This is a genomic window from Bacillus sp. LM 4-2 (assembly GCF_000978495.1).
Taxonomy (GTDB): domain Bacteria; phylum Bacillota; class Bacilli; order Bacillales; family Bacillaceae; genus Bacillus; species Bacillus subtilis.
In genome coordinates this window covers 2,020,628-2,077,791 of the sequence record NZ_CP011101.1, presented here as the reverse complement: position 1 = coordinate 2,077,791, position 57,164 = coordinate 2,020,628, and the positions used below count along the sequence as shown (strand labels likewise).

At 39.3% G+C, this 57,164-nt stretch carries 60 protein-coding genes, 1 other RNA gene, 9 pseudogenes and 2 riboswitches (2 of these 72 running past the window's edge); of the genes and pseudogenes, 47 read left to right on the top strand and 23 right to left on the bottom strand.

The window, feature by feature from the left end; translation table 11 throughout:
* A protein-coding gene (dhaS, locus tag bslm_RS10085) for an aldehyde dehydrogenase DhaS (RefSeq protein ID WP_004399332.1) crosses the window boundary here: on the bottom strand, positions 1-900 show its 5' portion. The gene continues 588 nt to the left of window position 1, outside the view; 900 of the gene's 1,488 nt are visible here — the first part of the coding sequence; the start codon lies at positions 898-900; the stop codon falls past the left edge of the window.
* A gap of 229 nt (positions 901-1,129) precedes the next feature.
* Here dhaS and bslm_RS10080 point away from each other — a divergent pair, with 229 nt between their 5' ends.
* Positions 1,130-1,333 carry a DUF6501 family protein gene (locus bslm_RS10080; protein WP_003231245.1) on the top strand — a complete coding sequence of 68 codons (204 nt, stop codon included), beginning with the start codon at positions 1,130-1,132 and terminating at the stop codon, positions 1,331-1,333.
* A 356-nt stretch (positions 1,334-1,689) separates the two neighbouring features.
* Entirely contained in the window at positions 1,690-2,034 is a 345-nt protein-coding gene (locus tag bslm_RS10075) for a PH domain-containing protein (RefSeq protein ID WP_003220141.1), read from the top strand.
* A gap of 85 nt (positions 2,035-2,119) precedes the next feature.
* Here the strand turns inward: bslm_RS10075 and bslm_RS10070 are convergent, their stop codons facing one another.
* Entirely contained in the window at positions 2,120-2,353 is a 234-nt protein-coding gene (locus bslm_RS10070) for a hypothetical protein (RefSeq protein WP_003231251.1), read from the bottom strand.
* 4 nt (positions 2,354-2,357) lie between these two features.
* Positions 2,358-2,621, bottom strand: coding sequence for a hypothetical protein (locus bslm_RS10065; RefSeq protein ID WP_004399338.1), 264 nt, complete (start codon positions 2,619-2,621; stop codon positions 2,358-2,360).
* 66 nt (positions 2,622-2,687) lie between these two features.
* Here bslm_RS10065 and yocM point away from each other — a divergent pair, with 66 nt between their 5' ends.
* Complete coding sequence (gene yocM / locus bslm_RS10060; protein WP_003231255.1) at positions 2,688-3,164, top strand: salt stress-responsive protein YocM; 477 nt, start codon at positions 2,688-2,690, stop codon at positions 3,162-3,164.
* On the opposite strand, the gene bslm_RS10055 is transcribed toward yocM, so the two are convergent.
* Positions 3,151-3,378: a hypothetical protein gene (locus bslm_RS10055; RefSeq protein ID WP_004399329.1), complete on the bottom strand. Its 228-nt coding sequence runs from the start codon at positions 3,376-3,378 to the stop codon at positions 3,151-3,153. The genes yocM and bslm_RS10055 overlap by 14 nt on opposite strands.
* Before the next feature lie 77 nt (positions 3,379-3,455).
* Between bslm_RS10055 and bslm_RS10050 the strand changes: the two genes are divergently transcribed.
* The 6 genes from bslm_RS10050 (at position 3,456) to bslm_RS10025 (ending at position 8,582) form a co-directional block, all read left to right on the top strand.
* Positions 3,456-3,788 (top strand): hypothetical protein, encoded by a 333-nt coding sequence (locus bslm_RS10050; RefSeq protein WP_003231257.1) that lies wholly within the window; start codon positions 3,456-3,458, stop codon positions 3,786-3,788.
* A gap of 74 nt (positions 3,789-3,862) precedes the next feature.
* Positions 3,863-4,354: a TraR/DksA family transcriptional regulator gene (locus bslm_RS10045; RefSeq protein WP_003231259.1), complete on the top strand. Its 492-nt coding sequence runs from the start codon at positions 3,863-3,865 to the stop codon at positions 4,352-4,354.
* Between the two features lie 150 nt (positions 4,355-4,504).
* On the top strand, positions 4,505-5,131 hold the full coding sequence (azoJ, locus tag bslm_RS10040; RefSeq protein WP_003231260.1) for an FMN-dependent NADH-azoreductase AzoJ: 627 nt from the start codon (positions 4,505-4,507) through the stop codon (positions 5,129-5,131).
* Positions 5,132-5,367: 236 nt separating this feature from the next.
* Positions 5,368-5,554, top strand: a non-coding RNA gene (ssrS, locus tag bslm_RS20710) — 6S RNA.
* A 141-nt stretch (positions 5,555-5,695) separates the two neighbouring features.
* On the top strand, positions 5,696-7,471 hold the full coding sequence (recQ, locus tag bslm_RS10030; RefSeq protein WP_004399229.1) for a DNA helicase RecQ: 1,776 nt from the start codon (positions 5,696-5,698) through the stop codon (positions 7,469-7,471).
* 247 nt (positions 7,472-7,718) lie between these two features.
* Complete coding sequence (locus bslm_RS10025) at positions 7,719-8,582, top strand: LysM peptidoglycan-binding and 3D domain-containing protein (protein ID WP_003231267.1); 864 nt, start codon at positions 7,719-7,721, stop codon at positions 8,580-8,582.
* Positions 8,583-9,191: 609 nt separating this feature from the next.
* Here bslm_RS10025 and desR read toward each other — a convergent pair.
* The 5 genes from desR to bslm_RS10000 all read right to left on the bottom strand — a co-directional run bounded on the left by desR (position 9,192) and on the right by bslm_RS10000 (position 13,798).
* Positions 9,192-9,791 carry a two-component system response regulator DesR gene (gene desR, locus bslm_RS10020; protein ID WP_004399356.1) on the bottom strand — a complete coding sequence of 200 codons (600 nt, stop codon included), beginning with the start codon at positions 9,789-9,791 and terminating at the stop codon, positions 9,192-9,194.
* 18 nt (positions 9,792-9,809) lie between these two features.
* Positions 9,810-10,922 (bottom strand): two-component sensor histidine kinase DesK, encoded by a 1,113-nt coding sequence (desK, locus tag bslm_RS10015; protein WP_029318043.1) that lies wholly within the window; start codon positions 10,920-10,922, stop codon positions 9,810-9,812.
* A gap of 119 nt (positions 10,923-11,041) precedes the next feature.
* A complete protein-coding gene (gene desE / locus bslm_RS10010; protein WP_004399588.1) occupies positions 11,042-12,100 on the bottom strand; it encodes a Delta(5) desaturase DesA in 1,059 nt (352 codons plus the stop codon).
* Between the two features lie 159 nt (positions 12,101-12,259).
* Positions 12,260-13,237 carry a S66 family peptidase gene (locus bslm_RS10005; protein ID WP_046381117.1) on the bottom strand — a complete coding sequence of 326 codons (978 nt, stop codon included), beginning with the start codon at positions 13,235-13,237 and terminating at the stop codon, positions 12,260-12,262.
* Positions 13,238-13,300: 63 nt separating this feature from the next.
* Positions 13,301-13,798, bottom strand: coding sequence for an N-acetyltransferase (locus tag bslm_RS10000; RefSeq protein ID WP_046381116.1), 498 nt, complete (start codon positions 13,796-13,798; stop codon positions 13,301-13,303).
* 170 nt (positions 13,799-13,968) lie between these two features.
* Between bslm_RS10000 and bslm_RS09995 the strand changes: the two genes are divergently transcribed.
* Positions 13,969-14,751, top strand: a complete 783-nt coding sequence (locus tag bslm_RS09995; RefSeq protein WP_046381115.1) for a VLRF1 family aeRF1-type release factor — start codon at positions 13,969-13,971, stop codon at positions 14,749-14,751.
* A gap of 136 nt (positions 14,752-14,887) precedes the next feature.
* Complete coding sequence (locus tag bslm_RS09990) at positions 14,888-15,424, top strand: DUF420 domain-containing protein (RefSeq protein ID WP_003231280.1); 537 nt, start codon at positions 14,888-14,890, stop codon at positions 15,422-15,424.
* 89 nt (positions 15,425-15,513) lie between these two features.
* On the opposite strand, the gene bslm_RS09985 is transcribed toward bslm_RS09990, so the two are convergent.
* Entirely contained in the window at positions 15,514-16,191 is a 678-nt protein-coding gene (locus bslm_RS09985) for a lysozyme family protein (protein ID WP_003231283.1), read from the bottom strand.
* Between the two features lie 193 nt (positions 16,192-16,384).
* Between bslm_RS09985 and czrA the strand changes: the two genes are divergently transcribed.
* Entirely contained in the window at positions 16,385-16,708 is a 324-nt protein-coding gene (gene czrA, locus bslm_RS09980) for a Zn(II)-responsive metalloregulatory transcriptional repressor CzrA (RefSeq protein ID WP_003231284.1), read from the top strand.
* A 26-nt stretch (positions 16,709-16,734) separates the two neighbouring features.
* Here the strand turns inward: czrA and csk22 are convergent, their stop codons facing one another.
* Entirely contained in the window at positions 16,735-17,280 is a 546-nt protein-coding gene (gene csk22 / locus bslm_RS09975; RefSeq protein WP_046381114.1) for a mother cell-specific sporulation protein Csk22, read from the bottom strand.
* Positions 17,281-17,485: 205 nt separating this feature from the next.
* Between csk22 and bslm_RS09970 the strand changes: the two genes are divergently transcribed.
* From bslm_RS09970 to csaA, 7 genes are all read left to right on the top strand, one after another.
* Positions 17,486-18,424 (top strand): helix-turn-helix transcriptional regulator, encoded by a 939-nt coding sequence (locus bslm_RS09970; protein ID WP_046381113.1) that lies wholly within the window; start codon positions 17,486-17,488, stop codon positions 18,422-18,424.
* A gap of 53 nt (positions 18,425-18,477) precedes the next feature.
* The gene (locus tag bslm_RS09965; RefSeq protein ID WP_014480008.1) at positions 18,478-18,960 is read left to right on the top strand and encodes a GyrI-like domain-containing protein; all 483 of its coding nucleotides are present in this window, start codon (positions 18,478-18,480) and stop codon (positions 18,958-18,960) included.
* 76 nt (positions 18,961-19,036) lie between these two features.
* A complete protein-coding gene (locus tag bslm_RS09960) occupies positions 19,037-19,738 on the top strand; it encodes an MBL fold metallo-hydrolase (protein WP_046381112.1) in 702 nt (233 codons plus the stop codon).
* 5 nt (positions 19,739-19,743) lie between these two features.
* Positions 19,744-20,319 (top strand): TetR/AcrR family transcriptional regulator, encoded by a 576-nt coding sequence (locus bslm_RS09955; protein WP_017697555.1) that lies wholly within the window; start codon positions 19,744-19,746, stop codon positions 20,317-20,319.
* A 77-nt stretch (positions 20,320-20,396) separates the two neighbouring features.
* Positions 20,397-21,140 carry a GNAT family N-acetyltransferase gene (locus bslm_RS09950; RefSeq protein ID WP_046381111.1) on the top strand — a complete coding sequence of 248 codons (744 nt, stop codon included), beginning with the start codon at positions 20,397-20,399 and terminating at the stop codon, positions 21,138-21,140.
* Positions 21,141-21,154: 14 nt separating this feature from the next.
* Positions 21,155-21,880, top strand: a complete 726-nt coding sequence (locus bslm_RS09945) for an AraC family transcriptional regulator (protein ID WP_080316886.1) — start codon at positions 21,155-21,157, stop codon at positions 21,878-21,880.
* A 64-nt stretch (positions 21,881-21,944) separates the two neighbouring features.
* Positions 21,945-22,277: a chaperone CsaA gene (gene csaA, locus bslm_RS09940; protein WP_014477051.1), complete on the top strand. Its 333-nt coding sequence runs from the start codon at positions 21,945-21,947 to the stop codon at positions 22,275-22,277.
* Positions 22,278-22,864: 587 nt separating this feature from the next.
* On the opposite strand, the gene bslm_RS09935 is transcribed toward csaA, so the two are convergent.
* Together bslm_RS09935 and bslm_RS09930 are read right to left on the bottom strand one after the other, a co-directional pair.
* Entirely contained in the window at positions 22,865-25,285 is a 2,421-nt protein-coding gene (locus tag bslm_RS09935; protein ID WP_046381110.1) for a peptidase G2 autoproteolytic cleavage domain-containing protein, read from the bottom strand.
* A gap of 426 nt (positions 25,286-25,711) precedes the next feature.
* Positions 25,712-27,148 (bottom strand): flavin monoamine oxidase family protein, encoded by a 1,437-nt coding sequence (locus bslm_RS09930; RefSeq protein ID WP_128484050.1) that lies wholly within the window; start codon positions 27,146-27,148, stop codon positions 25,712-25,714.
* Positions 27,149-27,275: 127 nt separating this feature from the next.
* Here bslm_RS09930 and bslm_RS09925 point away from each other — a divergent pair, with 127 nt between their 5' ends.
* The 3 genes from bslm_RS09925 to yobK all read left to right on the top strand — a co-directional run bounded on the left by bslm_RS09925 (position 27,276) and on the right by yobK (position 30,204).
* Positions 27,276-27,833: an SMI1/KNR4 family protein gene (locus bslm_RS09925; protein ID WP_046381500.1), complete on the top strand. Its 558-nt coding sequence runs from the start codon at positions 27,276-27,278 to the stop codon at positions 27,831-27,833.
* Between the two features lie 100 nt (positions 27,834-27,933).
* A complete protein-coding gene (yobL, locus tag bslm_RS09920; RefSeq protein WP_046381108.1) occupies positions 27,934-29,736 on the top strand; it encodes an LXG family T7SS effector ribonuclease toxin YobL in 1,803 nt (600 codons plus the stop codon).
* Between the two features lie 9 nt (positions 29,737-29,745).
* Positions 29,746-30,204, top strand: a complete 459-nt coding sequence (yobK, locus tag bslm_RS09915) for a type VII secretion system immunity protein YobK (protein ID WP_046381107.1) — start codon at positions 29,746-29,748, stop codon at positions 30,202-30,204.
* A gap of 632 nt (positions 30,205-30,836) precedes the next feature.
* Here yobK and bslm_RS21320 read toward each other — a convergent pair.
* Positions 30,837-30,920 carry a putative holin-like toxin gene (locus bslm_RS21320; RefSeq protein WP_128484082.1) on the bottom strand — a complete coding sequence of 28 codons (84 nt, stop codon included), beginning with the start codon at positions 30,918-30,920 and terminating at the stop codon, positions 30,837-30,839.
* 484 nt (positions 30,921-31,404) lie between these two features.
* A riboswitch (cyclic di-AMP (ydaO/yuaA leader) is annotated at positions 31,405-31,540 on the top strand.
* A gap of 56 nt (positions 31,541-31,596) precedes the next feature.
* A riboswitch (cyclic di-AMP (ydaO/yuaA leader) is annotated at positions 31,597-31,742 on the top strand.
* Between the two features lie 293 nt (positions 31,743-32,035).
* Here bslm_RS21320 and kdpF point away from each other — a divergent pair.
* From kdpF to bslm_RS09890, 7 genes and pseudogenes are all read left to right on the top strand, one after another.
* Complete coding sequence (gene kdpF, locus bslm_RS21860) at positions 32,036-32,113, top strand: K(+)-transporting ATPase subunit F (protein ID WP_080481051.1); 78 nt, start codon at positions 32,036-32,038, stop codon at positions 32,111-32,113.
* 45 nt (positions 32,114-32,158) lie between these two features.
* Positions 32,159-33,838, top strand: a complete 1,680-nt coding sequence (kdpA, locus tag bslm_RS09910; RefSeq protein WP_046381106.1) for a potassium-transporting ATPase subunit KdpA — start codon at positions 32,159-32,161, stop codon at positions 33,836-33,838.
* 17 nt (positions 33,839-33,855) lie between these two features.
* A complete protein-coding gene (gene kdpB, locus bslm_RS09905) occupies positions 33,856-35,880 on the top strand; it encodes a potassium-transporting ATPase subunit KdpB (protein WP_046381105.1) in 2,025 nt (674 codons plus the stop codon).
* A gap of 23 nt (positions 35,881-35,903) precedes the next feature.
* On the top strand, positions 35,904-36,473 hold the full coding sequence (kdpC, locus tag bslm_RS09900; protein ID WP_225510031.1) for a potassium-transporting ATPase subunit KdpC: 570 nt from the start codon (positions 35,904-35,906) through the stop codon (positions 36,471-36,473).
* A 51-nt stretch (positions 36,474-36,524) separates the two neighbouring features.
* Positions 36,525-37,679 (top strand): KdpD-like non-kinase potassium sensor, encoded by a 1,155-nt coding sequence (gene kdpDN / locus bslm_RS09895; protein ID WP_046381103.1) that lies wholly within the window; start codon positions 36,525-36,527, stop codon positions 37,677-37,679.
* A gap of 51 nt (positions 37,680-37,730) precedes the next feature.
* A pseudogene (locus bslm_RS21315) lies at positions 37,731-37,947 on the top strand (DUF4879 domain-containing protein); the annotation flags it as partial.
* Positions 37,948-37,952: 5 nt separating this feature from the next.
* The gene (locus bslm_RS09890; protein ID WP_046381102.1) at positions 37,953-38,309 is read left to right on the top strand and encodes a hypothetical protein; all 357 of its coding nucleotides are present in this window, start codon (positions 37,953-37,955) and stop codon (positions 38,307-38,309) included.
* Positions 38,310-38,351: 42 nt separating this feature from the next.
* Here bslm_RS09890 and bslm_RS09885 read toward each other — a convergent pair whose 3' ends face one another.
* Positions 38,352-38,687, bottom strand: a complete 336-nt coding sequence (locus bslm_RS09885) for a YolC/YozM family protein (RefSeq protein ID WP_046381101.1) — start codon at positions 38,685-38,687, stop codon at positions 38,352-38,354.
* 174 nt (positions 38,688-38,861) lie between these two features.
* Between bslm_RS09885 and bslm_RS20700 the strand changes: the two are divergent.
* Together bslm_RS20700 and bslm_RS20695 are read left to right on the top strand one after the other, a co-directional pair.
* Positions 38,862-39,169, top strand: a pseudogene (locus bslm_RS20700) (YolD-like family protein).
* Positions 39,162-39,410 (top strand): annotated as a pseudogene (locus bslm_RS20695) (UV damage repair protein UvrX); the annotation flags it as partial. The pseudogenes bslm_RS20700 and bslm_RS20695, both read left to right, overlap by 8 nt.
* 12 nt (positions 39,411-39,422) lie before the next feature.
* On the opposite strand, the pseudogene bslm_RS21660 reads toward bslm_RS20695, so the two are convergent.
* Positions 39,423-39,681 (bottom strand): annotated as a pseudogene (locus tag bslm_RS21660) (ATP-dependent DNA ligase); the annotation flags it as partial.
* Between the two features lie 306 nt (positions 39,682-39,987).
* Between bslm_RS21660 and xynA the strand changes: the two are divergent.
* Positions 39,988-40,629 carry an endo-1,4-beta-xylanase XynA gene (gene xynA, locus bslm_RS09880; protein WP_015251938.1) on the top strand — a complete coding sequence of 214 codons (642 nt, stop codon included), beginning with the start codon at positions 39,988-39,990 and terminating at the stop codon, positions 40,627-40,629.
* Between the two features lie 674 nt (positions 40,630-41,303).
* Positions 41,304-43,895: a phosphoenolpyruvate synthase gene (gene ppsA, locus bslm_RS09875; protein WP_046381100.1), complete on the top strand. Its 2,592-nt coding sequence runs from the start codon at positions 41,304-41,306 to the stop codon at positions 43,893-43,895.
* Between the two features lie 358 nt (positions 43,896-44,253).
* Here the strand turns inward: ppsA and bslm_RS09870 are convergent, their stop codons facing one another.
* Both bslm_RS09870 and bslm_RS21655 read right to left on the bottom strand, forming a co-directional pair.
* Positions 44,254-44,517, bottom strand: coding sequence for a hypothetical protein (locus bslm_RS09870; protein ID WP_046381099.1), 264 nt, complete (start codon positions 44,515-44,517; stop codon positions 44,254-44,256).
* A 394-nt stretch (positions 44,518-44,911) separates the two neighbouring features.
* Positions 44,912-45,145, bottom strand: a complete 234-nt coding sequence (locus bslm_RS21655) for a hypothetical protein (RefSeq protein ID WP_046381098.1) — start codon at positions 45,143-45,145, stop codon at positions 44,912-44,914.
* 250 nt (positions 45,146-45,395) lie between these two features.
* On the opposite strand from bslm_RS21655, the gene bslm_RS09860 reads away from it, so the two are divergent.
* Together bslm_RS09860 and bslm_RS20690 are read left to right on the top strand one after the other, a co-directional pair.
* Entirely contained in the window at positions 45,396-45,662 is a 267-nt protein-coding gene (locus tag bslm_RS09860) for a DUF3221 domain-containing protein (protein WP_046381097.1), read from the top strand.
* 107 nt (positions 45,663-45,769) lie between these two features.
* Positions 45,770-45,859 (top strand): annotated as a pseudogene (locus bslm_RS20690) (SMI1/KNR4 family protein); the annotation flags it as partial.
* A 233-nt stretch (positions 45,860-46,092) separates the two neighbouring features.
* Here the strand turns inward: bslm_RS20690 and bla are convergent.
* Entirely contained in the window at positions 46,093-47,013 is a 921-nt protein-coding gene (gene bla / locus bslm_RS09855; RefSeq protein ID WP_046381096.1) for a class A beta-lactamase, read from the bottom strand.
* Positions 47,014-47,268: 255 nt separating this feature from the next.
* On the opposite strand from bla, the gene bslm_RS09850 reads away from it, so the two are divergent.
* Positions 47,269-47,901, top strand: a complete 633-nt coding sequence (locus bslm_RS09850) for a type 1 glutamine amidotransferase family protein (RefSeq protein ID WP_046381095.1) — start codon at positions 47,269-47,271, stop codon at positions 47,899-47,901.
* Between the two features lie 238 nt (positions 47,902-48,139).
* Entirely contained in the window at positions 48,140-48,571 is a 432-nt protein-coding gene (locus tag bslm_RS09845; protein ID WP_029318068.1) for a hypothetical protein, read from the top strand.
* Positions 48,572-48,743: 172 nt separating this feature from the next.
* On the opposite strand, the gene bslm_RS09840 is transcribed toward bslm_RS09845, so the two are convergent.
* Positions 48,744-49,622 carry a DMT family transporter gene (locus tag bslm_RS09840; protein WP_046381094.1) on the bottom strand — a complete coding sequence of 293 codons (879 nt, stop codon included), beginning with the start codon at positions 49,620-49,622 and terminating at the stop codon, positions 48,744-48,746.
* 100 nt (positions 49,623-49,722) lie between these two features.
* Here bslm_RS09840 and bslm_RS09835 point away from each other — a divergent pair, with 100 nt between their 5' ends.
* On the top strand, positions 49,723-50,595 hold the full coding sequence (locus tag bslm_RS09835; RefSeq protein ID WP_004399248.1) for a LysR family transcriptional regulator: 873 nt from the start codon (positions 49,723-49,725) through the stop codon (positions 50,593-50,595).
* Positions 50,596-50,703: 108 nt separating this feature from the next.
* Here bslm_RS09835 and bslm_RS09830 read toward each other — a convergent pair whose 3' ends face one another.
* From bslm_RS09830 to bslm_RS09820, 3 genes and pseudogenes are all read right to left on the bottom strand, one after another.
* Positions 50,704-51,498: a DUF817 domain-containing protein gene (locus bslm_RS09830; RefSeq protein WP_046381093.1), complete on the bottom strand. Its 795-nt coding sequence runs from the start codon at positions 51,496-51,498 to the stop codon at positions 50,704-50,706.
* Positions 51,499-51,603: 105 nt separating this feature from the next.
* A pseudogene (locus bslm_RS09825) lies at positions 51,604-51,857 on the bottom strand (helix-turn-helix domain-containing protein).
* A gap of 9 nt (positions 51,858-51,866) precedes the next feature.
* Positions 51,867-52,349: a DUF2975 domain-containing protein gene (locus bslm_RS09820; protein WP_033883966.1), complete on the bottom strand. Its 483-nt coding sequence runs from the start codon at positions 52,347-52,349 to the stop codon at positions 51,867-51,869.
* A gap of 344 nt (positions 52,350-52,693) precedes the next feature.
* Between bslm_RS09820 and bslm_RS09815 the strand changes: the two genes are divergently transcribed.
* From bslm_RS09815 to bslm_RS09790, 9 genes and pseudogenes are all read left to right on the top strand, one after another.
* A complete protein-coding gene (locus bslm_RS09815; protein WP_046160466.1) occupies positions 52,694-53,605 on the top strand; it encodes a VanW family protein in 912 nt (303 codons plus the stop codon).
* Positions 53,606-53,706: 101 nt separating this feature from the next.
* Complete coding sequence (locus tag bslm_RS09810; protein WP_046381092.1) at positions 53,707-54,204, top strand: hypothetical protein; 498 nt, start codon at positions 53,707-53,709, stop codon at positions 54,202-54,204.
* A 23-nt stretch (positions 54,205-54,227) separates the two neighbouring features.
* Positions 54,228-54,418, top strand: a pseudogene (locus tag bslm_RS21805) (hypothetical protein).
* Positions 54,366-54,538: pseudogene (locus tag bslm_RS20685) on the top strand (hypothetical protein); the annotation flags it as partial. The pseudogenes bslm_RS21805 and bslm_RS20685, both read left to right, overlap by 53 nt.
* Positions 54,533-54,688, top strand: a pseudogene (locus tag bslm_RS21535) (YoaP domain-containing protein); the annotation flags it as partial. The pseudogenes bslm_RS20685 and bslm_RS21535, both read left to right, overlap by 6 nt.
* A gap of 39 nt (positions 54,689-54,727) precedes the next feature.
* Entirely contained in the window at positions 54,728-54,883 is a 156-nt protein-coding gene (locus tag bslm_RS21310) for a hypothetical protein (RefSeq protein ID WP_128484048.1), read from the top strand.
* 24 nt (positions 54,884-54,907) lie between these two features.
* On the top strand, positions 54,908-55,396 hold the full coding sequence (locus bslm_RS09800; protein ID WP_046381091.1) for a YdhH/YoaO family protein: 489 nt from the start codon (positions 54,908-54,910) through the stop codon (positions 55,394-55,396).
* A gap of 122 nt (positions 55,397-55,518) precedes the next feature.
* Positions 55,519-56,697, top strand: a complete 1,179-nt coding sequence (gene oxdD, locus bslm_RS09795; RefSeq protein ID WP_046381090.1) for an oxalate decarboxylase — start codon at positions 55,519-55,521, stop codon at positions 56,695-56,697.
* A gap of 232 nt (positions 56,698-56,929) precedes the next feature.
* A protein-coding gene (locus tag bslm_RS09790) for a membrane protein (protein WP_004399414.1) crosses the window boundary here: on the top strand, positions 56,930-57,164 show its 5' portion. It continues 71 nt past the right edge of the window; 235 of the gene's 306 nt are visible here — the first part of the coding sequence; the start codon lies at positions 56,930-56,932; the stop codon falls past the right edge of the window.

Genomic DNA, 57,164 nt, shown 5'->3' with positions numbered 1-57,164 from the left:
GCAGACTTGGCCCTGGTTAAACATCACACCGTTTAAAGCGCCCGGGATGGCTTTTTTTAAATTCGCATCCGGCAGAAGAATATTAGGCGATTTTCCGCCCAGCTCCAATGTCACACGCTTAATGCTTTTCGCTGCGGTGGACATGATTTTCTTTCCGATTTCAGTGGAACCGGTAAAGGCAATTTTATCAACCGCTTCGTGGTTCGTCAGCGCTTCTCCCGCATCTTCACCGAATCCTGGGATGATGTTGATTACACCGGCAGGGAAACCGGCTTGGTCAATTAATTCTGCCAAATAAAGAGCTGAAAGCGGTGTTTGTTCAGCCGGTTTGAGGACGATTGTACAGCCTGTTGCAAGTGCCGCGCCCATTTTCCACATCGCCATCAGGAGCGGGAAATTCCATGGAATGATCTGGCCGACGACACCGACAGGCTCATGACGCGTATAATTAAAATAAGCGCCGGAAACCGGAATCGTCTGTCCTGTTATTTTTGTACACCAGCCGGCGTAATAGCGCATATGCTCAATAGCCAGCGGAATATCTCCATTAGTCGTTTCATTGATCGGTTTCCCATTATCAAGTGTTTCAAGCTGAGCAAGCTCAGTTTTATGCTCTTCCATTAAGTCTGCCAGCTTATACATCAGTCTGCTTCTCGAAGCTGGAGACATTGTTCTCCATTCACCTTGGTCAAAGGCTTTCCGGGCAGCTTTAACAGCTTTGTCCACATCCGCAGCCTGGGCTTCATACAGCGTCATCAAGGTTTCGCCGGTCGCCGGGTTTGGAGTGTCAAAGGTTGCCCCTGAGGCACTCGGAACAAACTTTCCGTCAATATAAAGCTTCTTTGTTCCCTGTAAAAATGTCTCCAGCCTTTTCGTCACTTGCATCGTTAAAGAACTCATCCGTAACAAACCTCCAGTCATTTTTTATGGTCTGTTCTGAGATTCTTGGTGATAGCACATTGATTCCTGGATTGAATAGCAGAAATAAGCTGTGATAGTTGCTTCAAACGTAAGCGTATACAAACATTCTATAATAGAAATCAAGGCAAAATCAATGAATAACCGATATTGCAATTTACAAAAGAAAAAAGCTACAATAAGCTTATAGATAAGAAAAGGAGATTTCATCATGATTCATAAAAATTGGCTTGAAAAAGAAACCATTAAAAAAGTAAAGTGTGTGCAGACAAACGCAAAAAAATATATCGTAAACCGCGTTTTAACGCCGGGAAAAGAATATGAAGTAAAAAATGAAACAGAGGAGTTTCTCTTTGTGGTCGACAATACGAATAAAGTCGGCGGCTATTATAAAGAATACTTCGAAGAGATGTAATGCTTCCTTGAAGCATCAAACAGATTTTGTTAAAAGCAGTCGATACATAAAACCGCAGCTCAGCTGCGGTTTTTTTGTGGTTAAAACAGGAAATATAAAACAAAATTAAAAAAATCATTAAAAACCACTTTTTTATAAAAACATTGCTGAATATTGAAACTTTTTTCTCTATATGTGCGTATTACTTGATGACAACAGCTTAAAAGCCAAAAAACAAATCAAAAATTTGAAAAATGTAATCTGTTCGTAATGGTTTAAATGTCTTCTATGTCGTATTCTTATATAGGGATAAAGGACTTATTTTTATGTAGTGAATGATAAAACAAATAGATAAATGCAGAAAGAGGGGTTCTTCATTGGGTATTTTTTCTGTTAGCAGATCAACGGACGCAAAGAAGCTTGAGGCTTTGCTCGTTGAAGGGGAAAGAATAGAATCGATTTATAAGCTCCGAGTGGACCAAATTTGCTTTACAAATAAGCGGATCATTTTCTTTGACAATAAAATGTTTTCTAAAAAGAAGGTTCGTGTATTTCTTCCATATAAAACAATTGAAAGCTTTGCCATCCAAGAAGCGGGAATGTTTGATCCGGACACTGGGCTTTTATTGATGACAAGAAGCAAAACTTTCGAATTAGAATTTGCGAAAGACACCGATTTAAGCGAGGTTCAGGCGGTGCTGACAAAGCATTTGTGCAGCTGAATATTTGATGAGCCAGCCGTTCAAAAAATGGTTAGGCTTTTTTTATATATAAAAACAAGAACAGGGCATGTGCGCCCTGTTCTTATTACACCACACTGTTTTTCGCTGAGTTCGAATCAACAAGATCTGCATCTAATACATTTGAAATCGGCACGACAAGAGGAGTAAAGTCGCCATTTTCTTCTCCAAACCCTTGATTTATTTTAGCTGATAAAAAGTAATCGACCTGCTGATACGGACCGAGTGTTAAAGAGGAACCTCGATCCATCGTATTGATTTTAAATCCGCCGACATTTACGACGGAGGGTGAAAAGAACATCTCATCACTTCCTTTTGATTGAGGAGTTAACCGCTTCACTTTCAAAAGAGGCCGGAGAATCAATTTGGTCTCTGTCATCCACATGGCTTCTCGTGCCCATAAATCCGCTCGCATCTCCAAAATTCTGTCCGTAGCCTTGATTTTTTTTATCTGAATTTTGCCATTCTGCCAATAAATTTTGTCCTACGTTAACCGCTGAAGCATTTTCAAAGGAATTAATTTTCAGCATGAAAATATTAATATTGATATACGGAGTTGGTTGAACCACAGGCAAACCTCCTTTCTATAGTTGTATGCTGGCGGTTATAAAGTATGTTAAGACAGGGGGCTTCAAATGGATTTCGAAAAGATGAAGCAGTGGATGGAATTCGCACAGCAGATGTACGGCGGTGACTTTTGGAAACAGGTATTTGATGAAGACCAAAAAACCCCTTTTATGACAAATGGCCAATCTCCGTTTCCGTTTGCGCAGCAAGATCAGCGAGGGAAAGGAGATGCTTCATTTCCGAGCATGGATATTGTAGATACCGTTGCGGAAGTGCAGTTTTTAATTTATCTTCCAGGCTACCGTAAACAAGACGTTCACATATTATCGTACGGAGATTATTTAGTGGTGAAGGGGCAGCGCTTTTCCTATTTTAATGAACAGGACTTTCGCCAAAAAGAAGGGAAATACGGAAGTTTTGAAAAGAAAATTCCGCTTTCCGATCATCTTCATGGAAAGATGAATGCCATTTTTAAAGACGGAATCCTATACATCACTATTCAAAAAGACGAAGGTCAAGCGAAAACCATTGTTATTGATGATTGATTTTCATACTGAGTGCATCTGACACATCACGGTCATCAATTGATTCAATCGGAATGACCATAACAATACCATCTGCATTTTGTTCCCCAAAACCGTTATTTCTTTTGATAGCAGAGCACCTGTTCCTTAACTCCGCAGAACCAAAGGTAAGGGATGAGCCGGTGCCTATCGAGTTAGTCTTGAGATGAGAAATATTGATGTTAGTCGGAAGCATGAAAACCTCTCCTTTCTATGGGATATACCTCATTATATATGTAGACGAAAGAGGAGTATGCAAAGGGTCGTGATGTCATGAAAAAAATGTTCCGGTCGCTGATCAGGCATTGCTTGAAACCAGAACTTGACAAACTGCGTGAATGTGAAGAAAGACTCTCAGTGATTGAGAAACAAAAACAAAGCAGCAAACAAGAGTCTGAAGAAACCTATATACATATTGAAACGCTGAATGTCGAAAAAGTTGACTATCATCTTGAATTCGGCGAGCTGACCATTGATGAACTGAGCGGCAGATTAAATATAGGCGCAACCTATTATATACCGCCAGAAGAGAAGGACAAAAAGTGCCAACGAAAACCCGAAGCACCATCGACGCCAGCGGTCACGATCCGTTCAAAAAGGCAGTAGCTCATCTTTCCATCGATGTTTCCATGTTTGACAGAAGGCAAAACGGGAAACAGGATAGAAAGGAGAGGATATACATGGCACTGACAAAAGAACAAACACAGCATCTCTATCATAAATTGCTCGATATGCAAAAAGAATTGTCTGGCGAGAAAAAGGAAACAGAATCAATGACGGAAGAAGTGGGGGAGCTTTCCAATGGGGTTGACAACCATATGGCAGACCACGGGACGCTCGTCACAGACCGGATGACAGACCAAACAGTGAAAGAGATTGACCGGGAGCTGTTAGAGGAGGTCAACCGTGCATTACAAAAGATGAAAGACGGAACTTATGGCGTGTGTGAAAAAACCGGCCAAGAGATTCCTTACGAAAGACTTGAAGCTGTTCCTTATGCAAGAATGACAGTTGAGGCCCAAGCTGATGTGGAGGATGATCTGGAGACAGATGCTCCTTCTTATGAAAGAGAGTTTCATGAACAGGTAAAAGACTTATCCAACAAAGAAACAATTGATCAAAAAAGCTCGCAGACGTATGAAATCTTGGATCGTGAACAAGATTCGAAGTAAAAATGCCAAGCAAGTACACCGATATTAGATGTACTTGCTTTTTTTTGAAAAAAAATCTCATATTCAAAATAAAGTGATTGACTTTACGTAAAAAAGAAAGTAACATACTATTTGTAAGTAAATATAAAAAGTTTACCGGGAGGAATACAAATGTCTACAGTTTTATTTGTAAAATCAAGCGACCGTACAGCTGAAGAAGGCGTTTCAACTAAACTTTACGAAGCTTTCTTAGCTGCTTATAAAGAAAACAACCCTAATGATGAAGTGGTTGAATTAGATCTTCATAAGGAAAACCTTCCTTACCTTGGCAGAGATATGATTAACGGAACATTTAAAGCAGGTCAAGGAATGGAAATGACAGAAGATGAGAAAAAACAAGCAGCAATTGCTGACAAATATCTGAACCAGTTTGTAAAAGCTGACAAAGTTGTTTTCGCATTCCCGCTTTGGAACTTCACAGTGCCAGCAGTGCTTCATACTTATGTTGATTATCTGTCTCGCGCAGGCGTTACATTCAAATACACACAAGAAGGACCAGTCGGTTTAATGGGCGGCAAAAAAGTTGCGCTTCTTAACGCTCGCGGCGGTGTCTACTCAGAAGGACCAATGGCTGCACTTGAAATGTCATTAAACTTCATGAAAACAGTTCTTGGTTTCTGGGGTGTTCAAGACTTGCACACAGTTGTCATCGAAGGACATAACGCAGCACCTGATCAAGCGCAAGAAATCGTTGAAAAAGGTTTACAAGAAGCAAAAGATCTTGCTGCAAAATTCTAATAAAGCCAAGACTCCTATCGTTACAAATAGGAGTCTTTTTGTATATACACATTAATATAGAAGAAAATAATCATTCGCTTTTAGCAATAAAGGCTATTTTTTTTATTGTAATATATTTTTTGTTTGTCGAATTGTCAGGTATTTTGGAGAAAAAACAGTTTTATTCACTGGAAAAAGTTTTTCTAAACAATTGTTCTGACCTCTTGATTAAAAGCGCCTGATGGTGTACTATATTAAAGAAGCTACTTTGTGCGTATTGTTAATTAAGTTTTAACCTTTAAGCTGTAATAGGGAGTTTTATATCGAAGCCGGAATGTCATGCCTCCATTGCAGAGGACGACAGGAACGTTTCTGCAAACACCCACTTTGAGGAGTGGTGGTTTAAAACTTTCTTACTTGCATACGGCAAGACGTAGCGAAAGCCATTTCCTTTTCGGAAATGGCTTTTTATTTTATCTAAAAAGGTTTGGTATAGTGAATATTCCATTTTTGTGTGAAAGAAATGAAGGCCGCTTTTTTATGATATGATGGGAGAAATTCAAGGAAAAGCGAGGTTTACACGTTATGTTACATAGAGCCCAATCCCTTCTGGCTCATTATTTTGGTTATGAGAAGTTTCGGAGCGGCCAAGATGAAGCGATCCGCTTGGTGACGGAAGCGAGGCAAAATACGGCCTGCATTATGCCGACGGGAGGCGGCAAATCGATTTGCTATCAGATTCCGGCATTAATGTTTGAAGGGACGACGATCGTCATTTCACCGTTGATTTCCTTGATGAAGGATCAAGTTGATGCGTTAGAAGAAGCGGGGATTAACGCCGCCTACATTAACAGCACACAATCCAATCAGGAAATATATGAGAGGCTGAACGGACTCAAAGAAGGGGCTTATAAGCTTTTTTACATTACACCAGAGCGACTAACGTCCATAGAGTTTATCCGGATTTTGCAGGGCATAGATGTTCCTTTGGTCGCAATAGACGAGGCGCATTGTATTTCTCAATGGGGCCATGATTTCAGGCCAAGCTACAGGAATATTGAAATCTTGTTCCGTGAATTACACGACAAGCCTGTCATCATGGCGTTAACAGCAACAGCCACACCCGAGGTTCATGATGATATTTGCAAACAGCTGCATATTCAAAAAGAAAACACGGTATATACCGGATTTTCCCGAGAGAATTTAACCTTTAAAGTAGTAAAAGGAGAAAATAAAGATCGGTTTATAGACGAATATGTGCAAAACAACAGGCATGAAGCAGGAATTGTCTATACAGCGACCAGAAAAGAAGCTGATCGGATATATGAGAGATTGAAACGAAATCAGGTCAGGGCAGGCCGGTATCATGGAGGTTTGGCTGATGATGTGAGAAAAGAGCAGCAGGAAAGATTTCTTAATGATGAGCTTCAAGTGATGGTGGCAACCTCTGCTTTTGGAATGGGTATTGATAAATCAAATATCAGATTTGTTCTGCATGCACAAATCCCGAAAGATATGGAAAGCTATTATCAAGAGGCAGGACGAGCTGGACGGGACGGTCTTGCCAGTGAATGTGTTCTCCTGTTTTCACCGCAGGATATTATGGTGCAGCGCTTCTTAATTGAGCAATCAGAACATGAAGAGAAACAAAAGCAGGATTTAAAAAAGCTGAGACAAATGGTCGACTACTGTCATACGGAAGATTGTCTGCAGCGTTTTATCCTTATGTATTTCGGAGAAAAGGAGCCTGATGCGTGCGGACAGTGCGGAAACTGTACCGATACAAGAGCGGCCCATGACGTGACGCGGGAGGCGCAAATGGTCTTATCTTGTATCATTCGCATGAAAGAACGGTTTGGCAAGACGATGGTTGCCCAGGTGCTTGCCGGCTCCAAAAATAAAAAAGTTCTTGAAAACGGCTTTTCCGACCTTTCAACATACGGGATATTAAAACACCAATCCGTTGGCGAAATCAGTGATTTTATCGAATTTCTTATTTCTGACGACTTCATCAGGATGTCAGACGGAACGTTTCCGACTCTTTTTGTCAGCAGTAAAGGAAGGAATGTGCTGAAAGGAGAATTATCAGTAGCGAGAAAAGAAGCGTTAAAAGCGGCAGCGATTACTGAAAATGACGAGCTATTTGAACGATTGCGCATGGTTCGGAAAGAAATTGCGGCTGAGCAGGGTGTTCCGCCATTTGTTGTTTTCTCTGACCAAACGTTAAAAGAAATGTCAGGAAAACAGCCCGTAAATGATGATGAACTTTTGTCTATAAAAGGAGTCGGAGAACAAAAAAGAGCAAAATACGGCCGGCTTTTTTTACAAGAAATACAGGCTTATGCAAGGATGACAGACTAAAAAAACAGAAAAACAATCTTTTTTTCTATAAAAAACACATTTTATTTTCTCTGTTTCGCCTCAAAATAAAAAGACCTGCGAAGCCTATTATATCAAGGGTTCAGCAAGTCTTTCCATCAGAGAGAAATCCTTCATGTAAAGGAACTGTAATCTAAATCATATCTTTTTGTTATTGATTTGACATTTACGTGTGTTACGATATCACCTGTTAGCCGCCAATAAAAAGCTAACAAGGGAGGATTTACTTATGAAGAAGACGATTATGTCCTTTGTGGCAGTTGCTGCACTTTCAACAACTGCATTCGGAGCTCACGCTTCTGCAAAAGAAATTACGGTGCAAAAGGGTGATACGCTCTGGGGAATCTCTCAGAAAAATGGAGTGAACCTAAAGGACTTAAAAGAATGGAACAAGTTAACTTCTGATAAAATCATTGCAGGAGAAAAACTGACCATTTCTTCAGAAGAAACAACCACGACTGGGCAATATACAATTAAAGCGGGAGATACGCTTTCTAAGATTGCTCAAAAATTCGGCACGACAGTCAACAACCTGAAAGTTTGGAATAACTTAAGCTCTGACATGATCTATGCTGGATCAACTCTTTCAGTAAAAGGTCAGGCAACAGCAGCAAACACAGCTACTGAGAATGCGCAAACAAACGCACCTCAAGCTGCGCCAAAACAAGAGGCTGTGCAAAAAGAGCAACCTAAACAAGAAGCTGTACAACAGCAACCTAAACAAGAAACAAAGGCTGAGGCAGAAACTTCTGTTAACACAGAGGAGAAGGCTGTTCAATCAAATACAAATAATCAAGAAGCTTCAAAAGAACTAACAGTTACTGCTACTGCTTACACTGCTAACGACGGCGGCATTTCCGGCGTTACAGCTACAGGCATTGACTTAAATAAGAACCCGAATGCGAAAGTTATTGCGGTTGATCCTAATGTAATTCCGCTAGGTTCTAAAGTCTATGTTGAAGGCTACGGGGAAGCAACAGCAGCAGACACTGGCGGCGCTATTAAAGGAAATAAAATCGACGTATTTGTACCAAGTAAAAGTGATGCTTCTAATTGGGGCGTCAAAACTGTAAGTGTTAAAGTCTTAAACTAATAATATAGATTGTGATAAAAGACATGAGCTTTTGGCTTGTGTCTTTTTTTGTTCTGCTTAGAGCTGTTTATATCATATGCTGATAAAAGAAAGTGGTCCCGTTTTTCTCGTTATGTGCGATTCAGGGGATCTCGGGTTAAAAGATTGGTTCCACATTACAGAGACATTCGGCATCATGACATTTATAGCTGGTTGTTACTATCTTTGATCAGCGAAACGAGCTGGTGTTGTATCTTTTTTGGCAGATAATAAGCAGTTGGATGTAGCAGATGCCATTTACGGAACGGAATCGGATTGATTTCAGACGGTTTTTTATTGTGATATTAGGCTCTTGCAGTTAGGCATGGCAGCTTCGGGAGCGAAGTGGCACAACTTTGTCATACTGAAAATACAAAATAATCAATATCAGAAATTCTGCTGATGTGCAATGGCCGACCATTTTAACAGGGATATCATTCAATCCAGTCTTTTATTGGGCTGTTAACCAAGCAATCGTTCAGCGGGTATAGGAGCGAGGATATCGATCAATTTAATTCTGGTTGCGGCGAGGTTCTCAAACTGGAATTTCAGGTTAACAAAAAGGATCCTGGCAGATGCCAAGATCCTTTTTTATTTAAACCAGCCTTTTTCCTTTGACCGGGTAATGGCTTCAATTCGATTTTTCACTTCAAGCTTTTCTAGAATCATTGAGATATAATTCCGCACCGTCCCGCTTTTGATGCTGAGTTCCTGAGCGATTTCTTTTGTGTTTTTACCGTCAGCCACAAGTTCAAGCACTTCTTTTTCTCTATCTGTAAGAGGGTTAGCTTCGCTGTATAAGTCCTCCATCAGCTCAGGTGCATAGATGCGTTTTCCATTCATGACGCTACGGATGGCGTTGGCCAGCTCTTCACTAGGACTGTCTTTTAACAAATAGCCTTTAACGCCAGCTTTAATAGCTCTCTGAAAGTAACCGGGTCTGGCGAAGGTGGTTAAGATGATAATTTTGCAGCCTGTATCTTTTAGCTCCTCAGCAGCTTCAAGCCCTGTTTTTCCGGGCATTTCAATGTCCATAATACATACATCAGGCTGGCGTTTTTTGACAAAATCAACAGCATCTTGGCCGGTTGTACCTTTGCCTACGACTTCCATATCGTCTTCTAGGTTTAAAAGTGATCCTAAAGCGCCCAGCAGCATTTGCTGATCTTCTGCAATAAATATACTAATCATATAAGCCATCCTTTATGTTTATTTTGAATTATTAGGAATTGCCATGGTAAGCTTGGTTCCGTTTTCGGTATCGATGTGAAGGCTTCCGTTTGCAAACTCAAGCCGTTCTCTCATCCCGAGTAAGCCATGTCCTTTTGAAAAGGAATTTTCTTCTCCTTTGAATGTTCCATCGTCAGACACTGTAATCACAACTTCCTTCCAGAGCTGCTGAATGTCTACTCGGCAAGTTTTAGCCTGGCTGTGTTTGACGACATTTGTGACAGCTTCCTTTAAGCACATGCTCAAAATGTTTTCATTCAGCAATGAGATATTTTCAGGCCATTTCTCTTCTTCATAGATAAACATAATGTCAGCTGCTTCGAGAATTTGTTTGATGTTGATCAGTTCATCCTTGAGCCGGATGCCCTTCATAGAGGAAACGATTTTTCTTACTTCATTTAAAGAAGTTCGCGCTGTTTGCTGAACACTTTTCAGTTCACGAGCTGCTTGTTCGGGATCTTTGTAAATCAATTTTCTTGCTAAGTCGCTTTTTAACCCGATAAGAGAAAGCTTTTGCCCAAGCGTATCATGGAGATCGCGGGCAATTCGCTGACGTTCTTCTAATTTTACCAGTTCTGCAATCCGTTCATTTGCATCCTCGAGCTTTTCTTCAAGCCGTTCGCGCTCCTTGCGGCTTCTTATACTAAAGGGCAATAAAATTGCGCTGATGAGGGTTATGACGACAAAAGGAATTTGTGTCAGAAAGAATTCCTTCTTTAATACGAGACTGAAATTGGCTGCGACGGCTGCGCTTATTAAATGGACATAATATAAAATATGAAAAGGGACGCGTTCCTTAATGTTTCCTATAAAATACGCGATAAAAAAAGCAAAATAAATATAACTGAACAGAGTAATGGAGGCGGTTGAAATGCCAATTAATAAAAATCCCCACAAATAAATGGTCCAGCCTTTTGAGACAAAAGCAAATCGATATACCGAAAAAAATAAAAGCGTCAAAATGATGCCGACAATAATAACAAATGTAGATGATGATTTCCATATAAAGTAGAAGGGGAGGATGAAAAATATCGTCCATATATAGGGCGTAATACCGTTTAGTTTTTGAAATGTTAAATGCTTTTTAATCATGATCTTACCTCATTTTCAGCTTTTCATCTTACTTGTAACTTTATCATTGTGAAAGCCAGAATGCACCCTCCAACAATAAAAAGGAAGCCTTCTAGTATATTAGAAGACCTCCTTTATCATCAGGCATTCTTCCGCAGCTTCTGTTTTTCTGGTGAATCAGGCGGAAGGCTTACAGGTATATGTTTTATAGCCCGAAATGACACAAACTGTTTGTTATCTTCATCCCATAGACGGAACGCAAGTGATTGCAGGCTTGTTTTTAAGGTGATTGTCGGTACGTTTTTTAATGGTTCGTGATGTTCATGAGCAACTTCAAGCTTATAGTTAGGCACCTTTGGACTCAAATGATGAACGTGGTGGTAACCAATATTGCCTGTTAGCCATTGAAGCAGTTTAGGGAGTTTATAAAATGAACTGCCTTCAACAGCAGCCTGAACGTAGCTCCAGTTTTCATCCGCTTCAAAATAAGAATCTTCAAAGGTATGCTGCACATAAAACAGCCAAACACCGATTGAACCTGAAATCAGAAATATCGGGCCTTGCACCAGTAAAAACGATTGCCAGCCAAAGATCAGACAGCAAGCAGCAGCCAACGCGACAATTGCCAGATTCGTAAGGTATGTGTTTACACGTTCCTTGCGTCTTGCGCCTTTTTTGTTAAAACGGTTCGTGATCAGAAAAACATAAATCGGTCCGAGAATAAACATGATAAACGGGTTTCTATAAAGTCTGTATGCAAGCTTTGTTCGTCTGGATGCAGCTTTATATTCGTTTACTGTTAACATCCAGATGTCTCCTGTTCCGCGTTTATCCAGATTGCTGCTAGTTGCATGATGAATCGAATGGCTGTGCTGCCATTGAAGATACGGGAATAAAGTCAGGACACCTGTCAGAAAACCGAGAATGTGGTTATAGCGTTTTTGTTTGAAAAAAGATTGATGGCAGCAGTCATGGAAGATGATAAAAATTCTTGTCAGAAAACCTGCGGCAATCACCGTTAATGCTAACGTAAGAAGATAGGAGACATCGAGGCTGAGATAAGCAAGAAACCACAGGCCGAAGAATGGAATAAACGTGTTTAAAAGCTGAATCAGGCTGTTTTTTGTTTCAGGCTGAGCAAATGCAGCGACTTGCTTTGTCAGCTGTTTTTGCTTATGTGCAATGGTTTGTTCAGTCATAGTAAGTATCCTCTCATTGTGTGTCTCGGTTCAGTATACGAAAGAGGAAGATATCTTTGTAGTAGCACACATCATGCCTCCTATATGACATTTGTCATGTCTCGTGCGGCATGCATAACCGATTGCGCTAAAAAAGCTTGTAAAAAATTTACAAGCTGATTAATGTTTATCAATCCATATTCGTGATGTACCCGAAATAGCTTCAATCCTGCATGTTCCTCCTATAGGGAATGTGGCAATTGGCGAGGTATGTCCGGCATTTATATTTGCGATGATCGGGATGCCGGATAATTCTTTTTTTGTTTCGATCATGGCTTTTACAAGATCCATTGATACGTTTGATGCTTTTTGAAATCTGCCGATCAAAATCGCCTTTACATGTGAAAAAGCGGGGAGGTGGATGAGTGATTGCAGATCGCGGTCAAACATGTGGATGTCTGACATATAATCATCTTCAATCAATAAAATAGTATGTTCTGTTTCAGGAAAATACTCCGTACCCTGCAGCAAATTAAGCGTGCATAAGTTTCCGCCAATTAAAGTGCCTTCCGCATAACCTTCTTGGATTACAACAGGGCCGTTATTAGGATAAAAACGCCTGTTTTCTTGATCCAAAAACCAGCGGTCATCGCTCCACTCACTTGAAGGGTGAATTTCAAACGGGTCGTCTGAAGCGCAGCAAGAAAGAAAATACTCCTCTGTATAATCGAGTCCTTTTTTCATTGCAAATGTTGAGAAGTGGGGACCTGAATACGTAACAAGACCCGTTTTTTGATAAATAGCGTTGCAAAGAGCGGTTATATCGGAATAGCCGCACAGAATTTTTGGATGCCGTTTGATTTTCTCGTAATCAAGATAACGCAGCAGCTGATTTGAATTAAACCCTCCGAGTGTCGTTAAAATCGCTTTGACGCCTGGATCAAAAAAGGCAGCGTGCAGATCATGGACTCTTGACTCGATAGAGGATGAATCAAATTCATTACATTCATTTGCGTGTTCAGCGATGGTTACCCGATAACCTAAGCGTTCTAACGCCGTTTTTGCTTGGATTTTTGCTTCATTTGATAATATAGACATGCTGGTCGCGGGAGACACGATCCGGATTTCGTCTCCCTTTTTCAGTTTTGAGGCGTACATAGAACCCTCCATCAATGGTTTTATACCATTACAGCATATCTTGGCTCTTTCTTCCAGACTTTTTTACAAATCAACCCACTTAATGCTGCCGGATTGGGTATCATGATCGATACATACTTTGAATTGATGTTTTTCATAAAAGTGAATCAGCCGGTCTACATGATTCCAATCCCGTTTGGCGATGTCTCCTGTGACTTTCGGTATATTGTGGTCTCTTGCTATATCTTTTAAATATTTCATGCAAATGGAACCAAACCCGTGATTCGGAGGGCCTTTTATATCGCCTATATGAATGGCATCGTCCTTGTAAGACGCTACAAGTGAAAAACAGCCTTTTCCTCGGTAAGCCGTTTTACAATCAGTTAGCATAATTTTGCATGTTTGGCCATCATCAATCGAGGAAACAATCATCCACTCATCATGTTTCGATTGATCAATACCAAGCACTTTGGCATCTTTAGATAAATCCTTCATATTCTCCTGCATGCGATAAATTTGAAATTCTAAATCATTTAGTTCTTCTTCAAGCTCTTGACGATTTTTTTCTTTAACAGTAAACAAGATCAAACTCCTTTCAAAAAACAGCTTAGAAACACAGTTACCAATTGTATTAGAAGAGAGGCGTATTGTAAACAACAATTCCATTATTACTAGAAATTAGCGGAAAGTCAGGTTTGATCGTTTTTAAGAGAGGAAAAAGAAAACTAACCTGTGAAAAAGGAGGAATCGGAATGGCGATTGATTCATTGATTAACAAATTACAGTATGTCCAATTGGAACCGCCGGATAAAATTCTCTCTCTGTATCTCAATACAGACATGAGAGATCCAGAGCAGCAGGGGGGAGAATGGAAGATTGCCCTAAAGTCAGGATTCAGCCGATTAAAAGAGTATTTGGCAGCTAGTGATCCAGAGGAGGAAAAGTGTCTGGATGGAATCAGGGCTAAAATGAATCAATACTTGAATGCAATGGGAAAAGACATGCCCCGCAGTCTCGTGTTTTTTGTTTCCGACAGCGGCATATGGGAGCCTATTAAGCTTCAAGTCCCTGTAGATACAAGATTTTACTGGGAAGAAACAGCTGTCCTGGATCAGCTGAAGGGTTTGCGCCAGGCATACCCAAGTACGGCGTTTATTTTAACTCAGCAGCATGAAGTGAAAATTATTGAAACCGTTTTAGGAAAAATTGAGGCGGTGGAGCGTTATGAGTATGATATGATCAATGAGTCTTGGAAGAATTTCCATTCCGCTGTAGACAAAGCGGCACCAGTTGAAGAGAATCGGATGAGGGAACATGTAACAGAGAACCAATCAAGACTGTATAAGCGGCTGGCTGCCAGCCTTGATCAAAAAGCTGCTGCGAAAAGATGGGAACGAATGGTTATTGCCGGGGATAAAGAAACGGCCGATATCTTGGATCAGCATATGAATAAACCCATTCATTCGAAAATTCAAAAGAACCTGCTGAATGAAAATGAACATAAGGTCATTGAACATTTGATAAAAGAGGCGTAAACCTAACAGGCCGGGGCTAATAGCCTCCGGCCTTTGAAGTGTGTCTAATTTCTGACGAAGCAATCGAAACCGTTGACATCTTCTTTGAATTTGCATACGATTTGGATAGCCAGTACAAATTAGGAGAGGTCACCAAATGAACCAAACAGAAAATAAACCGAAAAATTACACGGGTATTGTCCTTACGCTGACAGTTCTGATTAACGGTTTAATCGCAGTGCTGTTTTTTATGCCTAAATTAGATCAGTTCAGCCATGCGAATATTCACATTTTGCCAATGCTGAATGCGATATTCAACAGCTTTACGTTTATCTTCTTATTGGCCGCGCTGATTATGATTAAACAGAAAAATATCAAAGCTCACAAACGCTTTATTTTGGCCGCATTCACAACAACATTACTATTTTTGATTTGCTATGTGACGTACCACTCGATTGCGGAAAACACGCTCTATGGCGGAGAAGGTATTATGCGCCCGATTTATTTCTTTATTTTAATTACACATATCTGCCTTTCTGCAATCATTGTGCCGCTTGCGCTGTTTACGCTGATCAGAGGCTTCAGCATGCAGGTGGAGCGCCATAAAAAAATTGCGAGATGGACAATGCCTCTATGGCTGTATGTAAGCCTTACAGGCGTTATTGTATATTTGATGATTTCACCGTATTATTAAAAGCCATACTCAGTATGGCTTTTTTTACGTGTAAACATGGCAAAAGCCCAAATTCATTTTTGGGCTTTTGTCAGTAAATTGATAGACTCTTATTCATGAGCCTTGGATTCCATGGTTTCAAGTGTTGCAACCTGCAAAGATTCTTCAACAGTTTTTGTTTTTTCTTTTACTTTTTCTGCATACGTATAATCACCGTAGCAATACGGATAGCGGAAATTTTTCGCATTTCCCCCGCAAGTATACAGATCAGGATTTTTTTTGACTTGCTGCTCGGAGTATTGTTTTGCCAATTCCTCAGTATGCGTTCCTCCATGTTCAGCTACAAAATCAATGTAACCTGCCCCCATGTTGTAGCTTTGAATAATGGTATCCAAATCCACGCCTTTTTCCTTACCGGTCTTGTACATGAGGGTAAATTGCTTGATGCCTTGTTTAACACTGAGTTGAGGGTCTGTTATCTCATTGCGTTTTAACCCCAGAGATTCAGAGGACTGCATGGGATCATTGCCTTTTCCTTTTGACTCCTGATACATCATGCCTAATATGAGTGATGTATAATTAGAGAGTCCTTGGCTTTCAAGCTCTTCTTCCACCAAGGGTTTGTAATCGGTTAAACGTTCCAAAACAATCGTTTTCGTATCGATCGGAAGTTTTTTGATTAAATCCCGGTTGAAAAAAAGCAGGACCAATAAAAAAGAGGCGATGACAAAAACAAAAATCATCATAAAACCCGCAGCAGCGAAACAGCCTTTTCTCTTTTTCTTCACTGTGTTTCACCCTCAATGTTTGGAGCAGTATGACCTTTTTTATTATGACATAAGACGGTATATCAGACCAAGTAAAAACCTGATTTGAAACATAAATTTAAACTATGAGATTGAAATGGAATACAAGCAGGCTGGTTTGCACTCAAGCGCATTTGTTATAAGATAAAACTATGAATAAAGAAAGGTGATACATATGACTGAATTTAGAGAAACGGAACAATCGGCTGCTGATCTGGACGAGGAGACGCTGTTTCTAGTCGCGCAAACATTCAAAGCGCTTTCTGATCCTACCCGAATCAGAATTCTCCATTTATTGTCCCAGGGTGAGCATGCAGTAAACGGAATTGCAGAAAAGCTGAATTTACTGCAATCCACTGTGTCCCACCAGCTTAGATTTTTAAAAAATCTCCGGCTTGTCAAATCGCGCAGAGAAGGAACATCGATTTATTACTCTCCGGAGGATGAACATGTTTTAGATGTTCTTCAGCAAATGATCCATCATACGCAGCATGATTGAAAAAGACATCCTTGCTTAACTCGCTGCTAGCGGGCAAGGATGTCTTTTTCTTTATTGTGTCCGTGCTGTTTGAGTTCGTTTCTGCTGAGCTTGATGACAAAAGAAGAAAAACCGATATAATAAACGGCTATCAGAAAAAAGACGCCTATTGTCAGAGGGTCCGTTCCGATTGACTGACTGTAAGATCCAAGGCTGTTTAGATCAGGCGAGGTAAGATAAAGCTCCGTCACTCGATACAGAAATCTTGACAGGAATAAGGTTAGGAGAATCATTTCTACCCAAATATGAGTCCGAAAATAGATCTTTCCTCTGCGTTTTTCAAAAGAGATGTTTTTCTTAGCGAAAAAGACAAGGAGCCATCCGCCAAGAATGCCCAAAATGAGATATCCATATAAAAAAGGGTGAATGGCGCTGAAGATTGAAAGGCCAAAAGCAAACAGCGAGAAAAGAATGATACGGGTGAACAGCCAGCGGGGCTTCAGCGGCTGGTATCCGATGGACCTTTTAATTTTTTTATACAGAAAAAAGATGATGATCATGGCAGGATAAACGCTCTGAAGTGTAAGATGCATGATGTGAAATCCCCTCCGTTGAGAAGTGTATGCTTATCCGGTCAGAAATAGTAGCTGAAATAAATACTGAACACAAAAAAGAAGGGGAAACCCCTGTTTTCATAGCATATGCAAGGTGTATTCCGCCGCATAATAGATATGCCCAAGCTTTATCAAAATGTTATGATTGTTTTGTTGGAAAATACAAGAAGAAAAGGTGCGCAGAATGAAACTGGAACGTTTGTTAGCGATGGTTGTGTTATTGATCAGCAAAAAACAAGTGCAGGCTGCAGAGCTTGCTGAGCTGTTTGAAGTATCTGTCAGAACAATTTACCGTGATATTGAGACGATCAATAGGGCTGGTATTCCGATTGTGACCTCACAGGGTTCCGGGGGCGGAATTGGCATCATGGAAACGTATCGGCTTGAAAGAGAGTGGCTGAAGGAGGAGGAATTGTTTGCAATTGCTTCCGCTTTGCAGAGCGTTTCATCTATGTATGAACCCGTTTCTCACAGCACAGCCTATCAAAAAATCAAACACCTTATACCGGAGCACTCTGCTCAAGCATTTAAGCACCAAACAGAAAAATGGTTTATTGACATGACGGCTTGGGGCCATACTGAGGATCAAAAGACGCTGCGCGAGAAAATCAGCGCTGCCATCGATCGGTTGTCAACGATATCTTTTACATATACAAGCGCAAGCGGGGAAACACTTCTTCGTGAAACTGAACCTTATACATTGGTTTGCAAGGCGGGGCACTGGTATTTATACGCTTATTGCTTGGTGAGAAATGATTTTCGCTTTTTTAAACTAAACCGGATGAAAGGTCTGGCTATCTTACATCAGACCTTTATCAGAAAAGACATTCAGCTGGACACTTTGCCATGGGATAAGAATTGGTACCAGAAGGGCCGTTTAACTGAATTGGTTATTCTTGTTCAGCCGGCAGCACGTCAGCGTATAGGTGAATGGTTCGGATATGATGTCCTTCACTGTGAGGAAGATAAAATCTGCCAGGCGGTGATTTCACTTCCAGAAGATCAATGGCTGATCGGTTTTTTGCTCCAGTTCGGAAAGGATATTGAGGTTCTGCAGCCTCTTCATATACGGGATAAAGTAAAAGAAACCATTCATCACATGCAAAAAATATATGAAACCTGACACACTGCTGTCAGGTTTCTTTGTCTATAATTTTAACAAAAGGAGGAGATCGTATGGGCTTTTCACATATAACACACTTAGACCGGAAACGATTTGCCGGACTGTCACAACGGACAAGCAACGCACTGGAAATGACGGAAGAAAGGAGGATTCCGGCACTGTGGGACCAATTCTGGAAGCAGGATATGAGCGCTCTTTTATCACAGGCTGAAAAAGACAAAAGCATTATTGCCTTATATTCGAATTATGAACAAGAGACAAATGGGTTTTATACGTTTTCAGTCGGAACATTTCAGGAATACGACGACATTCTTCCGGGACCATATGAAAACATTGATTTGCCGGCTTCCGCTTACGCCGTTTTCACTTCCAGAATCGGTCCTATTGAAGAGATTGTGCTTGAAACGTGGAAGGAAATTTGGACTTGGGATAAGCGGCATCTGCGCACGTTTACAGGTGATTTTGAGATGTATGATCAAAGTGCCGCAGTGCCACAGCGAGCACAAGTTAACATTTATGTAGCGATAAAAAAATAATAAACTCTTGAAAAACTAATGGTGTTAGTTAATAATAAAACTAACGCCATTAGTTTTTGTTAGGAGGAATAAAAAGATGAGAATTACTCAGTACCAAACGGTTTGGCAGCTGACTTTTTTTCCAGCATTGTTTCCGGTTAATTGCTATTTAGTAGAGGAAGAAAACGAAGTCACCCTTATTGATGCCGCACTGCCAGGCAGCTATAAAGGGATTATTCAAGCTGTGAATCAGCTTGGAAAACCGCTTCAGCATATTTTACTGACTCATGCACATGGGGACCATGTCGGATCACTGGATACATTGGCACAAACATTTCCGCATGCAAAGGTCATGATCTCGGAACGGGATTCATTCTTGCTCCAAGGTGACACATCCTTGCGGCAAGATGAGCCGCAGACGCCTATAAAAGGAGGTATTCCGAAACACATACAAACAAAGCCTCACCAACTGCTGACGGGCGGTGAAACAATTGGTTCTCTGCTTGCCATTCCAACACCGGGCCATACACCGGGCAGCATGTCATTTCTTGATACAAGAAACGGCACTTTAATAGCAGGAGATGCGTTTCAGTTGCGCGGAGGAATCGCTGTATCAGGTCAGATAAAATGGACGTTTCCTTTTCCCGCTTTCGCCACATGGAATAAGGAGGAGGCCATCAAAAGCGCAAAATTGCTCGCCGATAAGGCGCCTTCCTGTCTCGCTGTCGGACATGGAAAATTCCTGCGATCACCTTCAGAGCGGATGAGACAGGCGATCCAAAAAGCAAAGAAAGGATGATGAGCATGTCACCGAGAATAGGTTTGACCCAAAAAATGATTGTAGACGCTGCAGCAGAGATTGCCGATCAGGAAGGGGTAAATGGTGTCTCACTTGCCGCACTTTCTAAAAAAATGAATGTTCGCCCCCCGTCATTGTATAACCATATCAACGGGCTGCAAGCGATCAGAGCAGAACTTGCTGTCAGAGGACTGACAAAGCTTTTTGATCAAATGGCGGACTCCGTAACCGAACGAAAGGGAGATTCCGCTATGCTTTCTTTAGCTCATGCATATGTTGATTTTGCAATTGAAAATCCCGGATATTATGAAGCGGCTCTGCTTAAGGTTCAGGACAAACGGACGGAAATCGTCTCTGACCAAATTGTCTGTCTTGTGACGAAGCTGCTTATTGAAAACGGCTATGCAAGTGAAAAGACTGCCATTCATGCGACAAGGGGGCTCAGAAGCCTGCTGCATGGCTTTACTGCTTTAATCGCAAAAGAAGCATTTGAACGTGAGGAGGACATTTTAGAAAGCCTGTCATTTTCAATTAGGACATTTTTGTCAGGATTATTAATAAACAATAAAAATATTATGTAAACAAATAAATGGATGTCTTATATTTCTGAATATTGTATAATATCAAGGGAGTATACATAGGGGAGAGGCATTATGCAATGGATGACATTCACAAGATTGAACGATTAGCGGCAGCTTCATGGCCGGCTTATTTTCAAAAAAGCATAGGGCAATGGCTTCTCAGAGCGAATTTTGGCGTAACCAAAAGGGCAAATAGCGTATGGACGTCTGCGGATATGCCTGAAGGGGATTTTCAGCTAGAGGCCGAACTTTTTTATCAAAATTTAGGCTTACCTGTTTGTTTTCATATTAGCAACGCATCACCGAAAGGGCTTGATGACGCATTGGCAGACAGCCGTTATGAAAAGGTAGACGAGTGCTTCCAGATGACAGCGTTGTGCCGGTCAATTATGAGCCGAACAAATGACAACAGCCGATTTACATACAAGTGGGAACAAGAGCCATCATCTGTTTGGATAGATGAATTTATTCAATTAGAAGGGTTTTCACCCGAGCGTCACAAAGGTTACAAACACATTTTCGAACGCATGCCGCCGTGTAAAACTTTTTTCAAGATGTATGACAAAGAAAGCCTGACAGCGCTTGGCACGGTTTCTGTCATTGATGGTTATGGCGGACTTAGTAATATCGTTGTAGCTGAGGAGCACAGAGGAAAAGGGGCAGGAACCCAAGTGATCAGGGTATTGACTGAATGGGCAAAAAACAACGGAGCGGAACGCATGTTTTTACAAGTGATGAAAGAAAATCTGGCGGCAGTTTCTTTATATGAAAAAATCGGATTTTCGCCTATATCGGAACACCATTACCGGATTAAAAGATGAGCAAAGGAAGGGGGTTGCTGATGGATTCGCTTCAAGAGATGATTTGCGAAAAACGGACATACACACGGCTATATCATTCACATAAGCACGCGTACAGCCAATTTCTTTTTCCGCTTGAAGGGAGTATAGATCTTGAGACTGAGGGGCGCCAGGTGAAATTAAATCCGGATCATTTTTTATATATTCCGCCGCAGTGCGAGCATCGCTTCCGTTCTATCGGAAGAAATGAATGTCTTGTACTGGATGTTCCGCTTCATGCAATGAAAATTGATGAGTATCGTGCAGGATCAGGAATTGAAGCTGCCCTCGATCCTTTCTGGTCCTCGATCAGGTACTTGCTGACAGAGGAAGCAAAGGCCGGAACAGCCAACTCGCTTCATATGCTAGTACAATACATAAAAGAAAAGCTTCAATCCCATAGCTATGCCTCAATTGCATACATTCACAGCCATTTATTTGAGCGGCTGACGATTAAGAAGCTGGCAGAAATCGAGCATTATCACCCAGCTTACTATTCAAGCTGGTTCAAAAAACAGACAGGGAAGTCCCCGCAGAACTATATTGCCGACCTTCGCCTTGAGGAAGCAAAACGAATGCTGATGGAGAGAAATGAAACCCTTACCGTCGTGAGCGAGGCGCTGGGCTTTCAAAACCTTTCTTCTTTTACAAGATGGTTCACGAAAAGCACAGGAATGCCGCCCCGCCTGTATCGAAACACCTTATATTCGGATAAAAAATGATGGCTCTTTAGTTAAAAGAATATTGTATATCTCCTTTACAATAGGAGAAAAAGGAGTTATTGATATGGCAGTTATTGAAGACTTTGAGAAATTGGATATCAGAACGGGAACAATTGTAAAAGCGGAAGAATTTCCTGAAGCAAGAGTACCGGCAATCAAGCTTGTAATAGATTTTGGGACAGAAATCGGCATAAAACAATCGAGCGCGCAGATCACGAAGCGTTACCAGCCGGAAGGTCTCGTCAACAAGCAAGTCATAGCAGTCGTGAACTTTCCGCCCCGCCGGATCGCCGGATTTAAATCGGAAGTCTTGGTCCTCGGCGGCATACCCGGCCAGGGCGACGTCGTCCTTTTGCAGCCGGATCAGCCTGTTCCAAACGGCACAAAAATCGGATAACGCAAAAAAAGACGTTTGCCTAAGGCAAACGTCTTTGCGTATTGAGGCGATGCACCACACGCCACATTCGTGTGTGCCGTAAAGGCATGTACATCGGCTTACACAATTCAGCTCATCGCTATATGAATATAGCATGGAGGGCGAAGAAATGCAAGGATTACTTTTAGTAACGGTGAAATGAATTTAGAATGGAAAGGGTTTTCATTTTATTTGTAAGAAAAAACTCAGTGTGATTTAGGTGTGATCTTAATGCAGTTTGTATCGACTTACAGATGATAAAAGAACAATACTTTTAATAAGCCTCATGAAACATTTTCAATTTGTAAATACTTAAAGGATATATATGGTGCATTTGCTATAGAAGTCTAATATGATATCCATTTACTCATTTCAATAGCAACTTTCATGAATAACGAGAAGGAACAGCTGTCAAAATTTTTTTGATTATAATATAAGTTAATTACGATAGTATATTAGGGGAATTTTGGTAGATATTGAAAATTGATAATAACATACAAGGAATAACGAACCTAGAAAAGAGATCTAATTATTTGGATAAACATATATTGAACTGGTCGGCGTATCCACTATTTGATGACGGTTAGAGCGATACCATACCCTTTTTCTGATGTGTAAGCAGAGGTTATTTTCATTACTTTCCAGCTTCCTTCAGCGGCTTTTGTTCCTATTCCATTATGTGCCGTAAGATAATCTCCTTGATTGATAGTTTCGTCAATACGCACATAATGTTGGCCAACCAACCCTACAACGTGCCATTCGTCTCTTGCTGCCCGTGAATGATAATTTGCCTCCAGCGCTGTATCGTAGTCTGGATTTTGTTTGGGAACACGTATGAGTTCACCGCTTTCCTCATCAGTCACCGTTTCATAAATAAATCCGCCGAACTCATTTGTCAAATAACGCCCCTGCCAGACGAAACTGGAGGCTCCTGAAATGAAAGCTGAAGTTTCTGAAATAACGCCAAGCATATAATCTCCAACATTCGCGGGCACAATTTTTTCACCTCTTAAAGTCACGATTGTACCAGTATGGATTAACTGTCCAGTTGAACTCTCAAAATACTCTCCATATCCACCTAAAGAAGAACTGATTGCACCGGCAAACGTCCCGTTTCCCTCAACAGAGTCAAGAAGCCACTTTATTGATTGATGACCTCCTGCCACGGTGTATGGTTCCTCAAGTATAATATTTTCAGAAGACAGTATTGTTCTTGACGCTTGGTTTCCTCTAATATGTGCGTTATTTGAAGAAGCGATTAATGCGCGAGAGCCTTCAGTACTGGAGCCTCCAGAAGAGCTAATGACCGCATTTCTTTCTCCGCGGGCCGTAATGTCGCCGGTACCTGCTATAACTGCGCTTGTTTGGTTAACGGCAAAGCCAGAGGTCGTTGCAAGCTGTATGCCTCCTTTCAAATTGATTGGAACTTGTTGGTATGTTTGGCCTTTGATTGAGGCTGCCACACTATAACCTTCTGATTGTACACCGAGAATTGTGGCCTGATTATTGGGGGACTGAATTGCAACTGTCCCATTGTCAGTAATCATCGTTCCATTTAGAATATTGACATTGTAGAGGCCTCCACCGATTAAAATTCCTTTTGGAGCAGATTTATAAATATCAAAATTTGAAATTTTAATATAATCAGTTTTATTTGATCCGCCTGATAAATTAATATCAACACCGGCTTTTTTAAAACCGCGAATTTTAATACCATTAATGGTTATATTTTGGCTGCGATATTGCAAGGCTACGACAGGGTTTTCTTTATAATCATAGTCTGGATCACCAATCGCTGTGAATCCGCTTACATTAACGTTTTTATATGCCGAAATAACCAGCGCTCTTGGGGTCACAGCATCGTAAAGCGAGTTGAAAACTGGTTCAACTGCTGAACAATCAATGAGTGTGACATCGTATGCTGTTGTGCTTTCAGGATCTGTAATTTGATGGTGACCAATATGACGAAGATCAAATGCACGAACATCGCGATAAGAAATATGGCCTATGATATGGACGTTTTGGGAGGCCGGCCACAGTTCATGGGCTTTTACTTCAACTCCGCGGATGTTGCCGCTTGTAAAGTTATTCAAAAGCCACACATGCCTAGAGCCGTCGTCAATTTCTATTCCGTTGGAGTTTGAAACACCTTCAGCAAATTCTGTTCCCCGCGGATTTCCTGAATGGCAGTTTGAAATAAAGATGTATTCGCTATAATGGGTGGTAATGCCGTCGTCTCCTGAACCATATGTCACACAGTTATCGATCCAAATATATCTTGATCCGTCTTTTGTCCAATCGGTATCAGGCAAATGGTCATACGTTGGCGATGTAATATCAATACCATGAAGACCTGCGTTAATCGCTTCCACATCTTTGATCCACCCATATTCAACCTTAGCAAAAGTTAAACAACTGGAGAACTGTCCCCCTGGATTTCTCACACCGCATTGTCTACTTGGATTCCAGTCTAATGACATTCCTTGGACAAAAATATTGCGATTTCCATTTTGATAATCATCATTTGTAATCACCCATTCATGCGCTGGAGTGTCTTCATGCAATTTAATCACTGTGATCCCTTTACCTTGTCCAACAATTGTTGTCCAAGATGGAAGTTTAATCCCTTGAACGAGGTATTCTCCCGCTGGAACATGTACTTTGACTCGGCCATTCCCGATTGCTTTTCGAAAAGCTTCAGTATTGTCTCTTCCATCTGGAACAGCGCCGAAGTCAGCCACATTTACTTCCCGGGTGATTTTAGATAAAAGCCTATAATATTCCTTGTCGAGACGTTCTTTTAAAAGAGAGGTGACCTCTCCTTCGGCCGTCACCCTTGCGTCAGTAACTTCGATATTTTGGTCTGTAACCGAGTGCTTAATAAAGTTTTGCATTCTTGTCTTAATATGTTCTAATTCGGATGAAAATTCGGGGTGAGACTGAGAATTGGCGTTTAGAGAAGGATCAGGGCAGTTTTTAAAATGAACCATTCTAAAGACACCTCTTTCTTTTAATATAAGCGCAGTTTTGTCTTTGAGATAAGGAGTTAGCATTTCTTTTGGCGCTTCTCTTTCCAATTCTGTATTTGTTACAAAATTCCTTTAGGATTTATACTGGTTTTCAAGAAATGTAAGTCAATGAAAAAAAGAGAGGACAAGTAAAGGATAAAAAGCAACATTAAGAATCGTTATACAGTGAAAGAAAGTTCGCCCGATGGTTAATTAAAACGTTTCCTATGGTTGGGTATTTATTAATGATTATGGAAGAAAAGGGAGGTCCGCATTCAAAACGTGTATAAAGATAATAAAGAACCGAATGTTGAGACGTCCCATATTTGAATTAATCTTTTAAACAAAGGAGTATAAATTCTTCACTTCTTTTTACATCAACCAGTTTTAACAAGATGTGAGCATGATCTAAGGTAAGCGATTGACCTCATAAGCAACACGTATTCCAGATTCAATCGCGCCTTGCATCCACGCATGAGTGAGTGAGGCGTGTTCTCCGGCGAAATGAATTCTGCCCTCAGGGACAGGAATATAGGGATACAGCTCTAATTCTTGTCCTGGTTCGAAAGCTGTAAAACCTCCCGCAGAATACGGGTACTGGCTCCAGCTAAAAGAAGTGCCAGACACAAATTCAGACCACACAATATCACCATAGATTTCAGATAAATTCAGTAAAGTATACTGGATTCGCTCTCCTTCTGAAAGACTGTCCCATATCAGTGCCTCATCAGCCCAAGTATAACTCGCCAGAATGACGGCATGTCCATTTGCTCCAATATTTCTGCTTGGATAATATGAAAAACGAATCGGAAGATCAGTAATAGATTTGCCGCCGCGCTGCCCGGCTTTTTCCCAAAATCGGCTTTTAAACTCTATGCCGATTTTTGTTGCACTGATATAGTTTAGCTCACGGATGGCCCTCCGTTTATAGTAAGAGAATGAATGGTATGGTTCGACTTTTACAAATCGCAATGTTGAAAAAGGAATGGTTACAATAGCGAGATCAGCTGTGAATGATGTGAATTCTGCCGTTTGTTGATGCTGACAATGGATCGTAACACGATTTTCACCCTGAGAAATTTTCATCATTTTTTGATGGTATAGAATGTTTGTTTTTAATTGAGGAAGAAACGCGTGAGGCAGCAGATCCATACCGCCAGTTATCTCATAGAAGTGAGCGGGCGATGAAAAAAAGATAGATTCCCGCAATACTTCAACAAGGGACATCCCCATATACGCTTCCATATCCAAAAGTACACCGATCATATCGATCGCGCCATATGAAAAATACGTGTTTAAAAAAGAGCTTAACGAATAATTTTTGTATTGTTCTTCGACAATCCGCCAATTTCTCGCTGGATTTTGATTGATAAAATTTAGAATAGGCTGCAGTAAAGAAAGCAACAGCTCTTCAGACGTTTTCCCTTGTTCATTTGGTGCAACTGGATATCTCAATATTCCAGGAGCTCGTTCAAAAACTTGGAGACGTGTTTTGATTCCATTTGCATAAATGATGTCCATCGGGGTTCTATTGATAAATACATTTGTTGGCAATTTGAATTTTTTGATATATTCTAAGGTTAACGAATGGTTATTCGGTATGCGCATCGGGCCAGCGTTGAAATACAAATCATCACTAAAGGGAGATCTCAAAGTGCAGACACGGCCGCCCGCTCTGCCGCTCGCTTCGAGAATCGTTACTCTGTGACCGGCATTTTTCAACAAAGATGCTGATACAAGCCCGGACAATCCAGCTCCTATAACAAGAATGTGCTTTGGATGCTGCGATGCGCTTAGGCCATTTCTAATGATCTTTACCATGTCATCATTCATTATAGAATTCAATTTTTGGAGGCACCTCTTTTTAGAATTTATTGCATTATATTCACTGAAAAGAGCGCCTATCACGATCTGTTCACATCTTTTGGAATTTGAAAGGTTATTGTTAAAAGGAAATAAAGGGGTGATGTATGTGACTAACTTTGTTCATAAGACGGTAAATGGCTTGAAAAGTCTTTTAGATGAAAAAGGAGCCATTCAATTGTTTTGTTCTGAAGGGGATATCATGGAGTTCCTTGTTACATTTTCACAGGACAAAGCAACCCTGAATGACATTCAAAGCTTTGAAGCTAAACATCAGATTACCCTTCCAGAAGATTATCAGAAGTTCATGACACTGCATAACGGCGCGAAAATTTTTGAGATTCTTTCTGATGGGGAGAATATAGGTGGAGGACTTCAGCTATTTAGCCTTGAAGAGGTTGAAGATGAGTTAAAATATGAGGATTTGTTTGAAGATATCAATGGTATTCCAATTGGCTACTTATTGGAAGAATGCCATTTAATGATCGATAAAGATAAAGTGAACGAAGGTGATCCCAACTATCTCTATATATTTGAAAGTGGTTTAGAATATAATGCATTAAATGTAAACTTTGAAATATTTTTAGACCGGTATATATTGGCCAATGGAGAACCTTTTTGGGATTGGCGCTACTATACCGCAGAAAATTATTATAGAACAAGATAGTTTGTGATGTATAAGACAGTCATTTTGGCTGTCTTTTTCTGTTATTCAAATAGATTACTGTGGTAAAATTTACATAGAGTAGTCTAGGAAGGAGAATGATATGAAGGTATTTGAGGCTGATTCATTACTTTTTGAGGCCGATAAAAGAACCAAAGAGTATAAGGGACTAAGGTCGCAAATGGTGAAGCTAAGAAAAGCTTTTCAAAACGTAGCTAACCTAGATGACAGTGAGTTTTCAGGCAAGGGTGCTGACAACATTAAAGCATTTTATCATGATCATGTCGGTGTTACTGATCAATGGATTGATTTAATTGACATGAAGATTGCTTTCTTAAGCAGCATGTCTGCAAAACTTGAAGATGCGAAGATGTCTGATGCTTACATAGAAGAATCCTTTCTAGAACACGAGTTGGCTAACGCTTATGCAAAATCAAAATCCATTATGTCTGAACAGAAAAAAGCAATGAAAGACATATTAAACAACATCAATGATATCCTTCCCCTTGAAATATTCTCAACAGAAGACTTCAAAGACAAACTTTCTTCTGCAGATGACAAACGTGAAAAAACAATCGATAAGCTAAACAAGCTTGATGAGGATTTAAAAACAGAATACGCTGAAACAGAACCAAACGAACAATTTATTCAGCAAGACTTTAAAAAGCTGCAGGAATCAACAGGCAAAGGAAAAAACGCTACACCAATTCACTATAACGCTAAAGCGTACAGAGAAAGTGACATACATAAGAAAAAAGGCGATATTGAAAAGCATTCTGAAGCTTACTTAAGTGTGAAGAAAGAAGAAGCAAAGGAACGTGAAATCAAGGAATTAAAGAAAAAACTTAATGACGGTGTATCTGACCCTGATGAATATTTAGAGATTGCTAAGAAAGTAGGGTACGAGAATCTGGAGCCAACTCAAGTGCAGCTTGCAGTGCAAATTGAACAAGCGAAGCAGCTAGAAGGAGCAGGAGAAATCACCTGGGATATCGTAAAAGGTGTCGGAGTAGGCTTATATGATGTTGGCAAAGACACTGTAACTGGCATATGGGATTTCATCACCGATCCGGGAGAAACACTCTCAGCACTGGGGAATGCAGTTATTCATCCAGTGAAAACTTACGATGCCATTTCAGCAGCAATAGAAGAGTCATATCAAAAGGATATGGTGAATGGAGATGCCTATTCTAGATCAAGATGGGTTACCTATGCTATTGGTTCAGTGGCTGTAGCTGTTGTTGGTACAAAAGGTGCAGGAGCCATTAACAAAGCAGATGCAGCGGGGAAGGTCATAAACAAAGCAAGTCAGGCAGGGAAGAAAATTAAGGACGTCAAGATTCCAGATTTGCTGCCTTATAATCCTAAGTACGACTTTCCTCTAGCCGATAATGTGCCATACAATGTGGTTGATAGCCAAAGCCTTAAGAATGAACTTTTGACTAATGCGAAGAAAATACCGGATGGAACAAGAAAACCGTTTACTGGCCAAAAGATAAGCCCCCCTTGGCTAAATAAAGAAAAGTATGATGCATATGAAATAGAGGGGAAGGTAAAGGCGAAGGGGAAAGTTAAAGATGTAAGCCGAAGAGTGTATACTATGAAAGATATTGATATTAATCAAAAAACAGAATTCGGTGTTACAAATCTTCAGCTAATGAAAAACGGGAATGCCCCTTATGCAGAAGATGGTACACAGATTAATTTACATCACTTGATACAAGAAGAACCTGGCCCAATGCTTGAAATCCCTAACAGCTTACATACAAAATATAGTGATGTCATTCATCAGCTTAAGTCTGATGGTGAAAGTTTTAGAAATGATAAGGTTTTAAAAGCACAATACGAGAGCTTTAGAAAGAGATATTGGAAGTGGAGAGCGAAACAATTTGAGAATGAGAATTGAGGTGTTTAAATGATTTATTCGAAGGTTGAGAATTTTATTAATGAAAATAAACAAAATGCTATATTTACAGAAGGCGCAAGTCATGAAAACATTGGTCGCATTGAAGAAAACCTCCAATGCGATCTTCCCAACAGTTATAAATGGTTTTTAGAAAAATACGGTGCTGGTGGTTTATTCGGTGTTTTAGTTTTAGGCTACAACTTTGATCATGCATCAGTTGTAAATAGAACTAACGAATATAAAGAACACTATGGCCTTATTGATGGACTTGTGGTTATTGAAGATGTTGATTACTTTGCTTACTGTCTAGATACGAATAAAATAAAAGACGGAGAATGTCCAGTAGTTGAATGGGATAGGGTAATTGGTTATCAAGATACTGTTGCAGAAAGCTTTATTGAATTTTTTTATAATAAGATTCAGGAAGCGAAAGATGATTGGGAAGAGGATGAAGACTGGGACGATTAAGCAAAAGTATTGCAATTGACAGTTTTTAAAGACCGGTACTTATTGAATCTGAACTCAATACATTAAGGTATCAAGGACTTTAATGGAAAATGATACTGAAAAGGAGTGAGATTCATGGGAGGATTTTATTTCTTTGGTGGTTTGATTTTAGCTTTTCTAATAGGTGTTGGTTTATTATCTCTTGGTGCTTATATGCTTTGGAAACTTATAAAGATGCGCTAGGTTTGATGGAAGCAGCATTTGATTTTGCATAATCTCACTTTTTGTAAGTTGGAAATATTCTTATGCCTGAGAAGCTGTACTGTAGGCTTAGTTGAAGATAGGGCTGCTGATACGATTAACACAATACCATAGTATTGTTGCTTGTCGAACCTATTTCCTCAATCTAAATAAAATAATGGTTTTATCCATAAAGCAAAAGTATTGCAAATAACATTACCATCTGGTTATAATTAGGGTAATAATACAATTATATAATTATTTGATGCATTTGTTTAATTAGAGTGCATAAAATAAAAAGGCCAGGGTGTTAGCGCACCCCAGCTCTGTACAAAAAGCTGCCCTTAAAAGGGCCTTGCTCGGTGTTATTCTAGGTAGACCTAACCCTTCAGGTTTCCAGGCTCAAGGGAGGTCTATTTTTTATTTATATACGTCAACAGGGCGATTATAAATGACCCGAATGCATGCATTAGCATTAATGCTTGAAATGTTGACATAAGCCTCACCCCCTTTCGTAGGGGATGAGCAAGACTCCCTTGAGTGAGTATACTTTACGTACAGGAATAATTATACAACAGAGTAATGACCCTGTCGTTTACAAAAGTGAAATAAATTTCCAGTTTAAAAATACTTTCTAAAATAATATCAATTTAATATAAATTATAACTATTTTTCAATATTTAAAACGGGTTTCCAATTTCGGAGCCCGTTTTTTAATTAAGAAAAAATATGATTAAATAATTCAAATTTCTTCGGACTAAATTATGGACAAATTTTCAGAAGTGAATTTGTCATTTTTATTGGTTCGTGTATTTTATCCTGTGAAAAAGGACGAAAAATAAAGATTACATACGTAAAATTGATTTAAGGTAGATAATTAAGCCGAAAAGGAGGGGATTTTGTGGGATTTTTATGGATTTTCCTCCCTTTACAACGAAAAAAGCAAGGAGTAAGATTAACACATCTTAATTCTTTAATAAATTTCCAGTATCGCTGAATCCAGTTTGGAGCGGAGGAACCATCAAAAATCAGTTTTTAGGGGTGAAACTTTATAAGTCGGGCGACTCTTACCGTCCGAACCCGTCAGCTAACTTCGTAAGCGTAGTAGGGGAGAGAAGGTGGAATTTTTAAGGCAGTTTAAAAAACTATATTATATTTTAAAAGCTAGCTCATACGTCTTTATCGCTTAATTCCCAACAGGGAAACGGGGGAACCAATCGTAACTTTATGTTACACGGGGTGAATCTCAATTTTTGAGTAGGGCGACTCTCACGCCCGAATCCGTCAGCTAACCTCGTAAGCGTATCGAGAGAGGCAACAATTTCGTGTGCACACGGGTTTATTAAGTAATCCCTTTTTGAAGCCTGCGGAAGAGTTCCCTCTTCTATAGGCTTCTTTTTTGTTGCCTTTTTTAAATCGCAAATTGTTAATTTAGTATTCAGATTATATTTTTGATCAATCAACCAGTTTTTTAACAGATAAAATTGAACAACAATTTAGGAGGAATTACATTGGATGATGTCTGTATGCTCGCAGTAATTGCTGTCATATTCGCCGTTTTTTGGGCATTTGTGAAATGGTGTGATTTTACAATCGGAGGCGGTGAAAAACAATGATTTTCGCTGCTGTAATAACAGTGAGTTTATTTGTTTATTTGATCTATGCACTTATTAACCCGGAAAAATTTTAACAGAGAAAATCTCTTGTATTTTACGTCCATAGGAGGAAACCATTTATGGGTATATTGCAGATTATAGTGGTCATAATGTTGATGCTATTCATGATAAAACCACTAGGAACCTATATTTATCACGTCTTTTCAAATGAGCCGAATAAAACAGATAAAATCTTTAATCCCATCGAGAAGATCATTTATAAGATATGCGGAATGAAAAACAGATTATCTATGACATGGAAACAATATGCTGGATCCCTACTGCTAACTAATATGGTTTTCATTGCAGTTGGATATGTCATTTTGCGTTTTCAGTACATTCTCCCATTGAATCCTAATGGAATTGAAAACATGAACTCGATGTTGTCGTTTAATACAATTATTAGTTTTATGACTAATACCAACCTGCAGCATTACAGTGGAGAAACGGGACTTTCCTATTTCTCGCAGATGGCTGTCATTATGATGATGATGTTCACTTCTGCAGCAACGGGAATAGCAGCAGCTATTGCTTTTATCAGGGGGATTACATCCAAAGGAAAAACGATTGGTAACTTTTTTGAAGATTTTGTGAAAGGACATACTCGCCTCCTTATACCAATGTCAATCATCCTGACAATAATTTTAGTTAGTTTAAAAGTACCTCAGACGCTTAGTCCGTCGATTGAAGTAACTACTCTTGAAGGCGTAAAACAAGTCATTTCTATTGGCCCAGTAGCCTCACTTGAATCTATTAAACATTTAGGAACGAACGGAGGAGGTTTTTTCGGCGCAAACTCTGCCCACCCTTTTGAAAATCCAAGTCCTCTTACTAATGTGATCGAGATTCTATCGATGTGGTGTATTCCTGCATCTTTAACTTATACTTATGGACGATTTGCTAAAAAGCAAAAACAAGGTTGGGTTATATTTGGTGCAATGTTTATCTTGTTCATAGCTTTTCTCTCTCTGATTTATGTCTCTGAAAGCCATGGAAATCCTGCATTAACTGCTTTGGGGCTTGATCCTTCACAAGGAAGCATGGAGGGTAAAGAAGTTCGGTTTGGCATTGCGCAGTCTGCATTATTTAGTTCTGTCACTACCGCTGCTACAACAGGCACGGTGAATAATATGCATGATACGCTAACACCACTCGGACAAATAACGCCTCTTTCCCTAATGATGCTAAACACGGTTTTTGGGGGTGACGGGGTAGGTCTTGTCAACATGCTGATGTATGCGATTATTGGTGTGTTTATATGCGGATTAATGGTGGGGCGAACCCCAGAATTTCTGGGCAGAAAAATAGAGCCTAAAGAGATGAAGTTAATTACTGTCGCGTTACTCGCTCATCCTTTAATCATATTGGCTCCAACAGCGCTTGCGTTTTTAGCGGATATAGGAAAAGGCTCAATCTCAAACCCAGGATTTCACGGTGTTTCACAAGTGTTATATGAGTTTGCTTCGTCTGCTGCTAATAACGGATCAGGATTTGAAGGTTTAGCTGATAATACGCCGTTTTGGAATATTTCAACGGGATTAGTCATGTTAGTAGGACGGTATATATCAATTATTGCTTTGCTTGCTGTTGCAGGATCCCTAGTTCAAAAGCAACCAGTGCCAGAAACGATTGGTACGTTCAAGACAGATAATCTATTATTTATCGGTATTTTAGTGGGGGTTGTTCTCATTGTTGGCGCCTTGACATTCTTTCCCGTCATTGCCTTGGGTCCAATCGCTGAATACTTATCGATTCGTTAACAGAGAGGTGTAAGCAAATGAATAAATCTAATGAAAATTCTGAAATGATAAAAGAAGCTATAACGCAAAGTTTTATTAAGTTAAATCCGCTATCTATGATGAAAAATCCTGTTATGTTTGTGGTTGAAGTGGGAACATTCCTTGTTCTCCTTATGCTGATAATGCCTTCTGCATTTCATTCAGAAGAAGGATACGTTTACAATCTTATCGTCTTTCTGATCCTCCTTTTTACGATTTTATTTGCAAACTTTGCTGAAGCACTTGCTGAAGGTAGAGGAAAAGCACAGGCTGATAGTTTAAAGAAAACGAAAAAAGATACGGTCGCGAGAAGAATAAATAAAAATGGAACCGTGACAGATATCTCGTCTGCTGATTTGAAAAAAGGGGATATTGTCCTCGTAGAAACAGGCGATTTCATACCGGGTGACGGGGAAATTATTGAAGGACTTGCGTCTATTGATGAATCTGCGATTACCGGAGAATCTGCACCAGTGATTAAGGAGGCGGGCGGTGACTTTAGTTCTGTCACTGGGGGAACCAAAGTGGTCAGTGACTCTATAAAGGTTCGTATTACTGCAGATCCAGGAGAGTCTTTTCTTGATAAGATGATTTCCCTTGTGGAAGGGGCGAAACGCCAAAAAACACCAAATGAAATAGCCTTAACGATATTACTTGTAACATTAACAATAATTTTTCTCTTAGTTGTTGTGACTCTTTTGCCGATCGCAAACTATGTTGGTGTTCATATAGAACTTTCTACATTGATAGCCTTACTGGTCTGTTTAATACCGACTACTATAGGGGCTTTATTATCTGCCATCGGAATTGCAGGTATGGATCGAGTCACTCAGTTTAATGTACTTGCAATGTCTGGTAAAGCTGTTGAAGTAGCAGGTGATATCAATACGATCATTCTAGATAAAACGGGAACAATCACATTTGGCAATCGTCTGGCGGCTGAGTTTATTCCAGTTTCAAGCACTACCCAAGAAGAACTTATGCAAGCAGCAGTGATTACGTCATTGTTTGATGAAACACCTGAAGGGCGTTCCGTTCTAGAGTTGGCTAAAAATAATGGTGCTTCTTGGGAGGCATCTGCCTATGAATCAGCTGAAATAATACCTTTTACAGCTGAAGAACGAATGAGCGGTTTAATTAAAGATGGACATCATTATAGAAAGGGTGCAGTTGATTCTATAAAGGCGTTTGTGCAAGAAATGGGTGGACCCCTTCCTCTAGATCTGCAATCAAAAAGTGAAGAAGTTGCTCGTCAAGGAGGGACTCCGCTTGCAGTTTCTTATAACAACAGAATCCTTGGTTTAATCTACTTGAAAGACACAGTTAAACCTGGTATGAGGGAACGCTTTGATGAATTGCGAAAAATGGGGATAAAAACGATTATGTGTACTGGAGATAATCCTTTAACGGCATCAACGATTGCAAAAGAAGCAGGTGTTGACGACTTTATTGCAGAGGCAAAACCAGAAGACAAAATTCGGGTAATTCGTGAAGAACAGGAAAAAGGAAAATTGGTAGCGATGACTGGTGATGGAACAAATGATGCACCGGCACTCGCACAAGCAGACGTTGGGCTTGCTATGAATTCCGGAACAATTGCTGCGAAAGAAGCTGCGAACATGGTTGATCTTGATTCAGACCCTACGAAAATAATTGAGGTCGTTGCGATTGGCAAACAGTTGTTGATGACAAGAGGTTCACTAACGACATTCAGTATAGCTAATGATATTGCAAAGTATTTTGCGATTATACCTGCAATGTTTACAGTTGCTATACCTGGAATGCAAGTACTAAATATTATGAGGTTGCACTCACCGACGACGGCGATTTTGTCTGCATTGATATTTAACGCAATTATTATCCCGTTATTAATCCCTCTAGCAATGAAGGGTGTAAAGTATGTACCGATGAGTGCAAGTAAATTGTTATCTAGAAATATTTTGATCTATGGTCTTGGAGGTATTGTTGTTCCGTTTATAGGAATTAAATTGATTGATATTTTGGTAAGCGTGTTTATGTCATGATAAAAAACACTGGAGGGTTAACTTTGTTAAAAATTATTAGATTAGCACTGCTTATGATCATAATTTGTGGAATCCTTTATCCATTGCTTATGACTGGATTAGCACAAGCAATTTTTCCTGATCAGGCAAACGGAAGCATTTTGAAAAATAAAGACGGTCAAATCGTGGGTTCAGAATTAATAGGTCAACAATTTACAAAATCAAATTATTTTCAAGGGCGTATTTCTTCTATTAAATATAATGCAGTTGGATCAGGATCTAATAATTATGGGCCAACCAATCAGGAAATGTTGGAACGAACCAAAAGTTTCATCAGAGTATTGGAAGAGGGAAACCCAGATTTAAAAACAAAAGAATTACCAATTGACCTAATTACTAATTCTGGCTCTGGATTGGATCCTGATATTTCAGTTAAAGCTGCGAAATTTCAAGTAAATCGAGTTAGTAACGCAACAGGGGTAAGTGAATCAACTTTAAACAAGTTAATTGATAATACAATAGATGGAAGGAGTCTCGGTATTTTTGGGGAACCTCGTGTTAATGTTTTAAAGCTAAATATGAAAGTTCAAGAGATTATAAGCAAGGGAAATTAACTTTGCGCCTTAGCCTGTTAGGCTGAGGGGCAATTCTATTGGGGTGATGAGTTGTTACCTGAATATAGAAAGAAAACGCCTGAAGAGATTCTAGAGGAAATTGAACGATTAAAGAGAGGTAGACTAAAAGTTTACATTGGTTCAGCGCCAGGGGTCGGAAAAACGTATAGAATGCTACAAGAAGCCCATGAACTTAAAGCAGAGGGATTAGATGTTGTCATTGGTCTCATTGAAACACATAACAGAAAAGAAACAGAAGACTTAATTGGTGATCTTGAAATTGTTCCGAAGAAGAACATTGATTATAAAGGCAGATTACTAGAAGAAATGGATACGGAAGCAATTATTAAACGTGCACCTGATTTAGTTTTGATTGATGAGTTGGCACATACTAATGTGCCTTTTTCACAAAGGAATAAAAGATATATGGATGTAGAAGAAATATTGAAGTCTGGAATTAATGTATTATCTGCAGTTAATATTCAGCACTTAGAAAGCTTGCATGATATTGTACAGCAAATTACTGGTGTTCAGGTTAGAGAACGAATACCTGATAGCTTTCTTCATATGGCTCATGAAATTATTCTTGTAGATGTAACACCAGAAATCCTCAGAAAGCGGTTAAGTGAGGGGAAAATTTATCACCCAAGTAAAATTGAGCAAGCACTCAACAACTTTTTTACGGCAAGCAATCTTGGTGCATTGCGTGAATTATCATTACGAGAAGTAGCTAATGATGTAGATGAACGAGTTGAAAAAGCAAATGAGAAAAATGGAAAAAATAAACCTTCAGGCATAAATGAAAAAATTATGGTTTGCGTGCAGCATGGCAGCAATGCAGAAAGATTAATTCGACGAGGCTGGAGAATTGCCAATCGTTTAAAAACAGAATTAATCATACTCCATGTAACAAACGAAGTTTCAATGAAACGGTCAACCGAGAATAGAAAAAAGATTCAAGACTGGAAAAGGCTTGCGATACAGTTTAATGCTAGATTTATTATAGAACAAATCAAAAAACGTCATATTGCAAAAGCTATTACTGATGTAGCTAAAGAACACGATGTAACTCAAATTATTTTAGGCCAATCCGCTCGAAGCCGCTGGGAAGAAATACGAAAAGGCTCTATTGTAAATATGATTATGCGCTACACTACTGGAGTTGATATTCATATAGTTTCTGACCAGCAACCGAGGAGAAAGTGAAAATGTCACTATTAAAATAAGTATTTTAATAAGATTAAGAATCCCTTAGCTAGGTTAACAGTTATTGCAGGTAAAGGTGGTAAAAATCTGTTGTATGGCGGCATAGCTAAAATGTTTTAGTCTTATTACGTTATTTGTAAAAGTAGGCTTGGATAAATATTTTGAGATTCCCATGTACGCACTGCAAGATAACTCTATACAGATTAAGGCATTGAGCTCAGGCACTGCTTTTGTTTACAGTCAAAAAATTGATTTTGAAAGAGAGTGAACCAGGTGATTAGTACTTCTGATTATGATGTAACTAAAGATCCAAAATTCTTAGCTTTTTGTAGCTTAGCAACAGAAGGGTATGGTCAGAACAATACTCAGCAATCTTCCATAGGTTTTAACGAGTTTTGCGAAAAACTTGAGAAAAATGAGATCGTTAAACCCGAGAATAAAAAAAGCACGCTTGATTTGAATAAGTCTTTAGAAGACTGGAAATTGAGATTTACTGCAGGCGGAAACCTTTCTACAATGGATTCGCAGGTATTAGATGTTATCAAAAAAGCTTATAACTTAGGCATGGTTAATAAAGATAATATGCTGTTACGAAATGAAGCAATTAATGCTTATAGAAATTCTATTTAAATAATGAAAACAATGCCCAGCTTAATAAAAGTGCTGGGCGTTTTACTTATTAGGGTTATTTGCTTTCAAATACTCTCGATGTTCTTTCTCCAATTTATCAATATCATCTTTGAATATATAAATCTTATATTTTTCCTTTGCTTCTCTTGACAGATTATGTTCTAAATATTCACGGAGCTTTGCTTCACTTTTGGTATGATCCATGCCAATTGTAATTGACGGATCTGTTTTTCCAATTTGAAAACTAAATAAACCAAATTCATCCCAAGCACTTTCTAAAACTTCTACCGGGGCTTTTTTGTTTGCTTCGATTAAAATTATACCAGACATAATCAAAGCAGGAACTAACACCAAAAATCCGATTAACCTCTTCTTCATTCACTATCACACTCTCCCTCGTCGAAAAGAAATTCTCCTTTATTTAATACTACGTATATCATTATTGACCTTCATCTTTTATTACCTACATTTACATCGAACTTTTGTTCTGATTTATCTCGAATAAAGAACTTTTGTTCTGTTAATATTAGATCGATAAAGGAGTGAGTCGAAATGTTTAGGGATCGAGGAACAATCAATGGATATCAATGATGCTTCAGAACATCTAATACAGCTTAAACAAGATTTGATTGATAGATCAAAAATTGAGATGATCAACAAATTGAAGAGATGGGCGTTTTCGTTTCTGAAGCACTTGAATTTTGAAATTCAAACTTTCAACTATGGATTTGTTTGAAAATACCGCTGGCAGAGTTCATTACATTAATTTTGAACAACATAAGCTTTACGTTAAAGATCAACATAACAACACAGTATATATCAACATGAATAACATCATAGGAGTTACATACAATGATTGATTACTCACAATTTCCACGTAAGAATATACTTTGTGTTTTATAAATCGGCTGTTGCAATGGGGCTTAATCCTTTAACATAGTATCTTGCTGTTGAAGAAAATACGGAGAGACAGGGAAGTGTAGTGTTAGCTGCGTCTCCTGCATTTAAAAAAGAAAAACAGGCTCGAGACTTTTTGAGATGCCTGAAGATCAAGAGTGCACATTTACAGTTCCCGAAAAACCATTGTCCACTGCAATATCATAAGCCGATTTATTTTTCTTTGGCCAGATTAAAGTAAGCTAATTCGTTTCCTTGCAGGCCTTCAATAACAAATACATTATCATGGTCAAGGTTGAGATCTAAAAGCATGTTTTTGCGTTCACTGAGTGGCTTATTAGCGATTGAATACCCATCAAATTACATCAAAGACACAGTAAACTACCTTATGGACTGATTTTTTGGACATGAAACGTTGCATTACAGCTTCAAAGTCAAGAGCACCACCTGGCCCAGCAACAATGACTTCACAATCTCTAATATATATATCTTTTATACGAAAAGATTCAATGGGAATTCATTGCAGATATTACTCCATCTGAATTAGAAATAAGAATTGTGATCCTACGAAAAAAGGATCAGGATATGGTGGAAGAAGACCACTTATAATGTGTTTCTAGGTATTTGTAATTAAATTACAAATACTTTTAATATTTGCTCATGAATTCGTGGTATTATACTAAAGGGGACGATCAAAAGCTTTGGCGTTAGTAATTAAGAATGTTTTAAATGTATACGAGTGCTACCTCAAAGTCGGAAAAAATATTATAGGAGGTAACATATGTTTAAGTTTAAAAAGAATTTCTTAGTTGGATTATCGGCAGCTTTAATGAGTATTAGCTTGTTTTCGGCAACCGCCTCTGCAGCTAGCACAGACTACTGGCAAAATTGGACTGATGGGGGCGGTATAGTAAACGCTGTCAATGGGTCTGGCGGGAATTACAGTGTTAATTGGTCTAATACCGGAAATTTTGTTGTTGGTAAAGGTTGGACTACAGGTTCGCCATTTAGGACGATAAACTATAATGCCGGAGTTTGGGCGCCGAATGGCAATGGATATTTAACTTTATATGGTTGGACGAGATCACCTCTCATAGAATATTATGTAGTGGATTCATGGGGTACTTATAGACCTACTGGAACGTATAAAGGTACTGTAAAAAGTGATGGGGGTACATATGACATATATACAACTACACGTTATAACGCACCTTCCATTGATGGCGATCGCACTACTTTTACGCAGTACTGGAGTGTTCGCCAGACGAAGAGACCAACTGGAAGCAACGCTACAATCACTTTCAGCAATCATGTGAACGCATGGAAGAGCCATGGAATGAATCTGGGCAGTAATTGGGCTTACCAAGTCATGGCGACAGAAGGATATCAAAGTAGTGGAAGTTCTAACGTAACAGTGTGGTAGCAGATCATCTTTAATCAGGGGTAGCTAACGGGCTGATGATCGTTCCTTGAGAAGTTTTATAATCAATGATTATTAAAATCGTTAGTAATGGTTAAAGGTTGTTTTCTACTAGGTGAACGGCCTTGGAATTACTGGAGGTAGGGTATTCTCCATCTGGTTTTATAACTTTTTCTATAGGTTAATAGAATGGTATTTAAATGAGAATGCTATCAATTTTTTGTAGTCAGCGCTTGCTCACAACAGACACCTTTACATAACCCTTCTTTATCAAACATAAGCCTTACTCAAAATAAAAATATCTCAGTAGTTAACCAGAATCCTCATAACTTTATACTAGTTAACGGTGGGACTGTTAAGAACAAAAAGTCTAATTTATAAATGGGGACTCTACGGAACAAGACAGGTTAGTTCGAAAAGAACCTAACTTTAGGATTTCCTTAGAGGATTGTATCAGCTCGAACCAAGTTTTTTAATGCGACTAGCTATGGAAATTAAGAAAAGAACCTGGTGAAATTGCCCAGGTTCTTTTTATATTGCACAAAAACAGACACGGTGATATAATCACACTACGTGCGCTTTCTAGTTAAAAAAGTTATAGATATCCACCTTATAATTTCATTATATCCTGCTAGGAAGCTCTTGTCAATATTTTTTTTTTGAAGGGGAGATGTAGAATGAGTTCTTTGGTTCTCGGTTTACATGAAATTGAAAAAACACAGTTTTCGCTCGTTGGAGGAAAAGGGTTACATTTAGAGGAATTATCAAAAATTCAAGGTATACAAGTACCAGAAGGATTTTGTGTCACAACAGTAGGATATCAAAAAGCCATCGAACAAAACGAAACGTTACAAGTGTTGTTGGATCAGTTGGCGATGCTAAAAGTTGAGGACCGAGATCAGATTGGTAACATCAGCCGGAAGATTCGGCAAATCATTATGGAAGTAGACATTCCTTCCGATGTTGTGAAAGCAGTGGCTCACTATCTCTCCCAGTTTGGCGAGGAACATGCCTATGCCGTGCGTTCTAGTGCAACTGCTGAAGATTTACCACATGCTTCTTTTGCCGGTCAACAAGACACCTATTTAAATATTACCGGCGTCGATGCAATCTTGCAGCATATCAGTAAATGCTGGGCGTCCCTATTTACGGATCGCGCGGTTATTTACCGTATGCAAAATGGATTTGACCACAGCCAAGTCTATTTATCCGTTATCGTTCAAAGGATGGTTTTCCCTCAGGCTTCGGGGATTTTATTTACCGCTGATCCGATTACCTCCAACCGAAAGGTGTTATCCATCGATGCCGGTTTTGGACTTGGTGAAGCACTGGTTTCCGGATTGGTGTCTGCCGATTGTTATAAAGTACAGGATGGGCAAATCATCGATAAGAGAATAGCAACTAAAAAATTGGCTATCTACGGACGAAAAGAAGGCGGAACAGAAACACAGCAGATCGATTCTGATCAGCAAAAGGCTCAAACACTGACTGATGAACAAATTTTACAGCTGGCACGCATTGGAAGACAGATCGAAGCTCATTTCGGCCAGCCGCAAGATATCGAATGGTGTTTGGCCCGCGATACTTTTTATATTGTACAGAGTCGTCCAATCACTACTTTATTCCCCATCCCTGAAGCGAGTGACCAAGAAAATCACGTCTATATTTCTGTTGGTCATCAACAAATGATGACGGATCCCATAAAACCACTAGGATTGTCTTTTTTTCTGTTGACGACTGCTGCACCCATGCGTAAAGCCGGTGGAAGGCTATTTGTTGATGTCACACATCATCTGGCATCCCCTGACAGCAGAGAAGTTTTCTTAAAAGGCATGGGGCAGCACGATCAGCTCTTAAAAGACGCACTTATGAACATAATAAAGCGACGAGATTTCATAAAGTCGATACCAAATGATAAAACAGCACCAAATCCCAGCAGAGGCAATGCAGATATGCCGGCTCAAGTTGAAAACGATCCGACAATCGTGTCTGATTTGATTGAGAGCAGTCAAACATCGATAGAAGAGTTAAAACAAAACATCCAAACGAAATCAGGATCAGATTTATTTCGTTTTATTCTGGAAGATATCCAGGAATTAAAGAAGATTTTATTTAACCCAGAAAGTTCTGTTGTGATTCGAACTGCTATGAATGCTTCATTATGGATTAACGAAAAAATGAACGAGTGGTTAGGTGAAAAAAACGCAGCAGATACGCTTTCTCAATCTGTACCCCATAATATTACTTCAGAAATGGGTCTTGCGCTATTAGACGTCGCAGATGTGATTCGTCCTTATCCAGAGGTAATTGATTACTTACAACATGTAAAAGATGATAATTTTTTGGATGAACTGGCTAAGTTTGATGGCGGAAGCAAAACCCGAGACGCGATCTATGATTATCTCAGCAAATACGGAATGCGATGTACCGGAGAAATTGATATTACAAGAACTCGATGGAGCGAAAAACCAACTACACTTATCCCAATGATTCTTAATAATATCAATAACAGTGAGCCTAATGCCAGCCATCGGAAATTTGAGCAAGGGCGACAGGAAGCTTTGAAGAAAGAACAAGAGTTATTAGATCGATTGAAGCAATTACCGGATGGTGAACAAAAAGCCAAAGAAACTAAACGAATGATAGATATCATCCGGAATTTCAGCGGGTTTAGGGAATATCCAAAATACGGCATGGTTAATCGATACTTCGTTTATAAGCAGGCTTTACTGGAAGAAGCCGAACGACTCGTAGAAGCGGGCGTTATTCAAGAAAAAGAAGATATATACTATCTCACTTTTGAAGAACTTCACGAAGTCGTACGCACACATAAACTGGATTATAAAATCATCAGTACACGAAAAGACGAGTACAAATTATATGAAAAACTATCTCCACCACGTGTTATCACGTCTGATGGTGAAATTGTTACAGGTGAGTATAAACGAGAAAATCTCCCAGCCGGAGCGATTGTAGGTCTACCTGTTTCCTCCGGAGTGATAGAGGGGCGAGCGCGTGTCATTTTAAACATGGAAGATGCTGATTTAGAAGATGGAGATACCTCCTTTACCGATCCAAGCTGGACACCATTGTTTGTATCCATAAAAGGCCTAGTCACCGAAGTTGGTGGACTGATGACCCATGGAGCTGTTATAGCCCGTGAATATGGCTTACCTGCAGTTGTTGGCGTTGAAAATGCTGCCAAGCTGATAAAAGATGGGCAACGAATTCGCGTTCATGGTACAGAAGGCTACATTGAAATCTTATAATGTCTGATGTGTGTAGAGAGCCATCAGATATTCCGCCATCAGCCCTAACTAGAAGTTGGGAGGCTGCATTTGTACCGAATGATTAAGTTCCCGTTAAACTAACGAAGATCGATAGCACATTAAGAAAAGCTGGAACCTCTTGGAGGAGGTCTGGCTTTTCTATATAAAATTGGCGTAGTGTGCAAAAGCCGCATTTTGCGGGCGGCGCTTCTTTAAAGTGAATTTTTTATTACCAGCATTTAAAACCAAACTTTAGATTTTGTTCGTGTCAAAGAGAACTGGAGAATTTGATAGGGGACCACATAGAAAGAAATACCTAAAACAAGAGAAAAAGGAGCTAAAAAGCTCCTTTATAAATTTAAACAACTTTTGTATAAATAGCCGTGTAAAACCCGATTGAGTAATCAAAATAATGACGTGTAAGCTTATAAGTATAACCGTTGTATTCTATTGTTGGCTGGAAGTCCATTGGCAGAGGACTAATGCGGTATATAGTGTCATAATCATATTCAGCACTTTTTACTGCAACCTCAGACGAAGTGCCAACAGCCAATGCGGGAACCGTGGATATGAGCATGCCAAAGGATAAAGCAGAACTCATTAAGATTTTCCTAATCTTCAATTACATCAACTCCATTTACAATTTATACATATATTATGTTGTAATTGGAAGTTATTTTGAAAGTGAATAATGGATCATAAAAAGTAAAAATCTCGATTTTAGCGGAATAAGAGTAAGGGTATGGTTCGAAGACAACCACATACAAACATTTGAGAAAGAACAAAAAGAAGTAGATCCGTTTGGTGAATGTCCCTGTTGTTTATTTTAAAGATCAAAAAGAGTTTAAAATGGCCGGTATTACATTAATGACACGCCAAAATGTTGCTATTTACGAAGACAAAGATCGGAAGAAAAAAATGGTTCAGATAGTTTTATCATTATAGATAGAGGTGGCCCAAAAGCAGCCTAGAAATAAGCTTAAACAAAAAATCCTCCCACAAAGGGAGGATTACTATTACATATTAACTAAAGTGTAAATCAATGAAACAATGAATAAAAAATACGAAATATAAGATATTGCTTTTGAAGAACTTGTTTTATGTTTTTGGAATGTATAGATAAGTGCAAAACCCAAGAAGAAAACTGTTACAAACCAAGAAGTGTATTGTGGAAAGATGGCGACCGCCAATACCATGATTGTTGAAAAAATAAATGAAGAGTAATGAGTTACTTTATGATCATCATTCAATGAAATCACCTCTACGAATTTTTACCCGATTTAGTCTGTGTATTACCAGCTTGTAAAAGATTCAATATGAGAAAATGAAGAAGTTTCTGGATAGGTTTACACTACAGTTTATTGATATGTAGTTATGGAGTGAGATTGTTAAACATGACGGGAGTGAGAAAGGTTGCCGAAAATCGGAGTAAGCTTGATAGTGCTCATTATTTTCCTTGCAGGCTGCAATAAAAATGAATAAAACGGAGACGAAACAAAGATGCAGAGCCTAGTAGGCTATGTCGTGCTTAAAGACAATAATAGGGCAATTCTCATTACCACTACAGAAACTCCAGTAAAAGAAGATTACGATCTTTCTGAAGGACAACTTATGAACAAGTTTAAAAATAACATAGTAATTGTAGGATTAAGTGAGATTGATAACACAGATGATCTCAAAAGAGGTGAAAAAATAAAAGTGTGGTTCCATACACTAAAAGAGTCAAATCCACCAAGTGCAACGATACAAAAATATGAATTATTATAAAAAAAATTGTTGAATTCTCATATAGATAACCTCTGAGACAACAAATGTTGTTCTATTGCATTGAAACTGCCAGTGACCAATATCAAGTTCAGTTATGTTAATTCAAGTGGTTTGATATGTTAGTGTCTTCGAACGAGACGAAATATTGGGAAGAGAGTCCGAATATCAATGAGTATTACAAATTGGTCACAGAATAAGAGACTTGAAGGAGAAGAAAATGGATTTTAGGGTGCTTAATCTTAATTCTTGTCAGATTCAAACTTTACTTGTTCCATAAAATGAAAACTTGCCGTTAATTATAATAACGTTTAATTTTGTGGTGTTTAAATATATGATTCTAGAGGTCTTATGAAAGAACCGTTCATCAAAAAATGAACGGTAGAAGTTAAAAAAGTAATGTCTTTTCCTTTGTGGCAAAAGGCTAAACATATTATTTGAGATCGTTAAGGACGACTTTTGCAGCCTCAGCGATAAGAGCATTATCATAATTAGCATCTTTCGTAAAGCGGTTTGACAGAATTGCCACAACAATAGGAGCTCTGTTTGGCGGCCAAACGATAGCAATGTCGTTTCGTGTCCCGTAACTTCCGGCTCCAGATTTATCGCCGACTTCCCATCCTATTGGAGCGCCTGCCCGAATCAGTTCGTCACCAGTAGCATTGCCTCGCATCCAATCGGTTAAGATCGTGCGTTTGTCAGTCGTGAGAGTGTTATCTAAAGTGAAGGCTTTAAGATCGGTTGCCAGTGCTTTTGCGGTGCTGGTGTCACGAATATCACCAGGAATCGCAGAGTTTAGATCCGTCTCGAATCGTTTAGCTTTCGTTACATGATCCCCAATCTGTTTCAGTGACTTTTCAAAACTTTTAGGGCCGCCAAGCTGTTGCAACAAGATGTTCCCAGCGGTATTATCGCTGTAACGGATAGCCGCTTCCGAGATTTCTTTTAGGCTCATGCCTGTATCTAGGTGTTTCTCTGTGATTGGAGAATATGTAACAAGATCGTTCTTGCTGTAGTGGATGACTTCATTAAGTTTTTCAATTGAGTTTTTCTTCAGGACAGCAGCTGCGGCTAGAACTTTATAGGTTGATGCGTAAGCAAATCGTTCATTCGGCCGATAGGCGATTGTCTTGTTTGAACCTGTATCAATTGCATAAACACCAAGCCTGGCATCAAATTTTTTCTCAAGTTGAACTAATTTTTTATTCGTTATACAGCTTGCCATGTTTGTGTCTTCTATGGATTTTGCTTCGGCATGCGTTGAGCTGTAAAAAGGTGTGAAACCAGTAATGCTTAAACATAAAAGCCCAACACATATTCCGAATTTTATTGACGCTTTATTTTTCAACTTCATCAAGCCTCCTCATTCAAATGATTTTGTATTACCTTTGAAATGTTTCCCATGACAGTTAGTGTAACAAACCCCTTTGCGCTAGTAAACATAGAATCAATTGATCTTATATTTTTAATAAGTTGGGAGAACAAGGGCAATTGCCCACCTACATGGTATTATATAAGAATAGGCAAATCAGAATACATATGCTGACAATGGCTGTCAGCAAAGTCATCTATTAGAAAGCTTTATCAATTGTGATTGGAGTGTTGTTGGATGCAAACGAGAAAAGTTTATCTCTACGTATTTCACACAATGTCAGACTGGGAATATGGATATTTAATTGCGGAACTAAACTCAGGGAGATACTTTAAACAAGATGCAGCATCTTTAAAAGTAGTTACAGTAGGGGTTAATAAAGAAATGATAACTACGTTGGGAGGATTAAGCATAAAACCAGATATTTCTCTTGACGAATGTACTCTTGGGAGTCAAGATCTTATCATTTTACCCGGAGGAAACACTTGGGGAGAAGATATTCATCAGCCGATCTTGAAAAAAGTTGGCGACGCTTTAAAGCTCGGCACGACTATTGCTGCAATTTGTGGGGCAACCTTGGGCCTCGCGAATGAAGGATACTTAAATTCGAGAAAGCACACAAGCAATGACCTAGACTATATGAAAATGGTCTGCCCTAATTACAAAGGAGAAACACTATATGAAAAGGAACCTGCAGTATCTGATAAAAATTTGGTTACTGCATCAGGAATTGCTCCTCTGGAATTTGCAGTAGAAGTATTGAAAAAATTAGATGTATTTGCACCAGATACATTGCGTTCATGGTATAAGCTGAATAAGACTTATAAGCCTGAGTACTTCTTTGAGCTAATGAATACAATAAATCGATAGAAAACACTTTAGCAGTTTTTTGTAGTGCTCCTGAACTTATGGGAGCATTTTTTATATGTGTCTAGGAGCTATATAAAGAAATGCAGAAACTTTTAAAAAGAATATAGATTGGTAAGCCTTAAAACTGTTCTTATTAAGGCTCATTTCATGATGCTAAAGATTCATTTGGAGAAGACTGTCTTGATCAGAAAAGACCCTTCCAATATATTGAAGTAAAAAGATATCGGGAGGAACTCTTTTGAAAAAGATGTTGATGTTAGCTTTTACATTTCTTTTGGCTTTGACTATCCATGTAGGGGAAGCTTCGGCTGTTATCGTGAAAGATGAGGAGAAAGTGAGTTTTACAATGACAGAAAATGAAAAATGGTTTATGAAGTCTGATGACCTAAATTCAAACCATTGGACATCTCACTTTGGGTACAGATTCACCATTTTCGATACTGAAGGATGTACAATTAACGCAAGAATCATGCGAATGACTTTGTCAGGATATGAAATAACCGTTAGTGAAAAAAACTTCTCAGGGGATCATTTTGATTTGAGTGCAACTGATCGAGTTGAGACGATGCCTTATAAGACTCATTATTTGATTTTGACAAAAGATCCAGATTGCGGAGATGTTAAAGTAAAAGGTCTATACGGTTTTCAGTTTGATCAGCCAGAATGGTAATAAAAAAGTATCTGGATTCTCACCAGCCTAAACGCCAGCCAAGCTAATGTCTACATGCAGACATTAGCTTTTTTCATTGTTTAATAGGCTGTCGTCAGGATTCTAGAAGACTTTCTCGTAATAGTCGTCTCCTGTCACATGAAGCCCAAATGACAGGGGAAATGTATATCATTCACACTTTCCGTCGTGAAAATGTAAATGTATTCATAAAAATCCCGCAGCATATCAGCAGTGCGCCGAGGATAATATTGATGGTGATCTGTTCGTGCAATTGCAGCCATCCAAAGAATAGGGCTAATACGGGAACAAACATTAATGCCATGGATGCTTTTGACGCTTGGATTTGATTGAGCACCCAAAACCATACGACAAAGGTAAAGCCGGTGGAAAGCAAGCCATTAAACAGCAATGACCACACCGCCTGATATGTCCACTCGGCTGAAGGGACCGGCTCAAATATAAAGGAAAACACCAATAACATGACGGCTCCCATCATAAGGTGCCAGGCATTCATGTGAATAATATCGATATGCTTGAATTGTAGCTTGCTGAACACATTCGCGATTCCCCAGCTAAGCGCTGCCGCAAGTACGCACAGCTCCCCAAATAAAGCGCTTTGATCGATATTGAGCATTTCCTTTCCAAATATAAATAACAGTCCGAAGAGGCCGCAGACCAGTCCCATCGTTTTATACACATTCATTTTCTCGTTTAATGAAAAATGGCTGATCACCGTAACAAATATAGGCATTGTATATACCAAAACAGAGGTTTTCCCTGAATCGACAAACTGCATTCCATACGTCAAAATCCCCATATAGCCCAGCCCCATCAAGAGGCTCATGATGATATAGCTTTTGAGATGTTCTTTTTTAATTGAAAGCTTTTTTCTTTGGATGAAGAGAATGAGAAATAAAGGAACCGCTCCGATGAACAGGCGCAAACCCGAAAATAAAAGCGGGGGGATGTCATGAATTCCTACTTTCATCGCAACCCAAGTATAACCCCAAATAAGTGTGACAGATATGATTCCCAGCATAACTTTTACCATAATGAAGCCGCCTTTCTTGTTTAAATATCGTGCTGGTTTCTATCATATGTTACATTTATGTATAACTGAAATACATTTTTATTATTGGGGGTATAACCAAATGGTTATGAACATGAACCATCTTCACATATTTGTAAAAGTCGGGGAGAAATTGAATATTACAGAAGCGGCAAAAGAATTGTTCATCTCTCAGCCGGCGGTAAGTAAAGCGATAAAAAACCTGGAGAGCTCACTGCAGCTCAAATTATTGATCAGGGATAAACATCATGGTTTAATGCTGACGGACATCGGAAAAGAAATTTTGCTGCTGGCGAGGCAAATGAAGGGAATTGAAAGCAAAATATATCAAGTAGCCAACCGGGAAAACAAGCTGTTAAACGGGAAGGTGAAAATTGGTTCATTTCCTGCAGTTTCAACAAATATCATGCCACAGGCGATTGCGGCATTCAGATCAAACTACCCGCTGATCCGCATAGAATTGATCGAGGGAACCTCTGACCAAATAAAAGGATGGGTTGAAGATCGGACGGTTGATATCGGGATCGCAGCATCTCCATTTGAACCGTTTGAAAATCAGCTATTGTGTAACGACTATATGGTGGCCGTCATCCCGCCGCAGCGTGACGAATTAAAACTTGAAAAGCATGTCGACCTTGAAACATATCAAGATGACCTCATTTTTTGTAAAGGCGGTCATGAAATCGCGATGTCAAACGCATTTTCGCAATACAACATCGAATTAAAGGAAAACTTAACTGTGCAAAATGCCGAAACCTTGATTAATATGGTCAAAAATAACTTGGGTATCGGCATCATTTCAAACTTTACACTTTCATCCGTCCCGCATCAATTGATTAAAAAGGACATCTTTCCTAGGGTCACACGCGATATTGGCGTCATCGCACATTCATTTGAAGAGATAACGCCGGCGGCGCATGAGTTTGTCAAGGTGTTGAAAGCAGTTGTAATCTGAATCAGTTATCGTGGTGCGATGAAATTTGAAGAAGATGAATACTCAGCGGCAGAGTAGAAAAAAGCAACCATTTGAACGTTGCTTTTCACTCTATTTGGGACTTGAATGCTAAGAAAAAGATTCACCAATCTCTGCCTTTGTGGGATTCTGCTCTTTAACTTGTTTTAATGATGCTACTATAAGAAAGCTAACAATCACTAGCAAGAGCCATGAACTTACCTTTCCAAGGTGTACGAGACTCCATGTATCGATTTGGTTTGGATATTTCCAAGCTCCAAAAAACGTAGCGATATTTTCCGCTATCCATATAAAAAATCCGATGAGTACAAAAGAAAGTGCGAGCGGCATACGGTAACGAGCTCCATTCACCTCGTATGTAACCCATGTTTGCCAAAAGACAATGATGACAAGCCCAGATAACCACCATCGAAAGTCTATAGAAAAATGGTGGGTGAAAAAATTCAAATAAATCGCTGCGGCAAGCGGAACAACTGCAAAAAAAGGCGGCCACTTAATCAGTTCAACCTTAAGCCTTCTCCATGCCTGGCACAAATAACTGGCTACACTTGCGTACATAAAACCGCTATACAAAGGTACTCCAAATATTTTGGAGTATCCTTCTTCTGGATAAGACCAGGAGCCCATATGGACTTTAAAAAGTTCCAGAGCAATCCCAATAAGGTGGAATAATGTGATCACTTTTAATTCATCCCGTGTTTCAAGACCGGAACGCACCATCCACAATTGCATGAGAACGCAGATAATGAGCAGCCAGTCATATCGCGGCAAGAAGGGCAGTGGGATGATTTGCGTAATAGCCAAAGAGGCAAAAATAACGGCAGGAAACAAACATGAAAGGGCTTGTTCCCAGCCAAAATGAACGATTTGTTTTATTGCTCTCATGATGTATGCCTCCTCCATAGTTGTGTTCTTCGTGTATGGAAGGGACGCTTAGTATAGCAGCTAGATGGATATAAGTTTATGTCCATAAGCTCACCGCCAATCACTTTATTTTTCTGTTGATCTTACATATTTTTTTACGAATCCTGTGTGTCTTCATCACTTCGGTATTCCAATATATCCCCGGGCTGACATTCTAAAGCCTTGCAAATCGCTTCTAAAGTTGATAATCGAATAGCCTTTGCTTTTCCGTTTTTCAATATCGAAAGATTAGCCATGGTGATGCCAACTCTCTCTGAAAGCTCTGTTACGCTCATTTTCCTCTTAGCAAGCATCACATCAATGTTGATAATAATCGCCATGTCATCACCTCAGACCGTTAAGTCATTTTCTGATTTTATATCTATCGCTTCTTTTAACAGTTTTTGAAGAACAGCAGCAAAGACCGCAATCACCATTGAAGCAAAAATAATAACCAATCCGATCACAATGATACCCGGTGCGTCGTCTATCTCGGCGATCAGATAAAAGACAGGCATGCCTGCTGCGTAAAAGATACTGATAGTGACTGCGCAATATTTTATATTCTTCAAAGCTCTTACAGACAAACCCGAGAAAGCTTTGTTTTTGTCAATATAGCTTAAAAGTTTGAACGCTTGATAAAGAGCAAAGTAAAAAGGTATCGCCGTTACATACAAATAGATGAAAACGAGATATTTTATATAAGCGATATTTGGAAATAATTCTGCTGAATAGTTGGCTATCTTAGGCACTAAAAAAATGCATAAAGCAAGAATTGGAATTCCAATAAGAACCAAAGCTATCTTTAAAAAAATTGTCGACATTCGATTCATAACAAGCACCTCATTTATTTGTTGTCTAATTGAATGTAACAAAAAATTTATCGTTTCTCAATAAAAAAATATTGAAATGAATTGATTTTTTGTTGTTATAGGAGACCCTTTTCATTTTTGACAAGACAAAAAAGCATCCCTCATCACTGGGAGATGCTGAACTACTTCAAACTTGCCGACTGAATGAACCGTGTGCCTCAGTGAGCTCAGGGATCGGTGTGAACAAAGCTAAGCTCTTTTATGAAGGTTTTTATCAACGTCTAAAGATTCAAACAAACGATGGGAAGAAATACATCAAAGGATAAGCGGCTGTTCATACTAATGATCGGGAGGTAAACCGACTTATGATACAAATTTTGATCACTGGTCTTTTTTTATTGGCTCAGCCGAGTGAGCCGCAGGACAGTTTAACGATCACACAGCAAGGACGGACGATTGCCACTGTTAACCGTGAAGACTTTACAATGCCTCTTCCCGGCACTCCAATGGTTGACTATGAAAAATACAGTAAATTCATCAAACAGCTTGATCAGAAAGTGTACCGTGAGCCGATAAATGCTGTCCTTAACGATCATGGAAGCATCGTCCCGGGCAGGGTTGGCTACAAACTGTATCAACAGGCGTTTATGGAAAAGTTTTATGCGTATTTTTATGGGCAAGGTCCCTCCAAGATAGAAGTGCCGGAAATGAACATTTATCCGAAAGTTGACAGCGAGCTGCTAGCTCACATCAGTACGCAGCAGCTTGGTCAGTACGTGACATATTTTAACTCAAGCAATAAAAGCCGTTCACACAATATTTCTCTTTCTGCAAAAGCAATCGACAATCACGTTGTTTTCCCTAATGAGACGTTTTCGTTTAACCAAGTTGTGGGAATGAGAACTCGGAACAAAGGATATAAAAGTGCACCCATTATTGTAAAAGGGGAGTTGTCTGAAGGTGTAGGAGGAGGAATTTGTCAGGTGTCCTCAACTCTATTTAATGCAGTCGATCGTGCAGGACTGCAGATCGTTCAGCGCTATTCTCATACTAGAAGTGTACCATATGTACCGCCCGGACGGGATGCGACGGTAAGCTGGGGAGGTCCTGACTTTCGCTTTCAAAACCAATATAACCAACCAATCTTAATTCGGGCAAAAAGGTATGGGGGAAGTATGATTATTACGCTATACTCTTCTGATGTGATAAACAGCAAATTGAGAAAAATCCCCAAAGCTCCATCTCGGATACCGAAAGAAATAAATGCAGAGCAGTAAAGACAAAACCTCAGGTAAGGTTTTGGTTAAGAGAGCTTGTAGATTGCTCAAAATCAATTCTTTAAGGAACGGCCAGTGAAAAGGAAGGAGGGATAAATGAAGTGAAAAGGGTATTATTTTCTGTAATTGTTTTTACAGCAGTTGGATTTACGTTTTGCCAATCAAAAGCGCATGCCCTGACTTTTACGGTGTTGCCTATTACACAAAAAACAGACCAGTGGTCAGTAAAAGTAAGTGAAGCAAAAAATGCAAAGGAATTTGCGAGACCTCAAAAAGGAGAATATCAAGTATATTCCTTGGAAGTCAAAAATATAGGGGAAAAAGCAGCTACAGTGGATGTGCAATTGTATAGAAATGACCCTAATTCAATCACAAGGTTTTCGCTTTTTGGATGTCCCGATGAAAATTGTGTCAAACCAAAAGAAGATTCTAAAATGTTAGCTGAAAGTTTAAATGATGGCTCACCGCTGAAGTTCAATCATTTTATGCTGGCAGATAAGGCCTCTGAATTAGAGGTTGTTATAATTTGGACACAGAAGGTGCAAGAAGGACGCAATTTAAAACAGACCTTTAAATTCACTGAAGATGGCGTTAATTAGACAGTAAAGATGGAATGGCTTTGGTGATTCGATCTCTTACTTTGCCTGAGGAAAAAACGAAAATAATTGTTGGAAAACCAATCATAGCTGAGCCAAATGTCAAAGTGACTGTGATTTATGACTATAGAGAAGAACCAGAGGCCTTTTGGATACTTTATCCGATGGGAGTGAAATGTTTGTCGATGATCACAAAGTCTTTATTGAATACGAATAGAGACTTTGTGACTGACTGCGCATTTCAGCATAATATTTTACTGATAATGACAGTGACACCTAAACAAGTGCAGCCCGTTCATCATTAAAAAACTCTAATTTCGAAATTTTCAGAGTTCAATTTCAGTCAATTCAGTTATCATCGAAAGAAGAGGCACAAAAGTCACCAGCTATTTGGACAACTTTTAGCGTTTTTTTTGATGGGAGATTTGTGACTCACGAGATCATGAGTATAAATAAATTTGAAAAGTTACTTAATACACTAGCTTGATTTTTAATAATAAAAAGCCATTTTAAGGTTCTTGACTCAATGAAACAAAAAATGCATTTAAGAGCTGTTATACGTTTTAATCTTGTCTTTAGAGAGCACTTTAATTTAAGTCAAAAGTTTAGACAGTCATCTGTTAGATCATTAGCCCTTTTTTATTTTCTTTTCGGTAACATTTTGATCATATTTTCCTACTAAAAAGTTAGGAAAGTGGGGAAAAACATGAGAAAAAAGAATAATATTAAGAAATGGCTATTGATCATTGCTGTATTCTTGATCATCTGCATCACCACATTATTAGTAATGGTGTCAGGAAACGAAGTGAAATATGAGGGCAGCGGGAAAAGCGGACTGTGGATGTCTAACCTTGAAAAATCAGACAAAACTTCAATTGGACCCAATTATTTTCTAAATCTATATTGGCAGGGGAGTAAGAAGGAAGAAAAGTGGACTGTTGTTGAAAGAATTACTCTGTATGTAGATGGCGAAAAGTATCAAGATGATAACGTAGATGAGTACGACTTATCAGAGTACACAGGTGATGAAATGCCAGGTGGGGGACGCATGGAGGACCATATTGCCACCTTTGATTATATGCCTGAAGATGAAGTGATAGGACATGATGTATTAGTAAAAGTGGAGTGGAGGACAGGCCAGAAAAAACAGACAGAAGAAATCAAATTACATAAGAAGCCATGGTATAAAAAATAGCTTATTCGCTGTATTTGTGATCACATTGGTTGTCACTTTTTTATTTGCGGATTCCTAGGCACAGCAATCTAAGATTCTGCATAGGCTGAAATAAAATCTTGTTCATTTCTAAAACGAGGTGCATGCTGTTGGAACAACAACCAATCAATCATGATGACAGAAACGTGCCGCAGCCTATTCGAAGTGATGGAGCTGGAGCTATTGATGCAGGCCCGCGAAATATGATGCGGGATATTCAAAATCCGAATATACTTGTTCCGCCTGTCACAGATGAAGGTATGATTCCTAACTTGAGATTTTCATTCTCAGACGCTCCCATGAAATTAGATCATGGCGGCTGGTCAAGAGAAATCACTGTAAGACAGCTTCCGATTTCGACTGCGATTGCAGGTGTAAACATGAGCTTAACTGCGGGAGGCGTCCGTGAGCTTCATTGGCATAAGCAAGCGGAGTGGGCTTATATGCTTTTGGGACGGGCACGTATCACCGCTGTTGACCAAGACGGACGAAATTTCATTGCTGATGTTGGTCCCGGCGACCTATGGTACTTCCCAGCAGGAATTCCGCATTCCATACAGGGATTGGAACACTGCGAGTTTCTGCTCGTATTCGATGATGGAAACTTTTCTGAGTTTTCAACGTTAACCATTTCAGATTGGCTTGCACACACACCAAAAGACGTTCTGTCTGCAAATTTCGGTGTCCCAGAGAATGCTTTCAACTCTCTTCCGTCTGAGCAAGTCTATATTTACCAAGGGAATGTGCCGGGATCAGTCGCGAGTGAAGACATTCAGTCACCATATGGAAAAGTCCCCATGACCTTTAAACACGAGTTGTTAAATCAACCCCCAATTCAAATGCCAGGGGGGAGTGTACGAATTGTGGATTCTTCTAACTTCCCAATTTCAAAAACGATAGCCGCTGCACTTGTTCAGATTGAGCCTGGCGCGATGAGAGAGCTTCATTGGCATCCCAATAGCGATGAGTGGCAATATTATCTAACAGGACAGGGACGAATGACGGTATTTATCGGAAATGGGACTGCCCGCACATTTGATTATAGAGCAGGCGACGTTGGATACGTACCTTCTAATGCTGGCCACTATATACAAAATACTGGTACAGAAACATTATGGTTTTTAGAAATGTTCAAAAGTAACCGCTATGCAGATGTGTCACTCAATCAGTGGATGGCATTGACGCCTAAAGAATTAGTGCAAAGCAACTTGAATGCTGGATCAGTCATGCTTGATTCTCTGCGTAAGAAGAAAGTGCCTGTTGTGAAATATCCCGGTACGTAAAGACGTAACAGATCACACAGCTGCCCTTCATATCTTTTTAAAGTAGATAGAGCTGAATTTTGGCCTGTGTTTTATTAAATCCCTATATATACGTTATGTAGGGTTTTTCTGCTTGAATCGTATTGTAATGAGCTTTAAAATGTTAATGTGGAAATGAAATGGTAACCATTCGATAATGGGGATTCAATGGCCGATTTCTACCAGTTTGATTGGCTTTAAAGGAGGAGAAGAAATGAAAGCACTCATATTTTTATCCAGTTTGACTGCCATTGGGAGCTCTATATTGGGGCGATGGTTAGGGATGCTGGATGATTCTTATGCTGTTGGCGATGCTTGGTTTATAGGTGTTTTAGCTGGATTGATTTCACTTCTAATATTGATTGACAGTCAAACGATGACAAAGAATTACATAGTAAGTTTAAGTACGATACTAGGCATTCTTGGAGTGGGATTTATATATTTTCCAG

Bases quoted from the DNA above. Each gene is read 5' to 3' on its own strand.
- kdpA (WP_046381106.1), top strand. From the start codon at position 32,159: ATGGGTATATTGCAGATTATAGTGGTCATAATGTTGATGCTATTCATG.
- bslm_RS09885 (WP_046381101.1), bottom strand. From the start codon at position 38,687: ATGAAGAAGAGGTTAATCGGATTTTTGGTGTTAGTTCCTGCTTTGATT.
- bslm_RS09835 (WP_004399248.1), top strand. From the start codon at position 49,723: ATGGTTATGAACATGAACCATCTTCACATATTTGTAAAAGTCGGGGAG.
- bslm_RS09820 (WP_033883966.1), bottom strand. From the start codon at position 52,349: ATGAATCGAATGTCGACAATTTTTTTAAAGATAGCTTTGGTTCTTATT.
- desK (WP_029318043.1), bottom strand. From the start codon at position 10,922: ATGATTAAAAAGCATTTAACATTTCAAAAACTAAACGGTATTACGCCC.
- yobL (WP_046381108.1), top strand. From the start codon at position 27,934: ATGAAGGTATTTGAGGCTGATTCATTACTTTTTGAGGCCGATAAAAGA.
- desE (WP_004399588.1), bottom strand. From the start codon at position 12,100: ATGACTGAACAAACCATTGCACATAAGCAAAAACAGCTGACAAAGCAA.
- bslm_RS09950 (WP_046381111.1), top strand. From the start codon at position 20,397: ATGGATGACATTCACAAGATTGAACGATTAGCGGCAGCTTCATGGCCG.
- bla (WP_046381096.1), bottom strand. From the start codon at position 47,013: ATGAAGTTGAAAAATAAAGCGTCAATAAAATTCGGAATATGTGTTGGG.
- recQ (WP_004399229.1), top strand. From the start codon at position 5,696: ATGTTACATAGAGCCCAATCCCTTCTGGCTCATTATTTTGGTTATGAG.
- bslm_RS09970 (WP_046381113.1), top strand. From the start codon at position 17,486: ATGAAACTGGAACGTTTGTTAGCGATGGTTGTGTTATTGATCAGCAAA.
- bslm_RS09990 (WP_003231280.1), top strand. From the start codon at position 14,888: ATGAACCAAACAGAAAATAAACCGAAAAATTACACGGGTATTGTCCTT.
- bslm_RS09815 (WP_046160466.1), top strand. From the start codon at position 52,694: ATGATACAAATTTTGATCACTGGTCTTTTTTTATTGGCTCAGCCGAGT.
- yocM (WP_003231255.1), top strand. From the start codon at position 2,688: ATGGATTTCGAAAAGATGAAGCAGTGGATGGAATTCGCACAGCAGATG.
- bslm_RS09850 (WP_046381095.1), top strand. From the start codon at position 47,269: ATGCAAACGAGAAAAGTTTATCTCTACGTATTTCACACAATGTCAGAC.
- xynA (WP_015251938.1), top strand. From the start codon at position 39,988: ATGTTTAAGTTTAAAAAGAATTTCTTAGTTGGATTATCGGCAGCTTTA.
- bslm_RS10080 (WP_003231245.1), top strand. From the start codon at position 1,130: ATGATTCATAAAAATTGGCTTGAAAAAGAAACCATTAAAAAAGTAAAG.
- bslm_RS09995 (WP_046381115.1), top strand. From the start codon at position 13,969: ATGGCGATTGATTCATTGATTAACAAATTACAGTATGTCCAATTGGAA.
- bslm_RS09840 (WP_046381094.1), bottom strand. From the start codon at position 49,622: ATGGTAAAAGTTATGCTGGGAATCATATCTGTCACACTTATTTGGGGT.
- bslm_RS10050 (WP_003231257.1), top strand. From the start codon at position 3,456: ATGAAAAAAATGTTCCGGTCGCTGATCAGGCATTGCTTGAAACCAGAA.
- yobK (WP_046381107.1), top strand. From the start codon at position 29,746: ATGATTTATTCGAAGGTTGAGAATTTTATTAATGAAAATAAACAAAAT.
- bslm_RS09830 (WP_046381093.1), bottom strand. From the start codon at position 51,498: ATGAGAGCAATAAAACAAATCGTTCATTTTGGCTGGGAACAAGCCCTT.
- bslm_RS09860 (WP_046381097.1), top strand. From the start codon at position 45,396: ATGCAGAGCCTAGTAGGCTATGTCGTGCTTAAAGACAATAATAGGGCA.
- desR (WP_004399356.1), bottom strand. From the start codon at position 9,791: ATGATTAGTATATTTATTGCAGAAGATCAGCAAATGCTGCTGGGCGCT.
- bslm_RS10025 (WP_003231267.1), top strand. From the start codon at position 7,719: ATGAAGAAGACGATTATGTCCTTTGTGGCAGTTGCTGCACTTTCAACA.
- csk22 (WP_046381114.1), bottom strand. From the start codon at position 17,280: ATGCATCTTACACTTCAGAGCGTTTATCCTGCCATGATCATCATCTTT.
- bslm_RS10005 (WP_046381117.1), bottom strand. From the start codon at position 13,237: ATGTACGCCTCAAAACTGAAAAAGGGAGACGAAATCCGGATCGTGTCT.
- azoJ (WP_003231260.1), top strand. From the start codon at position 4,505: ATGTCTACAGTTTTATTTGTAAAATCAAGCGACCGTACAGCTGAAGAA.
- bslm_RS10055 (WP_004399329.1), bottom strand. From the start codon at position 3,378: ATGCTTCCGACTAACATCAATATTTCTCATCTCAAGACTAACTCGATA.
- czrA (WP_003231284.1), top strand. From the start codon at position 16,385: ATGACTGAATTTAGAGAAACGGAACAATCGGCTGCTGATCTGGACGAG.
- oxdD (WP_046381090.1), top strand. From the start codon at position 55,519: ATGCTGTTGGAACAACAACCAATCAATCATGATGACAGAAACGTGCCG.
- kdpF (WP_080481051.1), top strand. From the start codon at position 32,036: ATGATTTTCGCTGCTGTAATAACAGTGAGTTTATTTGTTTATTTGATC.
- bslm_RS09955 (WP_017697555.1), top strand. From the start codon at position 19,744: ATGTCACCGAGAATAGGTTTGACCCAAAAAATGATTGTAGACGCTGCA.
- bslm_RS09935 (WP_046381110.1), bottom strand. From the start codon at position 25,285: ATGGTTCATTTTAAAAACTGCCCTGATCCTTCTCTAAACGCCAATTCT.
- bslm_RS21320 (WP_128484082.1), bottom strand. From the start codon at position 30,920: ATGTCAACATTTCAAGCATTAATGCTAATGCATGCATTCGGGTCATTT.
- bslm_RS09965 (WP_014480008.1), top strand. From the start codon at position 18,478: ATGGGCTTTTCACATATAACACACTTAGACCGGAAACGATTTGCCGGA.
- kdpB (WP_046381105.1), top strand. From the start codon at position 33,856: ATGAATAAATCTAATGAAAATTCTGAAATGATAAAAGAAGCTATAACG.
- bslm_RS10045 (WP_003231259.1), top strand. From the start codon at position 3,863: ATGGCACTGACAAAAGAACAAACACAGCATCTCTATCATAAATTGCTC.
- bslm_RS10070 (WP_003231251.1), bottom strand. From the start codon at position 2,353: ATGTTCTTTTCACCCTCCGTCGTAAATGTCGGCGGATTTAAAATCAAT.
- csaA (WP_014477051.1), top strand. From the start codon at position 21,945: ATGGCAGTTATTGAAGACTTTGAGAAATTGGATATCAGAACGGGAACA.
- bslm_RS09800 (WP_046381091.1), top strand. From the start codon at position 54,908: ATGAGAAAAAAGAATAATATTAAGAAATGGCTATTGATCATTGCTGTA.
- bslm_RS21310 (WP_128484048.1), top strand. From the start codon at position 54,728: ATGAAACAAAAAATGCATTTAAGAGCTGTTATACGTTTTAATCTTGTC.
- bslm_RS09960 (WP_046381112.1), top strand. From the start codon at position 19,037: ATGAGAATTACTCAGTACCAAACGGTTTGGCAGCTGACTTTTTTTCCA.
- ppsA (WP_046381100.1), top strand. From the start codon at position 41,304: ATGAGTTCTTTGGTTCTCGGTTTACATGAAATTGAAAAAACACAGTTT.